This is a genomic window from Chryseobacterium sp. NRRL B-14798, from assembly GCF_050470705.1.
GTDB lineage: Bacteria > Bacteroidota > Bacteroidia > Flavobacteriales > Weeksellaceae > Chryseobacterium > Chryseobacterium cupriresistens.
In genome coordinates, this window is sequence record NZ_JBFLUL010000005.1 from 2973628 (window position 1) to 3031298 (window position 57671).

At 36.5% G+C, this 57671-nt stretch carries 56 protein-coding genes (2 of these 56 only partly in view); 28 read left to right on the forward strand and 28 right to left on the reverse strand.

All coding sequences use genetic code 11. The annotated features are described in order from the left end of the window. The 5 genes from AB1278_RS13840 to AB1278_RS13860 form a co-directional block, all read right to left on the reverse strand. Positions 1-2587, reverse strand: the 5' portion of a protein-coding gene (locus tag AB1278_RS13840; RefSeq protein WP_429815037.1) for a PD-(D/E)XK nuclease family protein. The gene continues 101 nt to the left of window position 1, outside the view; 2587 of the gene's 2688 nt are visible here — the first part of the coding sequence; the start codon lies at positions 2585-2587; its stop codon lies beyond the left edge, outside the window. Next, entirely contained in the window at positions 2584-3120 is a 537-nt protein-coding gene (locus AB1278_RS13845; RefSeq protein WP_137903962.1) for a DUF922 domain-containing protein, read from the reverse strand. The genes AB1278_RS13840 and AB1278_RS13845 overlap by 4 nt, the downstream gene beginning before the upstream one ends. Beyond that, the gene (locus AB1278_RS13850) at positions 3120-3524 is read right to left on the reverse strand and encodes a hypothetical protein (RefSeq protein ID WP_429815041.1); all 405 of its coding nucleotides are present in this window, start codon (positions 3522-3524) and stop codon (positions 3120-3122) included. The genes AB1278_RS13845 and AB1278_RS13850 overlap by 1 nt, the downstream gene beginning before the upstream one ends. Before the next feature lie 62 nt (positions 3525-3586). Next, positions 3587-4222 carry a 16S rRNA (guanine(527)-N(7))-methyltransferase RsmG gene (gene rsmG / locus AB1278_RS13855; RefSeq protein ID WP_110008640.1) on the reverse strand — a complete coding sequence of 212 codons (636 nt, stop codon included), beginning with the start codon at positions 4220-4222 and terminating at the stop codon, positions 3587-3589. 98 nt (positions 4223-4320) lie between these two features. After that, the gene (locus AB1278_RS13860) at positions 4321-5658 is read right to left on the reverse strand and encodes a M20/M25/M40 family metallo-hydrolase (protein WP_202842716.1); all 1338 of its coding nucleotides are present in this window, start codon (positions 5656-5658) and stop codon (positions 4321-4323) included. 247 nt (positions 5659-5905) lie between these two features. Between AB1278_RS13860 and AB1278_RS13865 the strand changes: the two genes are divergently transcribed. From AB1278_RS13865 to AB1278_RS13885, 5 genes are all read left to right on the forward strand, one after another. Further along, positions 5906-7099 carry a pyridoxal phosphate-dependent aminotransferase gene (locus AB1278_RS13865; RefSeq protein WP_395973326.1) on the forward strand — a complete coding sequence of 398 codons (1194 nt, stop codon included), beginning with the start codon at positions 5906-5908 and terminating at the stop codon, positions 7097-7099. A 34-nt stretch (positions 7100-7133) separates the two neighbouring features. Beyond that, positions 7134-10073 (forward strand): insulinase family protein, encoded by a 2940-nt coding sequence (locus AB1278_RS13870; RefSeq protein WP_429815046.1) that lies wholly within the window; start codon positions 7134-7136, stop codon positions 10071-10073. Positions 10074-10221: 148 nt separating this feature from the next. Further along, a complete protein-coding gene (locus AB1278_RS13875) occupies positions 10222-10854 on the forward strand; it encodes a peroxiredoxin (protein WP_002980000.1) in 633 nt (210 codons plus the stop codon). A 127-nt stretch (positions 10855-10981) separates the two neighbouring features. Further along, on the forward strand, positions 10982-11290 hold the full coding sequence (locus AB1278_RS13880; protein ID WP_062670320.1) for a thioredoxin family protein: 309 nt from the start codon (positions 10982-10984) through the stop codon (positions 11288-11290). Then, positions 11290-11538 carry a DUF6952 family protein gene (locus AB1278_RS13885; RefSeq protein WP_002980002.1) on the forward strand — a complete coding sequence of 83 codons (249 nt, stop codon included), beginning with the start codon at positions 11290-11292 and terminating at the stop codon, positions 11536-11538. Before AB1278_RS13880 ends, AB1278_RS13885 begins: the two co-directional genes overlap by 1 nt. Positions 11539-12045: 507 nt before the next feature. Here the strand turns inward: AB1278_RS13885 and AB1278_RS13890 are convergent. The 3 genes from AB1278_RS13890 to AB1278_RS13900 are packed head-to-tail and all read right to left on the reverse strand — an operon-like array spanning position 12046 to position 14289. Then, on the reverse strand, positions 12046-12735 hold the full coding sequence (locus tag AB1278_RS13890) for a Bax inhibitor-1/YccA family protein (protein ID WP_110008636.1): 690 nt from the start codon (positions 12733-12735) through the stop codon (positions 12046-12048). A gap of 37 nt (positions 12736-12772) precedes the next feature. Then, entirely contained in the window at positions 12773-13207 is a 435-nt protein-coding gene (locus tag AB1278_RS13895; protein WP_429815052.1) for a peptidylprolyl isomerase, read from the reverse strand. Between the two features lie 47 nt (positions 13208-13254). After that, entirely contained in the window at positions 13255-14289 is a 1035-nt protein-coding gene (locus tag AB1278_RS13900) for an acyl-CoA reductase (RefSeq protein WP_429815055.1), read from the reverse strand. A 59-nt stretch (positions 14290-14348) separates the two neighbouring features. On the opposite strand from AB1278_RS13900, the gene AB1278_RS13905 reads away from it, so the two are divergent. The 8 genes from AB1278_RS13905 to AB1278_RS13940 all read left to right on the forward strand — a co-directional run bounded on the left by AB1278_RS13905 (position 14349) and on the right by AB1278_RS13940 (position 23730). Beyond that, positions 14349-14699: a 4Fe-4S binding protein gene (locus tag AB1278_RS13905; protein WP_002980006.1), complete on the forward strand. Its 351-nt coding sequence runs from the start codon at positions 14349-14351 to the stop codon at positions 14697-14699. Between the two features lie 106 nt (positions 14700-14805). Next, entirely contained in the window at positions 14806-15870 is a 1065-nt protein-coding gene (serC, locus tag AB1278_RS13910; protein WP_110008633.1) for a 3-phosphoserine/phosphohydroxythreonine transaminase, read from the forward strand. A 123-nt stretch (positions 15871-15993) separates the two neighbouring features. After that, positions 15994-16959: a D-2-hydroxyacid dehydrogenase gene (locus tag AB1278_RS13915; RefSeq protein WP_429815059.1), complete on the forward strand. Its 966-nt coding sequence runs from the start codon at positions 15994-15996 to the stop codon at positions 16957-16959. A 2-nt stretch (positions 16960-16961) separates the two neighbouring features. Continuing rightward, positions 16962-18206: a DUF1015 domain-containing protein gene (locus AB1278_RS13920; protein ID WP_137903953.1), complete on the forward strand. Its 1245-nt coding sequence runs from the start codon at positions 16962-16964 to the stop codon at positions 18204-18206. Positions 18207-18260: 54 nt separating this feature from the next. Then, positions 18261-19664: a M28 family peptidase gene (locus tag AB1278_RS13925; protein WP_429815063.1), complete on the forward strand. Its 1404-nt coding sequence runs from the start codon at positions 18261-18263 to the stop codon at positions 19662-19664. A gap of 2 nt (positions 19665-19666) precedes the next feature. Continuing rightward, a complete protein-coding gene (locus AB1278_RS13930) occupies positions 19667-21025 on the forward strand; it encodes a M20/M25/M40 family metallo-hydrolase (protein ID WP_429815066.1) in 1359 nt (452 codons plus the stop codon). A 3-nt stretch (positions 21026-21028) separates the two neighbouring features. Beyond that, positions 21029-22387, forward strand: coding sequence for a M20/M25/M40 family metallo-hydrolase (locus AB1278_RS13935; RefSeq protein ID WP_429815069.1), 1359 nt, complete (start codon positions 21029-21031; stop codon positions 22385-22387). A gap of 1112 nt (positions 22388-23499) precedes the next feature. Further along, positions 23500-23730, forward strand: coding sequence for a hypothetical protein (locus AB1278_RS13940; RefSeq protein WP_411413900.1), 231 nt, complete (start codon positions 23500-23502; stop codon positions 23728-23730). 175 nt (positions 23731-23905) lie between these two features. On the opposite strand, the gene AB1278_RS13945 is transcribed toward AB1278_RS13940, so the two are convergent. From AB1278_RS13945 to AB1278_RS13965, 5 genes are all read right to left on the reverse strand, one after another. Next, positions 23906-24127, reverse strand: a complete 222-nt coding sequence (locus AB1278_RS13945) for a hypothetical protein (protein WP_343644238.1) — start codon at positions 24125-24127, stop codon at positions 23906-23908. 147 nt (positions 24128-24274) lie between these two features. After that, on the reverse strand, positions 24275-24850 hold the full coding sequence (locus AB1278_RS13950; RefSeq protein WP_202842757.1) for a hypothetical protein: 576 nt from the start codon (positions 24848-24850) through the stop codon (positions 24275-24277). A gap of 167 nt (positions 24851-25017) precedes the next feature. Continuing rightward, the gene (locus AB1278_RS13955; protein ID WP_228406592.1) at positions 25018-26055 is read right to left on the reverse strand and encodes a peptidylprolyl isomerase; all 1038 of its coding nucleotides are present in this window, start codon (positions 26053-26055) and stop codon (positions 25018-25020) included. A gap of 82 nt (positions 26056-26137) precedes the next feature. Then, positions 26138-26650 carry an FKBP-type peptidyl-prolyl cis-trans isomerase gene (locus AB1278_RS13960; protein ID WP_227941437.1) on the reverse strand — a complete coding sequence of 171 codons (513 nt, stop codon included), beginning with the start codon at positions 26648-26650 and terminating at the stop codon, positions 26138-26140. 172 nt (positions 26651-26822) lie between these two features. After that, positions 26823-27893 carry a branched-chain amino acid aminotransferase gene (locus AB1278_RS13965; RefSeq protein WP_429815073.1) on the reverse strand — a complete coding sequence of 357 codons (1071 nt, stop codon included), beginning with the start codon at positions 27891-27893 and terminating at the stop codon, positions 26823-26825. Positions 27894-27978: 85 nt separating this feature from the next. Here AB1278_RS13965 and mnmD point away from each other — a divergent pair, with 85 nt between their 5' ends. Together mnmD and AB1278_RS13975 are read left to right on the forward strand one after the other, a co-directional pair. After that, positions 27979-28653: a tRNA (5-methylaminomethyl-2-thiouridine)(34)-methyltransferase MnmD gene (mnmD, locus tag AB1278_RS13970; RefSeq protein WP_110011643.1), complete on the forward strand. Its 675-nt coding sequence runs from the start codon at positions 27979-27981 to the stop codon at positions 28651-28653. Positions 28654-28837: 184 nt separating this feature from the next. Continuing rightward, complete coding sequence (locus AB1278_RS13975; RefSeq protein WP_110011642.1) at positions 28838-29254, forward strand: NUDIX domain-containing protein; 417 nt, start codon at positions 28838-28840, stop codon at positions 29252-29254. A gap of 21 nt (positions 29255-29275) precedes the next feature. Here the strand turns inward: AB1278_RS13975 and AB1278_RS13980 are convergent, their stop codons facing one another. Beyond that, a complete protein-coding gene (locus AB1278_RS13980; protein WP_062670356.1) occupies positions 29276-29980 on the reverse strand; it encodes a DUF4294 domain-containing protein in 705 nt (234 codons plus the stop codon). 51 nt (positions 29981-30031) lie between these two features. Between AB1278_RS13980 and AB1278_RS13985 the strand changes: the two genes are divergently transcribed. Both AB1278_RS13985 and rpe read left to right on the forward strand, forming a co-directional pair. Continuing rightward, positions 30032-31105, forward strand: a complete 1074-nt coding sequence (locus AB1278_RS13985; protein ID WP_062670358.1) for a chryseobasin maturation metalloprotease ChrP — start codon at positions 30032-30034, stop codon at positions 31103-31105. A 331-nt stretch (positions 31106-31436) separates the two neighbouring features. Beyond that, positions 31437-32087: a ribulose-phosphate 3-epimerase gene (rpe, locus tag AB1278_RS13990; RefSeq protein WP_034698534.1), complete on the forward strand. Its 651-nt coding sequence runs from the start codon at positions 31437-31439 to the stop codon at positions 32085-32087. Between the two features lie 206 nt (positions 32088-32293). On the opposite strand, the gene chrI is transcribed toward rpe, so the two are convergent. From chrI to chrA, 3 genes are read right to left on the reverse strand one after another with little or no spacing between them, the layout of a single operon-like run. Then, positions 32294-32785, reverse strand: coding sequence for a chryseobasin maturation helper ChrI (gene chrI, locus AB1278_RS13995; RefSeq protein WP_202842761.1), 492 nt, complete (start codon positions 32783-32785; stop codon positions 32294-32296). A 32-nt stretch (positions 32786-32817) separates the two neighbouring features. Further along, the gene (gene chrH / locus AB1278_RS14000; RefSeq protein ID WP_429815079.1) at positions 32818-33915 is read right to left on the reverse strand and encodes an MNIO family chryseobactin maturase; all 1098 of its coding nucleotides are present in this window, start codon (positions 33913-33915) and stop codon (positions 32818-32820) included. 3 nt (positions 33916-33918) lie between these two features. Continuing rightward, positions 33919-34140: an MNIO class RiPP chryseobasin precursor ChrA gene (gene chrA / locus AB1278_RS14005; RefSeq protein ID WP_202842766.1), complete on the reverse strand. Its 222-nt coding sequence runs from the start codon at positions 34138-34140 to the stop codon at positions 33919-33921. 153 nt (positions 34141-34293) lie between these two features. Between chrA and AB1278_RS14010 the strand changes: the two genes are divergently transcribed. Further along, positions 34294-36141, forward strand: coding sequence for an alpha-L-fucosidase (locus tag AB1278_RS14010; RefSeq protein WP_429815082.1), 1848 nt, complete (start codon positions 34294-34296; stop codon positions 36139-36141). Between the two features lie 66 nt (positions 36142-36207). Here the strand turns inward: AB1278_RS14010 and AB1278_RS14015 are convergent, their stop codons facing one another. From AB1278_RS14015 to AB1278_RS14055, 9 genes are all read right to left on the reverse strand, one after another. Next, positions 36208-36624 (reverse strand): nucleoside-diphosphate kinase, encoded by a 417-nt coding sequence (locus AB1278_RS14015; protein ID WP_034722935.1) that lies wholly within the window; start codon positions 36622-36624, stop codon positions 36208-36210. Between the two features lie 667 nt (positions 36625-37291). After that, the gene (gene rsgA / locus AB1278_RS14020; protein WP_062670366.1) at positions 37292-38218 is read right to left on the reverse strand and encodes a ribosome small subunit-dependent GTPase A; all 927 of its coding nucleotides are present in this window, start codon (positions 38216-38218) and stop codon (positions 37292-37294) included. Positions 38219-38381: 163 nt separating this feature from the next. Continuing rightward, positions 38382-39461, reverse strand: a complete 1080-nt coding sequence (locus tag AB1278_RS14025; RefSeq protein WP_047431451.1) for a chorismate mutase — start codon at positions 39459-39461, stop codon at positions 38382-38384. Between the two features lie 398 nt (positions 39462-39859). Beyond that, the gene (locus tag AB1278_RS14030) at positions 39860-40435 is read right to left on the reverse strand and encodes a hypothetical protein (RefSeq protein ID WP_429815088.1); all 576 of its coding nucleotides are present in this window, start codon (positions 40433-40435) and stop codon (positions 39860-39862) included. Positions 40436-40473: 38 nt separating this feature from the next. Beyond that, entirely contained in the window at positions 40474-41559 is a 1086-nt protein-coding gene (gene dnaX, locus AB1278_RS14035; protein ID WP_202842770.1) for a DNA polymerase III subunit gamma/tau, read from the reverse strand. A 97-nt stretch (positions 41560-41656) separates the two neighbouring features. Further along, complete coding sequence (locus AB1278_RS14040; protein ID WP_047375406.1) at positions 41657-42289, reverse strand: TetR/AcrR family transcriptional regulator; 633 nt, start codon at positions 42287-42289, stop codon at positions 41657-41659. 5 nt (positions 42290-42294) lie between these two features. After that, complete coding sequence (locus AB1278_RS14045) at positions 42295-43551, reverse strand: aminotransferase class I/II-fold pyridoxal phosphate-dependent enzyme (RefSeq protein WP_110011634.1); 1257 nt, start codon at positions 43549-43551, stop codon at positions 42295-42297. A 430-nt stretch (positions 43552-43981) separates the two neighbouring features. Continuing rightward, the gene (locus tag AB1278_RS14050) at positions 43982-44338 is read right to left on the reverse strand and encodes a helix-turn-helix domain-containing protein (RefSeq protein ID WP_429815093.1); all 357 of its coding nucleotides are present in this window, start codon (positions 44336-44338) and stop codon (positions 43982-43984) included. Positions 44339-44429: 91 nt separating this feature from the next. Continuing rightward, on the reverse strand, positions 44430-45167 hold the full coding sequence (locus AB1278_RS14055; protein ID WP_343642531.1) for a LuxR C-terminal-related transcriptional regulator: 738 nt from the start codon (positions 45165-45167) through the stop codon (positions 44430-44432). Positions 45168-45256: 89 nt separating this feature from the next. Here AB1278_RS14055 and AB1278_RS14060 point away from each other — a divergent pair, with 89 nt between their 5' ends. The 3 genes from AB1278_RS14060 (at position 45257) to AB1278_RS14070 (ending at position 50435) form a co-directional block, all read left to right on the forward strand. After that, complete coding sequence (locus AB1278_RS14060) at positions 45257-45904, forward strand: DUF1349 domain-containing protein (RefSeq protein ID WP_429815096.1); 648 nt, start codon at positions 45257-45259, stop codon at positions 45902-45904. A gap of 989 nt (positions 45905-46893) precedes the next feature. Beyond that, positions 46894-49818, forward strand: a complete 2925-nt coding sequence (locus AB1278_RS14065; RefSeq protein ID WP_429815099.1) for an ATP-binding protein — start codon at positions 46894-46896, stop codon at positions 49816-49818. Positions 49819-49823: 5 nt separating this feature from the next. Then, on the forward strand, positions 49824-50435 hold the full coding sequence (locus AB1278_RS14070; RefSeq protein WP_227941448.1) for a response regulator: 612 nt from the start codon (positions 49824-49826) through the stop codon (positions 50433-50435). Positions 50436-50567: 132 nt separating this feature from the next. Here AB1278_RS14070 and AB1278_RS14075 read toward each other — a convergent pair whose 3' ends face one another. Next, positions 50568-51413 carry a hypothetical protein gene (locus AB1278_RS14075; RefSeq protein ID WP_202842780.1) on the reverse strand — a complete coding sequence of 282 codons (846 nt, stop codon included), beginning with the start codon at positions 51411-51413 and terminating at the stop codon, positions 50568-50570. Positions 51414-51685: 272 nt separating this feature from the next. Between AB1278_RS14075 and AB1278_RS14080 the strand changes: the two genes are divergently transcribed. From AB1278_RS14080 to AB1278_RS14105, 6 genes are all read left to right on the forward strand, one after another. Continuing rightward, positions 51686-52642, forward strand: a complete 957-nt coding sequence (locus AB1278_RS14080; RefSeq protein ID WP_202842782.1) for a helix-turn-helix domain-containing protein — start codon at positions 51686-51688, stop codon at positions 52640-52642. 170 nt (positions 52643-52812) lie between these two features. After that, on the forward strand, positions 52813-53958 hold the full coding sequence (locus AB1278_RS14085) for an MFS transporter (RefSeq protein ID WP_429815103.1): 1146 nt from the start codon (positions 52813-52815) through the stop codon (positions 53956-53958). Positions 53959-54154: 196 nt separating this feature from the next. Continuing rightward, positions 54155-54568, forward strand: coding sequence for a hypothetical protein (locus AB1278_RS14090; RefSeq protein ID WP_202842786.1), 414 nt, complete (start codon positions 54155-54157; stop codon positions 54566-54568). Between the two features lie 129 nt (positions 54569-54697). Further along, the gene (locus tag AB1278_RS14095; RefSeq protein ID WP_429815106.1) at positions 54698-55300 is read left to right on the forward strand and encodes a Crp/Fnr family transcriptional regulator; all 603 of its coding nucleotides are present in this window, start codon (positions 54698-54700) and stop codon (positions 55298-55300) included. A gap of 65 nt (positions 55301-55365) precedes the next feature. Then, entirely contained in the window at positions 55366-55986 is a 621-nt protein-coding gene (locus tag AB1278_RS14100; protein WP_411413892.1) for a hypothetical protein, read from the forward strand. 14 nt (positions 55987-56000) lie between these two features. After that, the gene (locus AB1278_RS14105; protein ID WP_429815110.1) at positions 56001-56402 is read left to right on the forward strand and encodes a DoxX family protein; all 402 of its coding nucleotides are present in this window, start codon (positions 56001-56003) and stop codon (positions 56400-56402) included. Positions 56403-56481: 79 nt separating this feature from the next. Here AB1278_RS14105 and AB1278_RS14110 read toward each other — a convergent pair whose 3' ends face one another. Next, the gene (locus AB1278_RS14110; RefSeq protein ID WP_429815113.1) at positions 56482-57117 is read right to left on the reverse strand and encodes a DUF1062 domain-containing protein; all 636 of its coding nucleotides are present in this window, start codon (positions 57115-57117) and stop codon (positions 56482-56484) included. Between the two features lie 495 nt (positions 57118-57612). Between AB1278_RS14110 and AB1278_RS14115 the strand changes: the two genes are divergently transcribed. Then, positions 57613-57671 carry the start of an aldehyde dehydrogenase family protein gene (locus AB1278_RS14115; RefSeq protein WP_429815116.1) on the forward strand. Its footprint extends 1357 nt past the window's final position, so 59 of the gene's 1416 nt are visible here — the first part of the coding sequence; its start codon is at positions 57613-57615; its stop codon lies off the right edge, out of view.

Below are 57671 nucleotides of genomic sequence, written 5' to 3' on the forward strand. Positions count from 1 at the left end.
CAAACTGCAGGGCAACCATTCCCTTTTTAGCATCTGCAAAACTCCAGATTCCGGTTTCAATCGGGAAACCCCAAAACTCAGGAAGGTGCTGTACCACGTAATGATAAATACAAAGCTGAAGGGCCTGCTTCCTGTCGCTGTTATGGAAATATTCATCTACGTTATCCTGATCTATCTTTACAGTAAGATTTTTAGTCCTGGCGGTTTTATAATCAATAATTCTCAGAGTACCATTCAGTTTATCAATCCGGTCAATGAATCCAAAAAAAGAAATTTTATCATTTCCATCAAGAGGAAAATCGATGTTTTCAAACCTTCTTTCGATATCAATAATCTCCAGTTTATTACCTTGCTTTATGAGTTCAAGATCATGATTCAGCACATTTTCAATGACCTTTTTAGCAATGGCCTTATGGATATAATTCATCCCTTTTTCATAAAATTCCGGCTGGTGTTTCAGTTTTTCAATAGCAATATTTATATATTCATCTACTGCTTTAACTGAATTCTTTAAATCACTTTCTTTTAAAACCTTACCCTTTAACACCTCATACACTTCTTGAAGTGAATAATGAACCAGATTTCCGTAATTTTTTATCGATAGTTCTTCTTCAATTTCATCCGTTTCCGAAGTATTTAAAATCTTGGAAAGGTAGAAATCAATCGGATTGTAAAGATAACTCGTCAGGTGGGAAGCAGATACTTTTTCCTTCCATTTTTGAAGACGTTCCTGTACAATTTGTGTCTTGGAAATTTCTATCGGTTTGGTGGCAATAGGTTCAGAGGAATTTTCAATAATGAGATGTTCGATCTCATGAGAACTTTCCATTTCGATCTGTGTAATGAAACGGCTCTTCTCTCCGGTATTGACTCCGGAACTTAAAGCATTGTATAGTAAATGTACATTCTTCGCATCCTGAATCAGTCTGTAAAAGTGATAGGCATAAATGCTGTCATTTTCAAGAAAAGTATGAAGATCGAAGAACCTTCGGATATCAAAAGGAATATAGGTATTCTGGGAATTTCCAAGAGGAAGTTTCCCTTCGTTCACAGAAAGCAGAATAACGTTTTCAAAGTTCAGGAGACGCGTTTCCAGTAATCCCATGATCTGAAGTCCTCTCAGAGGTTCTCCCTGAAAATCGATACTTTCAGAATTGATATGCTGGTTGATCAGGATTTCCAGCGTTTCCATTTTGATCTCAATATTGTAGGGAGTCAGCTGGTTTTTGATGATTCTGAATGCATTTTCAAAGTGAGAGACATTCTCATACTGAATATCATCTATTTCGAGCCATTTTACCTGCTGGCAGAACTCAATAAGCATATCCAGGTAGCCGTTGGTTCCAGTTGCTTTTTGAAGAAGACCATAATAAGACAGTCCGCTCAGCAGTTCATGTAAAAGTTTTCTGGAAATATAAACGATATTCCGCTCTTCTACTTTAGCTTTAAACTCATTGATAATCTGTTCATCTTCTAGAGATTTCGGCAGTTCTTCCAAAATAGGAAAGACATCTCTGTAATAATAAGACAGTTTGTTTTTTTCCAATTGCTTCTGCAGGTAGAAAAGACGTTTCACTGCATTGGAGAATGATAAATTTTTTAATGGGAATCCCATCGTAATATTCAAATTATCAACACCATGCATTACATCAAGACTGGCTGGAAGAAGGTTTTCATCCAGGAGTACAACTGCCGTATTGGAGTAAGTTTTATTATTGATCTCTTTAAAGATCTCAGGCAGTACTTTGGTCTGGGTTACATTTCCCGATACTTCGTAGACCTTAATTTTTTTAGGTTGATTAAAATCGTCTTCTATCCATTGGAAAGCTCTGTTATCATCAAATTCTTTCCATGTTTTATGATTTCTAAGGAATTTTCCGGCTTCCTGTCTTTCATCATTAAAATAATAACGGTCTGCCTGAAAGAAACACAGCGCTTTATTCCACTGCAAAAGGCTTCTTACCAGCTTTTCTTCTACCGGAGTAAAGGCATTGAAGCCACAAAAAACAAATTCTTCCTTGGTATTTTTCGCAAAATCAGCAATTCTGGCTTTAGCCGCCTCATGAATCATTCCGGAAGTAGCCCAGTTTCTCTCCTGCAGTCTCTCTTTTAAAACTGGGAGAAAAACATTCATATTCTGCCAGAAATTAAGAAACTTCTTTCTTGGAACATCGTCATCCTCTCCAAGGTCCTGAGCCCATTCTTTGATTCTTTCTTCATCAAACATATACTGCAGAACTGCCTGATCACTGTCTGAGAATTTCAGGATATCATCCCAGTCCTTCTGCAGTGTAGGAAACCATTTCAGAAAATCTGAAAAATCATCCCTTGGAATAAGGTTCAGGCTTCTGTAAACATCAAAAGAGAAAAGCCACAGCGGAATTCCCTGAATCGTCTGTTGATCGGCAATTTTATTGATGAGTTCCTCTATTGTAAAAAAGTTAGGAAGAAATCCTGAGTAATTATTTTCTTCCAGAATCTGTCTGATAAACACAATGGGACGTTTTCCGGGCAGAATGATATTAAACGCAGAAAGATCCGGGTTTTGTGCTAACAGTTCGTGGATGATCTTATTGAGGAATTTCAAAGGGCTTGGTAGCTTTTTAAGTTGTCGAGTTGTTCAGAAATCGACTGATTATATTCGGTTTGTTTTTCTTTATCAAGTCCATGACGGGTTTCTCTGTCGTAGGCCATCTGGAAATTCTTATAATCAACGGATATCCCATCGTAAATTGCTCTAAAATATTTATTGTAGTCTCCTGAATTTTTGATTTTTTCAGCAACTGCTTTTCTGAATTTTCTTACAAACAATTCTGCAATATCAAAATGCTTCTGCTCATGAAGGAGAATATAATCATTCATTCTTTTGGCATCTTTCCATGATTTATCTTCATGAAACAGTGTTTTGATAGTAATGGCAACCGGTGCTTTGGGATCGGAAGATTTTTCAGCATAAAATTCCCATCCACAATGGGTGTATGCTGCCACATCAGGATTCTTTTTCTTGTTAACCGGACTTTTAAAATTATCCCAGGTTAGCTTTTTGCCTTCCTCCCAGAAAATTTTCTGCCCGTACACCACCTGCGCTGCCAGTAAACACAATACAAAAGTTAATCTCATTATTCTACTACAATGGTTTTTGTAATCCAGTTGTTTCCTCCATTCCAGAATTTAAAAGTATAGGTTCCTTTGCTTTGCGGGCTGAAGTTAATCTGATTTGCTCCCACATATTTTCCTTGTGTGCAAGGGCCGTTGGTAATATATTTATAGGAAGTAACTGTTCTTTCCAGGTTATTATTGTAAACATAATCATATCCGTAAAAGCCTTCACAATGAGACGGATAGGTGGAATACGTTTTTATGCTCTGTATCGCGTAAACGTCCATGGTATCATTAACAATTTTTACGCTGTCTATCTTGATTTTATCAATAGATTCGATGGTATGGTAATCATCATCATTACACGAAACCAGAAGCACGCCCAACAGGAATACTGAAGATCCAATATTTAAAAGTTTTTTCATAACCTTTACTTTTCTGATTATTAACAAATATTAGCAAAAATTATTCCTTATTTACATAAAAATCAGGAATTAAAATTACCTTTTGATACATAAACTACTTTCTTGGTATCAAAAAATTCTTCATCAAAATAGTGTTTAAGATTGAATATTTCACATTTAATTCCGGCAAGTTCTTCAGCAAGATCACCGCCTTTTAAATATAAAATTCCGTTGTGTTTAGGATTAAACTGTTCTTTTTCAAATTTCCCTTTCAGCCATCTTAAAAATTCCGGCATCTGGGTTACTGCTCTGCTGACTACAAAATGGAATTTTTCTTTCAGCTTCTCTGCTCTTCCATGAATAGCGGTAACATTAGTTAATCCAACTCCGTCTGCCACAGCCTGTACTACACTGATTTTCTTCCCAATAGAATCAATCAGGGTAAATTCTACTTCAGGAAAAAGGATCGCCAGAGGAATCCCCGGAAAACCACCTCCGGTTCCGATATCCAAAACTTTGGTTCCCGGTGCGAATTCCATCACTTTTGCAATTCCCAAAGAGTGCAGAATGTGCTTTTCATACAGTGATTCCATATCTTTTCTGGAAATTACATTGATCTTTTCATTCCATTCATTGTACAGATTTTCCAATTTGGAGAACTGTTCTTTCTGTTTTTCAGTAAGATCCGGGAAATATTTTAATAGTAACGATGCAGACATGTGAATTATTATAAACCGCAAAAATAAGTTTTATTTCTCTTGTATTCAAATCAACTTTTCCTGATCCTGATGTAAATTCTGGTTTTCAGCAAAATCCGTCACTTTGCAATTCCTGGTATAACAGGGACACTCAGGTTTCCTGACGGGCTCACGCTCTGTACAGCGAAAATATAATTGTCTTTAGAAAGCGGAATCTTCATAGAAAGTCCTGTGGTGAATATTTTTTTCTGCCACAACGCACTGTCTGTTTCCCTTGCCAGCACATAATATCCTGCAGGGATTCCGGATTTTGGCGTTTCCCAATGTAAAGTGGTGGAATTCGTCAGCTCTTTTACATCCATTTCAACTTTCTCCGGTTTTGAAGGAGATTTTGCAAGATTGGCAAGAACAGCAATATTGGCAGCAACATTCTTTTTCAGATATTTAAAATCTATAAATTCGGTAAGATCACCGTACTGTTTATTGTTTTCTGTTCTTATATCCTGATGCTGATGGTCGTAATTTTCATAATACTCGGTCAGTCTTACGGCAGGAAATCCATTATTCACAAAACTGGTGTGATCTCCTCCGCGCAGAAACCTGTCATTTCTATAGATCAGTTTAATCTCCAGCCCCTTCACGTATTCTTCCGTAACTTCTTTGATATAGCGGGCCAACTGTCTGGATTCACTATCGTTTTCAAAACCAAGATTTCTGATCGTCATCGCTTTTTTATCCAGATCTTTGTAAGGCAGGCCTTCACTGAATACACGAAGAATGCGGGTATTGATCTCTCCTGTTTCTCCTGCTTTTGGATTGCCGATCATATCATTATTAAGAACCGCTTCCAGCTGCAGATTTTCTCTTTTCATTTTTTCAGCCAACTGTTTAGATCCCAACAGCGACTGTTCTTCACCGGAAAATGCTACAAAAATAATCGAACCAGGAAATGAAGATCTGCTCAATATTCTGGCCGACTCTATGACAGCACTTACCCCGCTGCCGTCATCATTGGCTCCCGGTGCTGCGGAAGTTCTGTTCATCACATCAGTCACTCTTGAGTCAAGATGTCCTCCGATCAGGAAAATTCTTTTGTCATTCGGATCTGTTCCTTTCAGAAAAGCAACAGCATTTCCAAGGTTTACTATTTTATCAATTCGCTTTCCATCCGGCTGAATGTCTTCCTGCTGTAGATACACTTCCATTCTTCCACCCGAATTTTTAGCATAATCATTGAATTTTCTGATCACCCAGTTCCTTGCCGCACCTATTCCCTTCTTTGGATCATCGATCGAACTCAAGGTATGCCGGGTTTCAAAGCTTACCAACTTTCCGATATATGATTTTAATGAATCTTCATTCACCTGCGAGACATATTTTTTCACTTCATCATCTTTTGAATATCTTTGCGAGAAAACACTACAGGAAATCAGTAATAAAAAAACGGAATATTTCATAGGACAGATCTTAGGTTGTTAAAGATACAAAACCTACGCTGCAAAATTATTCCCTACAATAATTTATTTTGAATTACTGTTTTTTGGCTAAAATAAGATTGAAATCAATCTCTTACTTCAAAATAAAACATTTTTATAACCCAAAAGACAATTTGACAAAAACCTGATAAAAATCTTTAAAACACCCTTATTTTTATTACCTCCACACCACGTTTTTATTATATATTTGTTAAAATTCAAAAAATAGATGGATAAACTTTCAGATAGAGTAAAAAGATTAGGATACTCACAGACATTTGTTATGTCAAACAAAGCCAGAGAAATGAAAGCCAACGGAATAGATGTAATCAGTTTAACTCTTGGCGAGCCGGATTTCGATGTTCCGGACAATATCAAACAGGCAGCATTCGATGCCATCAATCAAAATTACAGCCACTATTCTCCGGTTCCGGGATTTCTGGAATTGCGTGAGGCTATTGCTTATAAATTAAAAAGGGATAATAATCTGGAATACAAACCTTCCCAGATCTGTGTTTCCAACGGAGCCAAACAGGCTATTATCAATGTTCTGGCAGCTATTATCAATGATGGCGATGAAGTTCTTCTTCCAGCACCTTACTGGGTAAGTTATGATGAAATGGTAAAAATGATGGGTGGAACTTCCGTAATACTTCCTACCTCGTATGTTACCGATTTCAAAGTGACTGCCGAACAGCTTGAAGAAGCTATTACAGAGAAAACCAAAGCGGTACTTTTCAGCTCGCCATGTAATCCGTCAGGAGGATACTACACTTATGATGAATTGAAATCGATCGCCAAAGTAATTGCCAAATACCCTCAGATAACGATCATTTCTGATGAGATTTATGAATACATCAATTACGAAACGAATACCACTTCGATTGCCCAGTTTCCTGAAGTCTATGAACAGACAGCCGTAATCAACGGAATGTCAAAGGCTTTCGCTATGACAGGATGGAGAATCGGGTATTCCGCATGTCCTGAATGGCTGGCAAAAGCTTGTGAAAAAGTACAGGGACAGATGACCAGCGGGGCCAATACGGTAGCACAGAGAGCGTCTATCGTTGCTTTGAAAGCAGATCCTTCCGAATACAGATACATGATTGATGCCTTCAAAAAAAGAAGAGATCTTGTCTATGAACTGATCAAAGAAATCCCGGGATTCAAAGTTGTGCTTCCAAAGGCAGCCTTCTATTTCTTCCCTGATATTTCGTATTATATCGGAAAAAACCTAGATGGAACAGAAATTAAAAATTCTGACGACTTTGCCATGTTCATCCTGGAAAATGCTCATGTTGGATGTGTAGGCGGATTCTCTTTCGGAAGTCCGGAATGTATCAGATTCTCTTATGCTGCTTCTGAAGAAGATTTAAGAGAGGCTATGAAACGAATTAAAGACTTATTGGAGAAATTCAATTAACAAAAAACTAATAACCCCAAATAAAACGACAGCAATGAATCTGTTAAAAAAACTAACCATCGCTACAAGTATTGCCGCTGCAAGTTTTGCCGGATATGCTTTTGGCCAGGATTTCCAGTGGAAAGAAGCTACTTCAAACGGCTACAAGTACAGGTACGTAACCAATGACCCTACTTCTGCAAGGTATTACACTTTGAAAAACGGATTAACGGTTATTTTAAGTCCGACCAACAAGGATCCGAGAATCCAGACGTATATCGCCACAAAAGCAGGAAGTAAAACAGATCCTGCTGACCACACCGGCCTTGCCCATTATCTGGAGCATATGCTTTTTAAAGGAACGAATCAGTTCGGATCTAAAGACTGGGCAAAGGAAAAGCCTCTTTTAGACCAGATTGATGCTCTCTACGAAAAGTACAATCAGACTAAGGACGAAGCCAAAAGAAAAGAAATCTACAAAGAAATTGACAGGGTTTCAGGAGAAGCAGCAAAATTTGCAATCGCCAATGAATATGATAAAATGATGGCTGGTATGGGAGCTGATGGCACCAATGCCTTCACTTCTTTTGAACAAACGGTGTACACGGAAGATGTACCTGCGAATGTTCTTGACAAATTCCTTGCAGTACAGGCTGAACGATTCAGGGAACCGGTTCTGAGACTTTTCCACACAGAGCTTGAGGCCGTATACGAAGAAAAAAACAGATCTCTTGATGATGATGGAGACAAGGTTTTCGATACGATGTTTGCCAACCTTTTCCCTAACAACAATTACGGAAAGCAAACCACCATCGGAACCATTGAACACCTGAAAAACCCTTCTCTGCATGCTATCAGAGAATATTATAACAATTATTATGTTCCTAATAACATGGGAATCATTATGTCCGGAGATTTTAAACCGGATGAAGTGATTGCAAAAATTGACAAGGCTTTCTCATATATGAAGCCTAAAGCAATCCCTGAATATAAAGTTGGACAGGAAAAACCGATCACTGCTCCGATTGTAAAAGAAGTGGTAGGACCGAATCCTGAAAACGTAATGCTTGGTTTCAGATTTCCGGGAGCTTCTACAAAAGACGCCAGAATGCTGAATCTTGTTGGAAATATGCTTACCAACGGACAGGCAGGGCTGATCGATCTTGATCTGGTAAAAAAACAGAAATTACTGGGTGCATACGCTGGTTCTTATGCATTGAAAGATTATTCCGTTTTACTTTTACAGGGTAAACCCACTGAAGGGCAGTCTCTGGATGAAGTAAAGAATCTTCTTCTTCAGGAAATTGACAAACTGAGAAAGGGCGAGTTTTCTGACGACCTGATTCAGTCAATCGTTAACAACGAAAAGAAAGGGATCATTCAGAAAGATGAAAAATACTCAACCAGAGCAAGTATTCTGATGGATGAATTCACTTCGGACGTTGACCACAAAACATCGCTGGAATATGTGGACGAAATTTCAAAACTGACGAAAAAAGATATCATGGATTTCGTATCCAAGTATCTTCAGAACAATAACTACGTTGCAGTTTACAAAAGAAAAGGGGAAGATAAGAGCATTGTAAAAGTTGATAAGCCAACGATTACCCCGGTTTCCGTTAACAGAGAAGATCAGTCTCCTTTCCTTAAAAAAATCGACGAGATGCCTGAAAACCCTATCGCTCCGGTATGGTTGAATTATGACAAAGACATCGCTAAAAACAAATTAGCTGATGTGGATGTACTTTCTGTAAAAAACACTGACAACGCGCTGTTCAGAATGTATTACCACTTTGATTCAGGAAAATGGAACAACAAAATCCTTCCATTGGCAGCAGAATATCTTCAGTATCTGGGAACGAAAGACAAGTCTTCGGAGATCATCAGTAAGGAATTCTATAAACTTGCCTCAAGCTTCAATGTGAGTGCAGGAAACGAAGAAACTTACGTATCACTGGAAGGTCTGAATGAAAACTTTGATAAAACCATTTCTTTATTTGAAGATTTGATTAAAAACTGTCAGGCAGATCAGGCTGCTCTTGATGCTTACAAAACAAGACTGAAGAAAGCCAGAGCCAATGCAAAACAGAATAAAGGAGTAATTATGGCCGGATTGAGAAGTTATGCCCAATACGGTCCTCAAAACCCTTTCAACAATGTACTGAGCGATGCTGAGCTTGACGCATTGAAAGCAGAAGACTTAATTAATGTTCTTCATGATCTGTTCAATTTCAAACACAAAGTATTGTACTATGGACCCAAATCAGGAAATGAAGTAGTTGCAGCTTTGAAACCTGTTCACAAACTTCCTGCAGCCCTGAAAGATCTGCCTAAGTCTAAAACTTTTGCGCAGATCCCAACTGATAAGAACAAGGTTTTATTTGCTCATTATGACATGGTGCAGGCTGAAGTGTTCTGGGTAAGAAATTCTGATCCGTACAATGCATCCACTACTCCAACGGTAAGTTTATTCAACAACTATTTCGGGGGAGGAATGGGATCCATTGTTTTCCAGACCATCAGAGAATCTAAGGCGCTTGCCTACTCCACGTATTCTTACTTTGCCCTTCCAAGCAAGAAAACAGACAAGGATATGATCATGGCGTACGTAGGAACACAGGCAGACAAATTCAATGAGTCTACAACAGCCATGAATGAGCTTCTGACTACCCTTCCGAAATCTGAGCAGTTATTCGAAACAGCGAAAAGCGGATTGAAAAAATCTATTGCCTCTGAAAGAATCACACAGGACGGAATCATCTTCTCTTATCTGAAATCTCAAAAGCTTGGAAACAACTTTGATATGAGAAAGAATGTGTATGAACAGGCTCCAAAACTGTCTTTCACCGATATCAATTCTTTCCACGATAAAGAGATGAAGAATAAAAACTACACCTACTGTCTTGTCGCTTCCCAGGACAAAGTGAATGAGGCCGATATGCAGAAATTAGGCGAAGTAAAAAAACTTAATTTAACTGAAATATTTGGTTATTAAAATAAACAAAAAGTCCTGTTAAACAGGGCTTTTTTATTTAACAACATGCCAAAAACAATTATAGATTTTATTTATCGATTTAAGTTTGTTCGATAGATGAATCTTTTATATATTTGCATAAGAAATTTAAATATAAAACAGAAAAATTATGTCTTTAGTAGGAAAAAAATTCCCAAACTTAACAATTGACGCAATGTCTGAGATGGGTGACGATTTAAGAATCAACATCCTTGATGAAGCAGTAAACAACCAGCAAAAAGTTCTTTTATTCTGGTACCCTAAAGATTTCACTTTTGTATGCCCTACTGAGCTTCACGCTTTCCAGGAGGCTTTAGGTGAGTTCGAAAAAAGAAACACTAAAGTAATCGGTGCATCTTGTGATACCAACGAAGTACACTTCGCTTGGTTGAACACTCCAAAAGATAACGGAGGAATTGAAGGAGTAACTTACCCACTTTTGGCTGATACTCACAGACAATTGGCTAACACTTTGGGAATTGTTGATCAGGATTTTGAATATGATGAAGATGGAAACGAAGTTTTCACAGGTTCTAACGTAACTTACAGAGCAACTTACCTTATCGACGAAACCGGAAAAATTTTCCACGAAGCGGTAAACGATATGCCTTTGGGAAGAAACGTAAAAGAATTCTTAAGATTAATCGACGCTTACACTCACGTACAGAAACATGGTGAAGTATGTCCTGCAAACTGGGAAGAAGGAAAAGAAGCAATGAAAGCTGACAGAACTTCTACTGCAGAATACTTAGCAAAAAATTAATATCTTAATTTAAATATAACAATGTAACAATCTAACAGTATAACAATTTGAAAAGTCATTTCTTGAATTGTTAGATTGGTCAATTTTTTAGATTGTTACATTGTTTATTTTTAAAAAAAATAAACTTATGTACACAGAATTAACCGAAGATACATTACAGAATATAGTGAACGAAAACGAAAAAGTAGTGGTTCAATATGGCGCAACATGGTGCGGAAACTGCAGAATCATGAAGCCGAAATTCAAAAAATTAGCATCTGAAAATGATTCTATTCCATTTTTATATGTAGATGCAGAAAAGCTTCCTGAAAGCAGAAAATTAGCAAAAGTAGACAACTTACCTACTTTCGCCATCTTTAAAAACGGAGAACTGGTGAACCAGGTTCAATCTAACCAGGCAGAAAGTTTAATTAACCTTTTTAATGAATTAGCATAATGAAATTACCCGTAATCAGACAGTTTTATCAGAATCAGACTCCTGAAAACCTTGAAAAAACATTAGAAGTACTGGAAAGTTTCTGCGAGTTCAGAGGAACAAGTGAAGAAGATCTGAATGTTGCAGGAGAATTGATTACCAACATCTGCGGAGCGCTGGAAGTTCACGCCAACGTACAAAACGGAATGAGCGAGAAAGATGCATTAAACTCTTTTGCTCAGAAGGTTTTAGGATCAATTGACAAGTAACATCTTTCGGTTATTTTTAACCAAAAGAATGTAAAAACACAAACTACACAATACCTGAGGTTTTCCTCATTACTATACTTTTTCTATTCTTTAAGAATCTTTTTATTTCAACTTAAAATGTACTTCAAAGGACTTTAACCGGTCACATGAAGCTGGAAGTTGTATGAAAAATTGTAAAGAATAACCAATTAAAATCCCGGTGATATTTTCATCAGGATTTTTTGGGTTTTTGGTTTACAACACAAATAGCACAAATAAAGATACGCAAGCATCCGTGTTAATCTGTGGAATCTGTGGGCAAAAATATATTTAAATATTATTATAAGTTTCGGCTGAAGCCGTTGGAAAAGATTTATTTAAAGTAAAACGGGCTAAAGCCCGTTCCTATTGATATTAGTAAATTGTGTTTATTCGTGAAAACATTTGTGACATTTGTGTTTACATAAAAAAAGAAATCCCGATGAAAAATCACCGGGACTATATTTTAAAGCTAAGACAACTTATCAGTTAGTTTCTTCTGCTCATCAGAATACTCAGAATATACCAGAATAAAAGCATAATCGAAGCAAAAAGCTGCAATGCTGCTCCTACATATTGGTTGGTTCCAAATGAATCCTTTAATTTGCTTGTCTGATATAGAATAGTAGCTGAAGCTAAAATTACCATTCCTACCGAGAACCACAGTCCAAGGTTAAAACCAAAGATCATTCCTCCTACAATCAGTCCGATGGAAATAAATCCACCGATTACAATGATATTTCTTAAGAAAGAAAAATCTCTTTTAGAAGTGAATGCTACTGCAGAAATACCTGCAAACATAGCAACAGTTAACGTTGCAGCCTGAAAAATAACATTCGCTCCACCTTCAATATTAGTGGCAATAAAAAGCAGCGGCATGAAAATAATCGCTTCCAGCAAGATGTAAAATCCTAATCCTAAATATTGGGTAGATTTGCTCTGTGAAAGTGACCATTTAGAAGCCAAAACAGAAGCCAGCCAGAAAACCCCGATAATCAATAGCCAGATATATCTCTGACCAAACATCATCGCAATCAATTCTACCGGAACCGTTTTTAATAATATCGTTTCCACTCCAATAAATGCAAGAATCGATAAAGCAACATGCAAATATGTCTTCTTGTAAAAATTCGCCTTCTCCACGTCCGAAGAATGGGCGACTAAAACATCTGTCATCATAGTTAATATTTTTTTGTTAATCGAAAATAAATTTCATCTATTTCGCAGGCAAAACCCCCAGAATCTTACCATCATCTTCAAATACCGCTGTAATCGCTTCTTTGGAAGATTCTCCTGCGTATTTATATTTAATACTTGGATGATTGGTACCATCCATTGTTTTATAATATCCAGCTTTTAAAATTTCAAGCTTTTTATTGGGATCAATACCGTCTTTGACCTTCTTAAGAACGTCATCCGTCACAATTTCCTTTACTTTCTCAGAAAGCAAGCCATCAATAGTCTTACGGTCAGAAGCCTGTAAGGCCTCAACAAACTTAAGAAAGTTATCATTATACAAATTAACCTTCTCCTTGCTTATACTGGCCTGCTGCTCTTTTTTAGGACTGTTTTCAACTTTTGCACCCGTTACTTTCTGTGCAAAAATCAACTGTGCGCCCACAAGAGCCAGTCCCATCAATAATTTTTTCATAGTATTCATTTTTGTTCTGGTGAAATAAGTGATGGAAGATACGAAAATCAGACCAGTTCTAAAAATTTCATTGTATCTACATTATCTGCATAGGTATCCAGACCCGGATTTTGTGCTTCTCCAAACGGAATCGCATTCATTTCCAACTCTTCTTTTGCCACAACGCACTGAATATTTTCTTCATTTTCTGCAATAAAGCTTTTCACATCATTCAGCGATTCATATCTGCTGAAATTAATTACAGAAAGCGGACTGAACAGCTTATCATCCTCTTTCAGCATCACAAAATTATTATCCCAGAATTTATCCTGATTTAAAAGATAAACCGCTCTGTTATAATCATAATTGTTGGCATATTTGTTATGATTGATAATATCCTGGAATCCTAAGAAGTTCTCAAACAGCCTGTCAATCACAAAATCCTGCGGAATAAAAATTCTCGTTACATTTCTGCACCCCAATCCGAAATACTGGAAAATATCTTTTGCTAAAAACTGCAGTTCTTCATCCGTTTCATCTCCCTTCAACACCGCCACAGAAGTTCTGTTCTTACGGATAATATTTAAGTGATTTTTAAAATAATATTCCAGATATCTCGCTGTATTATTACTTCCTGTTGCAATAACGGCATCAAAATTTTCTAATTTTTCAACAAACTCAAAAGCTACATTTTCATTGGAAAACTCATTCCATTTCTTCAATAAAAACGGAATCATATACTTATCTTTTGAAGACAGCTTAATGACAGGAATATGGTTGGCCAGAATTACAGAAATTACATCATGAAACCCTACTAAAGGAATATTTCCTGCTAAAATAAGTCCAACTCTTTTTGAAATTTTAGAGATTGAATAATTTCCAAGCCAGTTTTTGATGTTTTCTTCAGTCAGAAGATCTGTCCATTGCTGTAAAGCAAATTTCTGATTATCAATAGTAAACCACGGATTCTCTATTTCTGACCTTTTCAACAATAATTCAATATCAGAATCATCTTCATTGTGATCTTCTGGTTTCTTCGCTAAAAACGCTTTTATATAATCACTTAATTTAATAAGTCCTAAAACTTGATTTTCGGTATTCATAATTACTGTAAAATTGGGTAAAATTTTGTAATTTTGTGCAAATTTAAAAAAAATTAGCGATGGCTATTAAAATAACTGATGAATGCATTAACTGTGGGGCTTGTGAACCTGAATGCCCAAACAATGCAATATATGAAGGAGCTGTAGATTGGAAAGCTTCTGACGGTACGGCTCTTCAAGGTACAATTACTCTGCCGTCCGGACTTACTGTAGATGCTAATGCACCACAGGAACCTGTAAGTGATGATGTCTATTTCATTGTAACAGATAAATGTACAGAATGTAAAGGATTCCACGAAGAACCTCAGTGTGCAGCTGTATGTCCGGTAGACTGCTGTGTGCCAGACGAAGATCATGTAGAATCTGAAGAAGCTCTTCTTAATAAAAAAGCATTCTTACACGGCGAATAAAAAATTCCGTCTCATTTCCGTGAGGCGGTTTTTTTGACCCAAAATCCAATAAATCAAAATAAAGCTGAAGGATATTGAAATCCCAAAGCACCCAAAAAATAAAAATATGAACAAAAAGCACAACTTCAGCGCAGGACCATGTATTTTACCACAGGAGGTATTTGAAAAATCAGCACAGGCTATCCTTGACTTTAACGGCATCGGATTGTCTCTTCTTGAAATTTCTCACAGAAGCAAGGATTTCGTTGCGGTAATGGACGAAGCGCGTGCCATTGTAAAAAGATTGATGAATCTTGGTGATGATTATGAGGTACTTTATTTAGGAGGCGGAGCCAGCCTGCAGTTTGCAATGGTTCCTTACAACCTGATGAAAGTAGGTGGAAAAGCCGCTTACCTGGATACAGGAACATGGGCAGCAGGAGCCATCAAAGAAGCTAAAAAAGTAGGAACGGTAGATGTGGTAGGTTCTTCAAAAGAAGAAAATTATTCTTTTATTCCTAAAGATTATACTGTTGGTTCAGAATACGATTATTTTCACTGTACTTCCAACAATACCATCTACGGAACTCAAATGAAATCTTTCCCTGAAGTGGATACGCTGATGGTATGTGATATGAGTTCTGATATTTTCTCAAGACAGCTGGATTTTTCAAAATTTGACCTGATCTATGCCGGTGCTCAAAAGAATATGGGACCTGCAGGCGTTACTTTAGTGGTTATTAAAAAAGAAATTCTTGGTAAAACAGGAAGAGAAAATATGTTCTCTATTCTGGATTATTCCCAGCACATTGCTAAGGAATCCATGTACAATACGCCACCAGTATTTCCTGTATATGCCTCTTTGCTTACCCTTCAGTATCTTGAAAGAAACGGAGGAATCGCTGCTGCAGAACAAAGAAATGAAGCTAAAGCTAAGCTTTTATATGATGAAATCGACAGCAACCCGTTATTTGAAACTTTCTGCGTAAAAGAAGACCGTTCGCTAATGAATGTTTCTTTCAAAATTACAGATGAAAGCAAGAAAGAAGAATTTGACAATGCATGGAAAGCAGCAGGGATCAGCGGCTTAAACGGACACAGAAGTCTTGGCGGTTACAGAGCAAGTTTATACAACGCTCTGCCTATTGAAAGCGTACAGGTTTTGGTAGATGTAATGAAGTCTTTCAAATAAATTAAATAGTAAAAAATTCAAAGATTGAAAGAATTAAAGGCAGTTCATTAAAATTTATTAATTTGCGCCCCAGTTTTAAAATGTTGAAATGGCAATTCTTTCAATCTTTAAATCAAATAATTCATGAAAGTTTTAGCAAACGACGGAATTTCAAAAGCAGGAGAACACACTTTAAAAGAAGCCGGAATTGAAATTCTGGACAATAGAGTGGCTCAGGATCACGTTATTAATTTTATCAACGATAATAATGTGGATGTTCTTCTGGTAAGAAGTGCAACGAAAGTGAGACAGGATCTGATTGATGCGTGCCCCGGCCTTAAAATCATTGGAAGAGGCGGTATCGGAATGGATAATATTGATGTGGAATATGCCAGAAGTAAAGGTATTAAAGTAATCAATACTCCCACAGCATCCTCAAAATCAGTGGCAGAACTGGTTTTTGGCCACTTTATTTCACTGGCAAGATTCCTTCACGAATCCAACAGACTGATGCCTCTGGAAGGAGAAACTCATTTCAACGCCATGAAAAAGTCTTTCAGTAATGCGTATGAACTTTCAGGAAAAACATTAGGAGTAATCGGCTTTGGAAGTATTGGCCAGGAAGTTGTAAAAATAGGAATCGCTTTAGGAATGAAAGTAACTGTTCTGACCAGAAGCCCGAAAACAGAAGTTCTTACGCTGAACTTCTTCAACGGACAGTCTGTGAACTTTGAAATCACTTCCACCAATGATATAGATGCATTCCTTAAAGATGCAGTCTTTATCAGTATCAATACGCCGAAAACGAATGAGTATATTATAGACACCCCTCAGTTTGAAAAAATGAAAGATGGAGTCTATATTGTAAATACTGCAAGAGGTGGTGTCATCAATGAAGTGGCACTTATCGATTTTATCGAGTCGGGAAAAGTAGCCGGAGCAGCACTGGACGTTTTTGAAAACGAACCCAATCCGGAACTGCCTTTACTGATGAATCCCGCATTATCACTTTCCCCTCATGTAGGAGGCAATACAGTGGATGCGCAAGAGAAAATCGGTGTCGAACTTGCAGAACAAATTATTAAGCTACAAAAAGAAACTATAAGATAAATATGCCTGTTTTTAAACCTTTCCGTGGAATAAGACCTCATAGAGACTTTGAGAGTACTTTCCCTACCCATCCACTGGATAATTTCACCCAGGAAGAGATTGCGGAGAAAGCTCAAGTTGAAAATACTTACATCAATATGATTAAACCCTATGTTGTAAGTAAATCTAAAGATATTGACCGGAACCTGCGAAAGATCCGTTCTACCTTTGAAGAACTTCTGGAAGAAAAGAAATTGGTCCAGGATAATTCATCCTACTATCTTTATGAGCAGATCTATCCCAACAAACAGATGTTCAGAGGACTTCTGGGATTGGCAAGTATCGAAGATTTCTGGAATGGAAAAATAAAAAGACATGAAAGTACCATCCCGCAGAAAAAGGAGAAACTGGCTCACTACCTTGAAAAAGTAAATCTGCAGGCAGAACCTGTACTTCTTACCTACCCTGCCAATTCAAAAATTGAATTGCTGATGAACCATGAAGAAAAAAATGTTCCTATCTTCAACCATGTGGATTCTATGGGTATCAGACATAAAATCTGGAGAATAGACAATCGTCTGAAACTTCAGCAGTTTAAAGAAGTGATTGATCAGATAGATTCGTTCTACATTGCCGATGGGCACCACAGAATTGGTTCCACAGCAATGAATGCCAAATACCATAAGGAGAAAAACAAAAAACATAACGGTACAGAGCTTTACAACTTTGTGTATAGTTTCATTGTTTCCAACCAGTCAATAAAGATTCACGACTACAACAGAATCTTACACGATCTGAATGGTATTTCTCCGGAAGATTTCCTGAAGGAACTTGAAAAATATTTCCTGATTCACGAAAAAGGAGAAACATCGTACTACCCTTCTCAGAAATTCCATATCTCAATGTATATGGATGGGAAGTTTTACTCTCTTCACGTAAAGCACGATCTCCGTTCCAAAGAAATGTCTCTGGATAACCTGGATCACCACCTTTTAGACAAATATATTTTCAAAAATATCCTTAAAATTGAAGATCCGGACAGCTCTGAACTTATTTCTTATGTAAAAGGAACTTCCAACATCAACGGAATCAATCTTTTGAAAGAAAAAGTAGACAATGGTGAAGGTAAAGTTGGCTTTGGAATTTATCCTGTAAGTTTTAATGATATGATTAAAATTTCAGACCTGAAATTAAGCATGCCTCCAAAATGTACATTTATTGAGCCAAAATTAATTACAGCCTTGTTAATGTACGACATGAAACCTTAATAAATTACTATTTTTTTCCTACTTTTATCAATGGAAAAGATAAGTAAATAATAAATGAAAAAAATATTCATTATACTTCCACTCTTTTTGAGTGGATTTTTATTTTCTCAAAAAAAACCACAAAAAGGCCCGGCAAAAAAAGGTACTGTTGCCAGATTTAATTATCACGATGAGTTCAGAAAAATTTCAGATGAAATTATGACCAACGGTACCGCTTATGATAATCTCGGGGAACTTACGAAAAGAATCGGTCCCCGCTTCAGCGGCACTCCCGGTTATACAAAAGCCGTAGAATGGGCTGAAAAAAAATTCAAGGAAATTGGTATTAATATGATCTGGAGACAGGAAGCTAAAGCACCGGTCTGGATCAGAGGAAAAGAATCTTTACAGATCAAATCCGGAAATGGAGATTGGAAAAACATCAGAATGCTTTCTTTCGGAAACTCTGAAGGAACTGGAGGAAAAGATCTGGTGGGCGAAATCGTTTTAATCAATTCCACATCAGAGCTGAATGCCATGTCAATAGGTCAGTTAAAAGATAAAATAGTTTTTGTGAATGTTCCTATGGACCCGAAAATTATTAATACAAGTGATTCCTATTTACAGGCCGCAAAATCAAAACTAATTTCCGCTTCTGTGATTGCTAAAACAGGTGCAAAAGCATTAATTATAAGGTCACTGACGACTGCTAGTGACGATACTCCTCATGCTAAAATGATTTACTACGAACCAGATGATAAAGTTAAAATTCCAGCTTTATCAATTGGTGTAAGATCTGCAGACGAATTGGAGAAAACCTTAAAGAAACAAAAAGTCACAGCTAAAATCAATATGACCGCCGAATCAAAAGGTGACACTACAAATCCCAATATCATTGCTGAAATTGGAGGTAAAAAAGATTCTAAAGTAATTGTTTTAGGTGCTCAGCTGGATTCGTGGGATATTGGTGAAGGTGCAGTAGATGATGGAACTGGCGTTGTGCAGTGCATCGAAGTGTTAAGAACGCTCAAAGCACTTGGATATGAAAATAACCACACCATCCGTGTAGTTTTGTATGCCAACAGTGAAAACGGAGGGCAAGGTCGTGAGATGTATGCAGCATATGTAAAAAAGAAAGACGAAAAACACGTATTTGCCTTAGGAACTGATGCCGGAGGATATTCTCCCCGTGGGTTTTCATTAGATATGTCCCCGCAGAGAAGAAGACTGGTGTATCCATGGAAAGAATATTTTCTGCCTTATGGAGTCTATGATTTTGACCAGACAGAAGCCATTCAGGATATTTCTCCTTTGAAAAAACTGGATATTCCTTTGGCAGAGCTTGTGGTAGACACACAGAGATATTTTGATTATCACCACTCCGAACAGGATACTTTTGACAAAGTAAATAAAAGAGAGCTTCTTCTTGGAGCTGTCGCCATAACACAGATGATTTTTATGGTTGATAAAAACTGGTAACAATGAAAAAGATAACAGGAACTTTATTACTTCTTTTTGGAATGGCCGCATTTGGTCAGTCTAAAGAAGATTCTGTCCAGTTCAGAAAAATCTCCACAGAAATTCTGAACAACGGAAAAGGATACAATGAACTGAGAGAACTTACCAAAACTATAGGAAACCGTCTCAGCGGGTCAGAAGCGTATGAAAAATCAGTTCAGTGGGCGGCACAGAAACTTCGTGATGCCGGAGCTGACAAAGTATGGCTTCAGGAAGTGATGATTCCGGTTTGGGTAAGAGGAAAAGAATCATTACAGATTAAAACTTCTAATGGAAAATGGAAAAGTGTAAAAATGCTTTCCCTTGGAAATTCTGAAGGAACCGGAGGTAAAGATCTTTCCGGAGAAATCATCATGGTAAAATCACTGGAAGAATATGACAGACTACCTGCTGAAAAAGTGAAAGATAAAATTGTGTTTTTCAACTATCCTTTTAGTCAGGAAAATGTACAGACATTCATTTCTTATCGTGATGCAAACCCCTACAGAAGAACTGCCGCTTCATTAACGGCTAAAAAAGGAGGGAAATTTGCCATCGTCAGGTCTCTTTCCTCTGCTTTCGATGATGTTCCGCACACAGGTAACATGCGCTATGACGAAGGTATTTCCAAAATACCAGCTATAACAATCGGAAATACATCAGCTGATGAACTTGAAGCAGTATTAAAAAATCAAAAAGTCACCGCAAAGCTTAATTCCAATTGCGGAATGAAAGGAGAAAAACTTTCCCATTCTGTGATCGGAGAAATTACAGGTAAAAAAGACCAAAATATTATTGTTGTCGGCGGACATCTTGATTCCTGGGATGTCGGCGAAGGAGCCCATGATGACGGAGCTGGCATTGTTCAAAGTATTGAGGTCTTAAGAACCTTTAAAAAATTAGGAATTCAGAATAATCATACGATCCGCGCCGTTTGTTTTGCCAACGAAGAAAACGGAACGAAAGGTGGGAAACAGTATGGTAAAGTTGCCAAAGAAAACAATGAAAAACATCTTTTTGCCATAGAATCGGATGCGGGAGGTTTTTCACCACGTGGAATTTCCCTCGAAATGGATGAACCCCAAAGAAACCAGATCAAAAGCTGGGTACATCTCTTCTTGCCTTATGGCGTTTACAACTTTGAAGGAAAATATTCAGGGTCGGATATTGCCCCGCTTCACGAAATGGGAGTTCCAACAGCTGAACTGGTACCGGATCCGCAACGCTATTTTGATATTCACCATACCGAAGAAGACACTTTTGAAAAAATCAACCGCAGAGAATTATTATTGGGCTCTACGGTGATGACACAACTTATTTATATGATTGACAAAAATTGGTAAACAATGAAAAAGATATTAGGAACTTCATTATTACTTTTTGGAATGGCTGCATTTGGCCAGTCTAAAGAAGATTCTGTACAGTTCAGAAAAATCTCTACAGAAATCCTGAACAACGGAAAAGGATATACAGAGCTTAGAGAGCTTACAAAAAATATAGGCCACCGCTTAAGCGGATCCGAAGCCTATGAAAAGTCTGTAAAATGGGCAGAACAGAAACTTCGTGATGCCGGAGCTGATAAAGTATGGCTTCAGGAAGTGATGATCCCGGTTTGGGTAAGAGGAAAAGAATCTCTGAACATCCAGACTTCCAACGGAAAATGGAAAACCCTTAAAATGCTTTCCCTTGGAAATTCCGAAGGAACAGGAGGAAAAGATGTTTCGGGAGAAATCATCATGGTAAAATCTATGGAAGAATATGACAGACTTCCTGCTGAAAAAGTGAAAGATAAAATCGTGTTCTTCAACTACCCTTTCAGCCAGTCATTTATAGAGACTTTCAAAGCCTATGGTGATGCTGCAAAATACAGAACAACTGCCGCTTCTTTAACCGCTAAAAAAGGAGGCAAATTTGCCATCGTAAGATCACTGTCCTCTGCTTTTGATGATGTGCCTCACACCGGAGCAATGCGTTATGAAGACAAAGTTTCCAAAATCCCTGCGGTAGCCATCGGAAGCACGACTGCAGATGAACTGGAAGCTTTACTGAAAAGCCAGAAAGTTAATGCAAAACTTAACTCCAACTGCGGAATGAAAGGAGAAAAGCTCTCCCACTCTGTTATTGGGGAAATCACAGGTAAAAAAGACCAGAGTGTTATTGTTGTCGGTGGACACCTTGATTCCTGGGATGTAGGTGAAGGAGCCCACGATGACGGAGCCGGAATTGTACAAAGCATTGAGGTTTTAAGAACCTTTAAAAAGCTGGGTATTCAAAATAACCACACCATCAGGGTTGTTTGTTTCGCCAATGAAGAAAACGGAGTAAAAGGTGGAATCCAGTATGGTAAAACGGTAAAAGAGAAAAACGAAAAACATCTTTTTGCTATTGAAACAGATGCCGGAGGCTTTGCCCCAAGAGGCATTGCTCTGGATATGGACGATGCGAAAAGAAATCAGATTAAAAGCTGGTCGAATTTATTCCTTCCTTACGGAGTTTATAATTTTGAAGAGCGGTTTTCAGGAACAGACCTTTATCCGCTTCACGACATGGGAATTCCCGCCGCTGAGCTGATGCCGGATTCGCAGCGATATTTCGATATTCACCACACAGAAGAAGATACTTTTGAAAAGGTGAACCGAAGAGAGCTTTTATTGGGATCCACTGCTTTGACTCAGATTATTTATATGATTGATAAAAACTGGTAAAATATGAAACCGTCTGTAAGGACGGTTTTCTTTTTAAATATCATAGTAGACCATACAACAACAGAAAAACGTAAAATATTATGATACTACGCTTTAATTCAATAGGAACGGGCTTTAGCCCGTATACTTAAAAAGGTATTATCCATTGGCTTTAGCCGAAACTTATAATAATTGTGAAAATGTCTTTAACTGTAGATTTCACAGATCGCCAAGAATGATTGATACTTTTGATGAATATTTTTTTTAACTATCCAATTATATTTGTAAAAAAATATACGCAGGCATCCGTGTCAATCTGTGAAATCTGTGGGACTCTTATAAGTTTCGGCTAAAGCCATCGAAAGATATTCATAAAATATAAAACGGGCTAAAGCCCATTCCTATTGATTCTGTTGAACTGTTTAATTGGTGTTATTCGTGAAAAATATTGGTGTTATTCGTGGTTTATTCAATTAACACAAATGTCACTAATGCTTTCAGAAATAACAAGAATTGAATAGTTTATATTATGAGGATGTCGAATAGCCTAGTAATTTTAAATACATAAAAACACTTCTCCTCCGTAATATTTTCTTTGTTCATTATTATTAGCTTTAAAAAACAGAAAATTTTTCTATGTTTAAGGAAATAACAGAAGAAAAAACGCTTCACCACTGCTCTCATCAATCCCGTGAAACAAAGTGTTAATCGAACAAACAGAATTTTGGCATGATATTGGCATATAAATTCTTGAGAAAAAATTAAAAAAACACTAAGGATGAGAAAAAAGGTTTTCTGTGGATTTTCAGTTTTTCCACTGATTCAAGTTCATATCTAGTATATGAATCCTTTTTTTTCTACGATGCCGTAAAAGATACGGGCTCGTGATTAATTAACCCCCGTTAGTTTTTCACAGCAGTTTTGCACCCGTATCTGACTGGTATCACAATAACCAGGAATCATTGATTGATTCAAAAAAAACAAAAATATCCCGGACTTTCAGCCCGGTATTGCGATATAAATAAATGGCAAAGTCATCGTGAACCTTAGCCCAGTAAAGGAATATATTCTTTTTACCGTGATGAGTGCGCCTTTATGCTATAAATTAATGTATAACCCTTAAAATGTTAGTAATGATGAGAGCCTTTTTTGAAATGATTTTTAAGAGAAATGAAGATGCTGCAAAATTGCATATATGGAGCCTAATGCTGGTGTTAAGTTTTGCTGCATTTTCAGTGTTGGTATACGCCTTAAAACCTAGCTTTAACAGCTTAATTATATACCTGACGGCATTTGCCGCTTATATCGGGTTTGGCCTTGTATTCATCAGTTCCCTGGCCGGAACCAAGATGAAGAAAAGATAACAGAACATATAACTTTTCAATTTATTTTACTGAGAAAACCGCCCTGTTTGGGGGCGGTTTTTGTTTACGATCTTACTCCATTTATATTGTTAATAATAACATAGTATTTCTAACAAAAAAGCCACTCCTTCCGGAGCAGCTTCCGATAACAAAGTTATCTTAACATCGTAAAAACTTATTCTTTAAACAGATCCTTCATCATTCCTTCAAGGATCTTCTTTGTTTTTTCTTCAATCATTTTCCCTGACTTTTCAACGAGTTCTTCTCTGAATGGTTCACAGCAGGCTTTTATTCCAAAACCTTCATCTGTTTTTACAAATTCCGGATGCCTACTGTGTTCTTTGCATACTTCAGATTCTATTTCCTTCTTTATCTGGTCGTAATTCAGGTCAAACATATTTTTTTATTTTGTTTTTTTAAGTGCATGATAAAGATAGAAGTAATAAATTCATACCGAAATCCGTATTTCTACGGTATTTTCAGGAAACAAAAAACCGTCTTTTTCGGGACGGTACGATTCAATGTAAAAATTAATGTTTATTCTTTAGAACTTATCCAGAATTTTCTTGGGTAAAATCTTCACCAGTTCTTTTTTATATTCTTTTTCAAGAATAACAAATTTCCATGTCTTTTTATCTTTTGAAACCGCACAGGCTTTCATAGCGGCGTTGATGAGATATGAGCCTTCACTGGCGACATATTTCACATTATTTGCTCCGTATTTGGCTGTCAAAGCACCGTTCATTTTCTTTTTCATATCATCATTTAATGAACTGACATTGCATTTCAGTTTCAAAAAATAAGGGGTAATAGAAAAATATTCCCCGGTTATGAGTTCAGGCTTTTCAATATTTCCAAACTTCAGATCTTCTACTTCAATTTTCATAAATGGATTATTGTAAGTCATATTCAAAATCTGTGTCATCTGCTCTTTTGACACTATGGTGAAGAATTTTGGATATATGCCGCTTACCGCCTGATCTATCTGTTTGGATTGAATGCTGTTGACAAAATAAGTAAGTGATTTTCTGATTGCTGCATCGTCAGGATTTGCTTTAGTCTGGGAAAAAGCCATCAACGACAGCATAATGAACAGAAACAGAAGTGATTTGGTTTTCATTTTCTTGATTATTGTTACAAGTTTAAAATAATTCGTATCAGAAAAACAGTGAGCCTTTCCGGATAGTAAATGGGTCGTACCATTTACGCAGATCGTTACAGAATATCTCTCAGCAGAATAAAAAAAGCCATCCTTACGGACGGCTTTGATACTATTGTGAAATTCAATTATTTTACTTTTACAAGCTCAACATCGAAAACCAACCATGAGTTTGGCGGGATCACTCCTCCTGCTCCTCTTTCTCCGTAAGCCATTGCAGGCGGGATCAGTAATGTAGCAGTTTCACCTTCTTTCAATAACAGGATACCTTCATCCCATCCTTTGATTACTCTTCCCATTCCGATTGGAATTTCGATAGGCTCGTTTCTCTTGAATGAAGAATCGAATTCAGTTCCGTCTACCAATTTACCTGCATAGTGTACAGATACATTGTCACCAGCTTTTGGAGCTTTACCGTCAGCTGTTTTTGTAATTTTATAGTAAAGGCCTGATTCAGTTTTTTGCATACCAGCTTTTAGGTTTTCAACCAATTTCTCCTGGTTAGCTTTGAATTCTTCTTCTCTTTTCTTTTTTTCAGCTTCTTCTTTAGCGATGAAAGCTTTATTGTTTTCTGCGATTTTAGCCTTTCCTTCATTGAAAGTTTTAGCTGCATCGTAATGCTTGTACTCATCACCTTTGCTGAAAACAGAAACTTTTTCTAAAACAATATCTGTTTTAGGTTTATCCTGAGCTCCTTTTTCAACGTTAGCAATCGCATCAATTACCTCATTTCCTTTTACCACTTTTCCGAAGATCGTATGTCTTCCATCTAACCAAGGGGTAGCCACTTCAGTAATAAAGAATTGAGAACCGTTGGTATTTGGTCCTGAATTCGCCATAGAAAGAATACCTTTCCCTGTGTGTTTAAGGTCGTTTCTTTCGTCTTCGAATTTATATCCGGGATCTCCCATTCCTGTTCCCTGAGGATCACCTCCCTGGATCATGAAGTCTTTGATTACTCTGTGGAAAATAGTTCCGTCATAGTAAGGAACTCCTTTAGCCTTAGCTTTGTTGTCGATTTTCCCTTCTGCAAGACCGATAAAGTTGGCTACAGTTACTGGTGCTTTCTTGTCTTCAAATTTTACAATCAGGTTACCTTTTGTAGTTTGAAGATTGGCATAAAGTCCGTCATTAAGACCTTCGTAAGTTTCTTTGTCTACGTTCATTTTTTTATAAATTGGGGTACAACTCATCAGCGAAATACTTGCCGCTGCCAGAATTATATTCTTGTTAAACAATTTCATGTATTTATAAAGCTTTTAATTTTATGATTAATGGAATGTCGTTGTCTATTTTCTTTTCGTCTCCGTAAGTTCCGTAGGCCAAAGAAGACGGTACCAAAAGTGTTACTTCCTCTCCATCATGTATAAAACGCAAAGCGTTCTCCACTGCTCTCAGTTCATCAAAGTGTCCGAATCTGGCATCTCTTCTCTCAAAAGGCTGATCATAGATTTTAGTCTGGTCAAAATCATACAGATCATAAGAATAGGAAATGGTTGTTTCGTCTTTCCTTCTTTCTCTCTGATCATAGCCTTCCACGGTTACCCAATAATTAAGCTGCGTAGGATAGTATTTTACAGACTGGCCGCTGATCCAGTCCTGAATCTGGCCACGTTCTATACCATTTAAATTTTTCATCCTGTTTTTAGAAACATCCAGATCTTTCTGGCTCAAAACCCCGCCTACAGGGGGATGCACCGTCTGTGTATTTCTGTTGCAGCTCAACAGGCTTATGGCTGATATGAAGAGTATTTTTTTCATAAACTTTTGCGAAAATACACATTTCGCGAATCAATTACAAAACTTGACACAGAAATATGTGAATGTTGTAACGCATTGATCTTAGCCAAAAACTCTTCGTCCATTTTACGTGAATAGACAGATATGAAAAAGCCGGGAAAAACCCGGCTTTCATATCGTTATATCAATAGTATTATACTGTTTCCAATACGTGACCTACCATTACTCTCCATCCGAACGGATCTTCAGACAAGTTGGTTTGTAAATCTACCAAATCTTTTTTAAGGATAGCCGCATAGCTTTCTTCATCAGATAATCTCGGAAGCGCAAGTTTTTCTCCCTGATATCCCAAAGCCTGGAATTGAGTGGTTACTACTGCTGTACCTACTCCCCATACTTCTTTAAGTTCACCGCTCTTTAAAGCTTCAATTACAGTTTTTACCGCAATCGGTTCAATTTTCACTTCGATACCTCTTTTCTTCGCTAACTGGATGAAGCTGTCTCTCGTTACTCCGTCAAGGATTTTCTCAGATGTTGGCGGTGTATAGATCGTATCGTTGATTCTAACAAACACGTTCATTGTACCACTCTCTTCGAAATATTCGTGTGTAGCATCATCCGTCCAGATGATTTGCTCATACCCTTCTTCAATGGCCAATTGTGTAGGATAGAAAGAAGCCGCATAGTTACCTGCAGCCTTTGCAGAACCTACCCCTCCGTTTGCCGCTCTTGAATAGTGATCAGAGATCTTTACAGATACCGGTTCTGAATAATAACTCTGTGCCGGTGTTGCAACGATGGCAAACATATATTTATTAGCAACTCTTGCTTTCAAAGCTTCCTCTGTAGCAAAAATCAAAGGTCTGATATAAAGCGACATTCCTTCCCCCTGTGGAATCCACTCTCTGTCAATATCTACCAAAGCTTTCAATCCGTCTAAAAACATTTCTTCAGTCACTTCCGGCATAGCAAGACGTTTCGCTGACTTGTTGATACGTTCAAAATTCTTTTCAGGCCTGAAAAGGAAAACCTGCCCGTCTTTGTCTTTATAGGCTTTCATACCTTCAAAACAAGCTTGTCCGTAGTTTACTCCCATCATGGCAGGCGTAAATGGAATCGGACCGTAAGGAACTAATTTTACATCACCCCATTTTCCGTTTTCATACTCACAAATGATCATATGATCGATGAAAGTACTACCAAATGAAAAATTGTTAGGGTCAAATGTAGAAATTCTGGAGTTTTCAGTTTTTTGAATTATCATTTTTTAAAATTTTTACGATGTTCTACAAATTTAACATAATTTTCTAAATATAAAAATTTTAGAGTAAATTTGACAAAAAATTAGCTTGAAAAGAGAGATTAAGACCACAAACGACGGAAGTAAAACATTGTTTATCAATGATTTAAATGAAAACTACCATTCTCATCACGGAGCCTTACAGGAAGCCGAACACGTGTTTATCAAAAATGGACTGAATTTAATAAATGATTGCGAAATTAATATTTTAGAACTCGGTTTTGGAACAGGTTTGAATGTTTTGGTAACAATTAATGAATATTTAAAAACTGACAAAAATCATGTCATCAATTATTTTTCGCTCGAAAAATACCCCATAAATGAATCCGAAGTTAAGGATTTGGCTTACTTTGAACTTTTCGATAACCCAGAGTTTAAAAATATTTATCAGAAAATTCATCTGGCAGATTGGGAAAAGTCAGTAGAAATTATTAGTGGATTCAATTTAAAAAAGATAGAATGTGATTTTTTCGACCTGAAAGACATTGATCTGCCAAAAATCAACCTCGTCTATTTCGACTGTTTTGGAGCCAGAGTACAGCCAGACCTTTGGGAAAAGCCATTGTTTGAACTGGTAGCTGACAAAATGGCCATTAACGGATTATTAACCACCTACTCTTCTAAAGGCAGCGTAAGAAGAATTCTTCAGGAACTGAATTTCCAGGTGGAGAAAAAACAAGGACCTCCGGGAAAAAGAGAGATGATTAATGCAATTAAGTTGTAGAAGGAAGCTGGATGTTTACTGCCGGGTGCTTAATTAATTTTGATTTTTATTTTAAAATAATAATCAATATAATATGATTCAATATTATTAGATGGTATTAAACTTCCAGCTTCATGTTTCCAACTTCCAGCTTTTCCAACAAAATTCCTTACATTAGCTATACAAAATATTATACATTATATATATGATAGACAAGATCAACATTAGAGTGTATGCCTGTGCGGTAAAAGATAAACAAGTTCTGACCTTATTTGAAGAATATGCCGGCGAACCTTTAATGAAATTTCCGGGCGGCGGATTGGAATATGGTGAAGGAGTTCTTGAATGTCTGCACCGCGAGTTTGATGAAGAATTGAATGTAAAAATCAATGTGCTGGAACATTTCTATACTCAGGAAAATTTTCTGGTATCGCGCTTCAGAGAAAACGAACAGCTCCTTACCATATATTATATAGTAGATATCGTTAACGAGGAAGACTTTATTATTCTGGATCCCTGTATTGAAAAAACAGAATGGATTGATATCGACAGACCGGACAATCCTTTTCCTCTTCCTATAGATAAAATTGTATTTGATAAATTAAAAGAAAAATTCCTGTAAGCATTCTTACAGGAATTTATATTATTTCTTTACTTTAAAATCATTAGCTCCGGGATAAGGCTGCAGATAACCTGAGTTCCAGTTGGACTGCAGTAATGATTCTATAAATTCATCACTTCTGTTGGTGTGGGGATCATAGCGTTCTTTCAGGTCAATATCAGCCATTTTTCCTTTTACATTCCACCAGAAAGCACTCCATCCACCTCTTAATTCTTTGATAATCTCAAATACATTTTTTCCGGTTGCCCTGTTCATCAGTTTTGCAAAAACCTGTCCTTCGGTAGTCGTAAGATCTCTCAATTGTTTTTCATATTGGTCAGCCAGTATATTCTGTCTTTCTCTTACAAACTTTCTTTTGGCTTTGCTGTCCAGATCATTCATATCTTTCTGGATATCTCTGTACTGCTGCAATGCAGTCACAAATAACGGATATACCCTGTACAGCTTTTTGTTGAGAAAATAATAGTAATTCTTATCCAGCTGGTTATTAAATCTCGGTTTATTCACTAAAACCAACTCATCCAATACGACTACAGGCTCTCCATTGATTTCATACACCTTAATCTTCTGCTGTTCATCATAATAATATTTATTACCAAATTCATCCACTTTCAGAGATTCAGGCGGGTACTGATTGAGTGGTTTCGCCACTATCCCATCCTTCTGACCGAAAACACTTACTCCAAAAAAGAGAATAAAAAGGCAGATAATCTTACTAAAATTCATTATTTTTACACTTATAAGAAGAAAAATTAAACGCAAAAATCATTCCTTTTTATGAAATTTGAAAAGAAATCTTTGAAATTTTTAGAGAAATATTTAAACACATCATCTCCAACAGGTTACGAACATAAAGGTCAGGAAGTCTGGATGGATTACATCAGACCTTACGTAGATAAAATTGAAGTAGACCATTATGGAACCTGCTATGGGATCATCAATCCGGAAGCTGAATTCAAAGTAGTGATTGAAGCACACGCTGATGAGATATCATGGTATGTCAATTATATTACAGATGACGGATTGATCTACGTCATCCGAAACGGAGGTTCTGATCAGACGATTGCTCCTTCAAAAGTTGTCCATATCCATGGTGAAAACGGAATTGTAAAAGGGGTATTCGGATGGCCGGCTATTCATACAAGAACCAATCAGAATGAGCCTACGCCTAAAATTGAAAATATCTTCATCGACTGTGGTGCGACTTCTAAAAAAGAAGTGGAAGAAATGGGAATTTTTGTAGGTTGTATGATCACCTACCCGGATGAATTCTTTGAAATGAACGACAGATATTTTGTCTGCAGAGCTCTGGACAACAGAATCGGCGGTTTCATGATTGCTGAAGTTGCCAGGCTGCTAAAAGAAAATAAAAAATCTATACCGTTCGGACTTTATATTACCAATTCTGTACAGGAAGAAGTAGGTTTATATGGTGCAGACATGATTGCTGACACCATCAAACCGAATATTGCCATTGTAACGGATGTTACCCACGACACAACCACTCCAATGATTGAAAAGAAAAAAGAAGGAGATCAGAAATGTGGTGCCGGGCCGGTAGTATTCTTCGCACCAAGTGTTCACCACACCATCAGAGAATTAATTATTGACACCGCAAAGACCAAGAAAATACCATTCCAGAGAGCTGCAGCCAGCAGAGCAACCGGAACTGATACAGACGCTTTTGCCCACTCTAACGGCGGCGTACCAAGTGCTTTAATTTCCTTACCTTTGCGTTATATGCATACTACAGTAGAAATGGTCTCTAAAGAAGATGTAGGTAATGTCATCAAACTTATCTATGAAACAGTTCTTAAGATCAAGCCGGAAATGAAACTGAAGTATCATTAATTAAAATGAAGGCTATTTCTAATTTAATAAAAAGACCAACCTTTATCTCTATTGTATTTATTACACTTGTAGGGCTATGGATTCCTTTAATTGTCTATCAATTATTTACATCCAATCCCAGTGGAAGCTTAGGAATTACAATAGAAATAATTTTCTTTTTAGTACTGTTTGGACTGCTTGTAATCGACAGATTTCTACTCATAAATATTAACAATAAAAAGTTATCTGTCATAGAAGTGGTGTTAATAACAGGATATCTAGCCATTTATTACTTCACCCATGACCATTCATTTTCAATAGGATAATAAAAGTAAAAGTATAAAAAGTAAAAATGAAAACGAAGCTTATTGCTCCATCCCTTTTATCAGCAGACTTTGGGAATCTGCAAAGAGACATTGAAATGCTGAATAATTCTCAGGCCGACTGGTTCCACATTGATGTCATGGACGGAAGATTTGTTCCTAACATTTCTTTTGGTTTTCCGGTGATGAAAACTGTTCAGCAGCATGCTAAAAAATTTGTGGATGTTCACCTGATGATCGTGGAACCTGAAAAATATGTTGATGAATTCATCAATCATGGTGCTGACCTTGTTTCTGTTCATTATGAAGCATGTACCCACCTTCACAGAACTATTCACCATATTCAGAGCAAGGGAGCAAAAGCAGGTGTTGTTTTAAATCCTTCTACTCCTGTATTGATGCTTGAAGATATTATTGCAGATGTGGATCTTGTATTGTTAATGAGCGTAAATCCGGGATTCGGAGGGCAGAAGTTCATTGAAAATACTTACAAAAAGATTGCAGAAACCAAGGATCTGATCTTAAGTAACAACTCAACTGCACTTATCGAGGTAGACGGAGGAGTAAATCTTGATAACGCTTCCAAATTATTTGAAGCAGGTGCCGATGTTCTTGTTGCGGGAAATGCTGTTTTCTCAGCTGAAAGCCCGGAAAGAACAATCGAGCTTTTAAAAATCTAAAGAAACTATCTTTATGATAAACAAAAGGCAGCCATTGGCTGCCTTTTCTCTTGTTTGGAAATTTAAGTCGTCCTGGTTATAATCTTTTTTTCAACATATTGAAATGTTTAAAATGGTCTTGCTAACAACACAAAGATCTGAATAAAACCAGACGTACACATCGGTAGAAATACGTAATTTAATAGTAGGTATTTTCACTTAATCCTTTATAATTCTTTATTCCAGACACAGGCACAGACTACAAAAAGGATGGTAATGACGGAAAAAACAGTTCTTATATTATTGAGAAAATTCCATCTGTTTTCAAAATTTTCCCGCATCTGTCTGATCGCTTCTGCTGTAGAATTAGAGATATTAAATTTATCCAAAGTATCATTCATCGGAACATTTCCGGCAACCGTTACCCCAAAAACTCCAATCAGATAAGCCAGTGCAGCAAGAAGAAGAAAAATAAAAACAGGCTGCTGTCCGCGGAGCAAAAATGTAGATAAGGGAAGAAGAACCACCGTTCCCATAAAACTCATAAAGAATACAGGATTCAGGATTTCCCTGTTGATATTCTGCATTGCGTTCAGGTATTCTGTATCAGAAAGTTTTCCCAGGCCGAGAACAACTGAGCATGAATACGCATAGAAAAGTCCTCCTATCAAAGCAGTGAGGACAGCGGTAATGATCAATACTAATGTTATCATTTTCATATAATTTGATTTTGGTTATCAGGATAGAATAATTAATAAGGATTCCACTTTTTAATGATATTCTGCGCTGTAAGGATCATTTCAGCGTCCCAGTTTTGTGTTTTAAAATAATGAAAGTCCAGATCTTTAATAGCCTTCACATCTGTATGATCATAAAGAAGTTTTGTGAGTTTCGACTGTTCTTCATACAAAAGCAGGTCTTCCAAAGGTTTTTCGGAAAGTTTCACTTCCTTTTTACACCAACGTTTTTTTTCTTTGAATTTCAGGTCTGAAGTTTCAATTATTGTTCTGACTTTATTAAAATCATCCAGAAAATCATTTCTTTCTTCTTCGGTTTTTAAGGTATGCCCCAATCTTTCAATAATAATGTATTCCAGATTTGGACATTGTGTAAGAACCGAGGGTAAAACAGAGAGAATTTCTTCAGGAATAACATCATCATGCGTATCTCTCCTCACCTGCTTCTTTCCATACGCACTCTCCTGCCAGCTTCCGCCTGAAAGATGGATTTCTTTTATTTTATGGAGTGGGTACAAGTTTATTATTTCCTGAAGACCGACTTCAAAATTACAGGACTGGCAGTAAATATTATGCAGATCGAGGATCAGGAAACCATCGGTATCTTCTATCAGTTTGTCAAGGAAAACCCCTTGCTCTTTCACATCATCAATGGAAAACGAGAATGCCAGATTTTCCACGCCTACAGGAATATTGACAGCTTCCTGAAGTCTGTATAACCTGTCTTTCCCAATCTGTAGGGTTTCCGGCCCCAGAGAGACCGGCAAAGGAACTCCCTGATGAAAATTTTCAGTATTCATGAAGCCAAAATGTTCCGTGATATGATTGTATTTCCGCAGACTGACTTCTTCTTTCAATTTCTTCAGCCATTCTTCCTGTCTTGCTGTCCATCTTGCATCAAATAAAGAATAATATACTCCATGCCCTATTAAACGGTTATTTTCTGCATAAAAATTCAATAGATCCAGAAGCCAGTCCGGTTCATTGGTATGATAAAGGGTATCAAAAGACCATTCCATCACTTCGATGGAATTATTCTGCAACAATGGCAAAACAGCAGAAACAAAATCCGCCTCTGCCATCATTGATACTCCTAACATCGGCTTTCTCATCTTCTATCCCATTCCACAGGCCGGACAACCATATTCGCGGAGTACAAGGGTATCTTTTTTAACTACCGGCTTAGGGGCTCCCGGTTTTTTCTTTTCAACGGTATCCGCGGAAGTGGCTTTCTTTATTTTTTTGACAGGCTTTTTTGTTTTAGTTTCTGGTTTAGTGGTCTGTGCAGAAACACTTACCGCTAATAAACTTGCCATTAATATTGCTGGAATTTTCATAATTGCTTTTTCGGGTAAATTTTACAATAAACGTTCCATTTATAAAAATACAATAATAAGAAACGTTTTGACAACAATTATCATTAAATATCACAAACTATTCTACACTATAATGTTTTCTTTATCTATATTTAATGTTAAAATAAAACATATATGAAAAACAGTCTGATTAAAGCTGTTTTCCTTGGATTGATATTATCTGTAAGTAGTATCGACGCACAGGTTCAGACAGTTGACAACAGCAAAAAAATGGAATGGTTTAAAAATGCCAAACTGGGAATTTTTATTCATTGGGGAATCTATTCGGTTAATGGAATCTCAGAATCATGGTCATTCTTCAATAATTATATCAATCACGAAAACTATATGAAACAGCTGAATGGTTTTTCAGCTTCAAAATACCAGCCGCAACAATGGGTGGATCTGATAAAAGAATCCGGAGCAAAATATGCGGTCATTACCACAAAACATCATGACGGAGTTTCATTGTGGAATTCAAAGGCAGAAAAAGCCACTACCATCCCTAAAAATTCTCTGGCCGGAAAAGATGTTTTAAGTCCATTTGTTTCAGCACTGAAAAAGTCAGGATTAAAAACAGGACTTTATTTCTCTCTGCCGGATTGGAGCCATCCGTATTATGATGTCAATACCCGTACAAAAAAGCGCTACGAAATCAAAAGTCATCCGGCACGCTGGCAGAATTTCATCAGCTATTATCAGGGTCAGCTTAATGAACTTTCTACCCAATATTCACCAGACCTTCTCTGGTTTGATGGAGACTGGGAACATACTTCTGATGAATGGAAAGCTTCTCAAACCCTGGATTTACTCGGGAAATACAATTCCAATATCATTATTAACTCAAGACTCAATAATCATGGTGATTACGATACTCCCGAACAGGGCATTCCGGTAGTTCCGCCCCAAAATCAATATTGGGAACTTTGTTATACCATGAATGATTCCTGGGGGTATCAGCCTTTTGACAAAAATTATAAAACACCCAATATGATTGTAAGGACTTTGGCAGATGTGATCAGCATGGGAGGAAATCTTTTGCTTGATATCGGTCCGAAATCAGACGGCACTATTCCGGAAGAGCAAATTGAAATTCTGAAAAACCTGGGCAGATGGACATCCAAAAATGAACATGCCATCTATGAAACAACACGTGGAATTTCTTTTGACAACTACAAAGGAAAATCAGCGTTTTCAACCTCGAAAAAATCTTTGTTTCTTTATCTTGAAGAAGCTAAAAAACTTACAAAAATCTATGGACTGGCTACAAAACCCCTTTCTGTAAAAATCATTGGAGATGCATCTGCTGTTGTTACGATGGATTATAATGCCGAGAAAACACTGAATTTGAATTTCTCCAAAGTAAAATTTGACAAGGATGTCACGGTGGCAGAACTTACTTTTGAGACTCCTCCTGCGTTTTTGAACGATTTTAAGAAGGAAAAATATTCTCTTCCCGAAATACTGGAAAGCAAAAATACCCAGGAAGCCGTCTATGATATGAGCAACGCATTGCATAACGGAAATAATCTACTTAACAATGAAGGCTTAACCTCCGATGGTCTTGACATGAAAATACAGAAAACACCTTCAACAAACCCGGAAACACTGCAATGGATAAGTAAGCATGCAGAAGCGTTTTTTGAGACCGGAAAAGGACTGCCGGAAGGTCATTTCTCAGGAATGAGCGCTCTGTCAAAAGACAAACAGACTCTATATCTTTTTGTGGAAGGAATTCCTACGGGACCTATTGCTCTGAAAGGAATAAAAAATGACATTGCCAGAATAAGAATCGTAGGAGAAGGCAGTATGCTCAATCATACGATCTATAATAAACTTTACTGGAGTGACCGTCCGGGAATTATTTATATTGATGTCCCTAAAGAAAGACTGGATAAACAACTGACGGTGATCGCAGTTTTGCTTAATAAACCTGTTGAGCTGTACAGAGAAAAAGTGGGAGCTATTGAAAATAATCTTTAAATAATCCTATAAAAAACAAAATCCGGAGAAAATTCTCCGGATTTTTTATTTTGTAAGATGATTTTCTTAGAAAATCTCTCTTCCTGAAAAATGGAATTGAGCTTCGATTAATGCATTCTCGTCAGAATCTGAACCGTGAACAGCATTTTCTCCGATGCTTCTTGCAAACATTTTTCTGATTGTACCTTCTGCAGCTTCTGCAGGGTTAGTAGAACCGATTAATGTTCTGAAGTCTTCAACTGCATTGTCTTTTTCTAAAACTGCTGCAACGATAGGACCAGAGCTCATGAATTCTACTAATTCTCCATAAAATGGTCTCTCAGCATGTACTTCATAGAATTTTTTTGCATCAGCAACTGTAAGCTGAGTTAATTTTAAAGCTTTGATCTTAAAACCTCCTTCAGCAATCTTACCCAATATAGCACCGATATGTCCGTCAGCAACTGCATCAGGCTTAATCATAGTGAATGTAATGTTAGACATAAATGTATATTTTTTTAATGGCGCAAAATTACAAAAAATATCTTTGATTTTTATTTTAATTTTTTTTAACATAAAAATAACTTTTATTAAGAAATTGTAACACAAACTTTGGCACAGTAATTGTTTATTCTATTGCGATTCTCATGTTTAATTTGAGTTTTCATGGTTATTAGTTTTTACCCAGCTTCGGCTGGGTTTTTTATTTGCAAAAAATAAAGGCATTTTTTATTAATTATGTAATTTTTTTAATTAATATTTAATCATATTTAACGATTTTGTTCTTTTAATTGCAATTGGTGAAATAATTTTATTTTTTGAAAATCCAATCTCATGGTGGTCAGAAATATGACAAAAGTGGAGTTATCTGCCAAAATTGTAAAGTTGAAAAGTAGAGTTATTTAAAAACGAATATTTTTTCATGTAAAAATCAAAAAAATAAATTACAAAAAATAAAATATCCAGAATACATTAAATTGATCTTTAAAAAAAATAATAACAGTAAATATTATTCTTTAGCAGCAAAAGAAAGTGTTACCCTTGTCAAGGTTTCAAACCTTGACAAGGGTGTCATTTCGGTAAAAGGGTTTTAAAAATAAAAAGAGACCATCCAATGATAGTCTCTAGATTATTTCTGACAAATTTGTCCTGTTACATAAAGATTGTATGATTATTTCTGAGAAGCTTCTTCTGCCTCGTCCATCAGTTTAATGTAAGTAGCATAGCGCGAATGCTGAATTTCTCCTGTTTCAAGAGCATCGATAACAGCACATTTAGGTTCATTGATGTGAAGGCAGTTGTGAAATTTACATTCTTCTCTCTTTTTAAAAATTTCAGGAAAGTAATGCTGTACTTCTTCTTTTTCAATATCAATCATTGCAAATTCACGAACCCCGGGAGTATCGATAACATTTCCTCCAAAATCCCAGAAATGCATCTGGGCAAAAGTTGTTGTATGCTTACCTTTCAGGTGGGTATCTGAAATTTCAGAAGTTTTTAAATTCAATCCCGGCTGCAAAGCATTCACTAAGGTAGATTTTCCACAACCTGAGTGGCCAAAGAATACGGAAGTTTTATCTTTAAGAATTTCCTGAAGCTGATCCAGATTCAATTTAGAATAGGACGAAATTTCCAGAGTATCATATCCTATCTCCTGATATAGGAATTCAATATCTTTTACAATTTCAATTTCTTCTTCGTGCAATACATCAATCTTATTAAAAAGAATCAGTGGTGTAATATTATAAGCTTCACAGCATGCCAGGAACCTGTCAAGAAATCCTAATGATGTTTCAGGATGTTTCAGCGTAAAGATAAAGCACGCCAAATCGATATTGGAAGCAATAATATGAGCTTCTTTGGAAAGATTTACGGATTTTCTGATCAGATAATTAGAGCGGGGTTCAATTTTCGTGATCCAGGCAATATCATCCTGTTCCAGTTGAAACTCAACAAAATCTCCTACAGCAAGTGGATTGGTAAGTCTGGTTTTTATTAATTTGAATTTCCCCCTGATTCTGGCCTCGAAAATTTTATTTGTTTCCAATTCCAAAACCTGGTACCAACTGCCTGTAGATTTAATGATTTTTCCTTTCATAGATAATGCTGGTGCAAATATACGCAATTAGGGCTTAGCATTCAGAAAATAGGGTCAAAAACACAATGTTTCAATTCTCCTAAATACTGATGGCTAAGCCCTGATTTATTTTTTTTACTGAATATCTAGTAAAAATTATACTACTCTTACTATTATCCGCAATTTATCTCTCGATCATAATATTATTCTGAACTTCAATAGATTCTTCGTGAATCGCTTTGAATACTTTTTCAATAAACTCCTGAGACATTCCTGTTTCTTTTGCTTTTTGGGTAGCGTATTCTGTGATTACTTTCCAACGTTCAGGCTGGAAGATCGCAATGTCATTTTCTTTTTTAAGCTTACCGATCTTTTCAGAAATTTTCATTCTTTGAGAAAGAAGTTCAATTAACTGGAAGTCAAGATCGGAGATTAAAGTTCTGTGTCTTCCCATTTCTCCTTCAAAACCGGCAAGATTAGAGCTTCTCACTTTCAGATTTCCGATAAGATCTGCAAGAACTTCAGGAGTGATCTGCTGGGAAGCATCGCTCCATGCTTCATCAGGATTACAGTGAGATTCAATGATCGCTCCCTGGTATCCTACGTTAAGTGCCTCCTGTGTAATATCTGCAAGACCTGTTCTGTTTCCACAGATGTGAGAAGGGTCGATTAACATTGGAATATTTGGAAACTGGCTCTTGAAATCAAGGGCAATCTGCCAGTTTGGATTGTTTCTGTATTTTGTTTTCTGGTAGGTTGAAAATCCTCTGTGAATAACTCCAAGGTTTTTAATGTCCTGTCCTAAAAGTCTTTCCAAAGCTCCGATCCATAAAGCAAGATCCGGATTTACAGGGTTTTTCACAAATACCGGTTTATCAGTTCCTCTTAAAGCCATTGCAATTTCCTGTACCGTAAATGGATTCACTGTAGAACGCGCTCCGATCCAAAGAACATCTACGTCTGCTTCTAAAGCTGCAAATACGTGGTGTGCATTGGCTACCTCAGTTGCTGTTTTAAAACCGTATTCTTCTTTTACTTTTTTCAGCCAGTTCAAACCGATCACTCCTACACCTTCGAAACCGTTGGGTTTGGTACGCGGTTTCCAGATTCCGGCACGGAAAACGGATACATTGGCATTGGATTCCTTAATTCTCCTGGCCGTTTCAAGCATCTGAGCTTCACTTTCCGCACTACATGGTCCTGCAATCATTAGTGGCTGTGTAAGCCCATCGATCCACTCATTTTTTAAATCATTTAAATTCATTATTCTAAATTTTATTGTTTTTTTATATTATTTATTCATTGACAGCAATAGCCCTTTGGATTATAAAATTTAATTTATAATTCTTTTCAAAAAATGCCGTTCAAAATTGTTTAAAGGAATCAGGAAAATAATAGGGCTCTACTTCTCCTGTATTTTTTGGAAAGAAATTCAGTTAACAGTACCAATAAAATCGGTAATACGTTCTGAAATTTCTATAATAAGAAGCAGAAAAACTAAAATAACCGCTAAAAAAATAATTAGCGGGTGCAAAAAAAGACTGATATGTGTTAATCAATTTTTCCATTATATCTGGAAATGTCTTGTTTTAGCGTTTCTGGTTTAATTTGTTTTTGTCAGAAACTTATTTCTGACAGAAATATTTGACAAATATATAAAAATTATGTCAAATCAAACTTCATTAAATCATCAAGATCTTTCAAAAGTGGATTTTTTTCTATAAACTTTTCAAATAATTTTCTCTTCGTCACCACCTCAATCTTCAGATTTTCAACGTCTCTGACGTATTCTACCTCAATAATATGATTCTGAATTTTTCTTTTAAAATGATTAAAAAATTCTCCACTTATTTTATCAAATTCCACTTTTGCAGAGTCTGACGGGAACAAAACTTTGATTTTATGCTCTTCAGCTTTTACCAGTTTAAAGGTTTTTACCGCATTAAATACAAAGTTATTTTTTACCTGAAGCTGTTTAAGCATAATTTTCCATTCCGTCTGCAGATCTGTATCTGTAAAATGGTTTTGAGGAAGATTTTCAGTTCTCACCACAACATCTTCTGCTGTTTCCACTTTATCTTCTTTATTCAAAAAGGAATTGATGCTGAAACCGGAGGATATTCCCGGTCTTGACAAAGGCTTGGTAGTTTTGGTCACAGAAACTTCCTGAACCATCTGAGTAGTAACAGACAGCTGTTCTGTTTTAACTTCTTTTTTCTTCGGAGTTTTTTCCGGCATTTTCACCTCCTGTTTCTCACTGAGAAACGGAGCCAGTATCAGGAATTTTTTTTTTTAGTATCGCCTAAATTAGCTGTCAGTGAAGCCAGCTGCATTAATGCAATTTCAACCGTAAGTCTAGGGTTTTTGGAATTCTTATAATTAATATCTGCATGGTTGCAGATTTCAATACCATCAATAAGCTGCTGGGCGGCCCATTTCTGTCCCTGCTCTACAAACCTGGCCTTGGTCTTCTCTCCTACTTCAATGAGTTCCATGGTGGAAGCATTCTGTGCCATCATCAGGTCTCTGAAATGATTTCCTAATCCGGCAATGAAAATATGAGGATCAAAACCTTTCTTTACAATCTCATTAAATGCGAAAAGCACTTCAGGAATTTTGTTTTCCCTGGCAAGATCCACAATATTCAGATATTGATCGTAATCCAGAATATTGAGCACTTCGGCGGCTTTTGCCAGTGTAATATTTTTCTGGGAGAAAGTCGAAAGTCTGTCGAAGATAGAAAGTGCATCTCTTAATGCACCGTCTGCCTTCTGAGCAATCAGGTACAGGGCATCATCTTCATACTGGATATTTTCTTTCTGGGCAATGTTTCTCAGATGGCTCTGTATGTCTTCGATGACGATTCTTTTGAAGTCATAAATCTGACAACGGGATAAAATTGTTGGAATAATTTTATGTTTCTCCGTGGTAGCCAAAATAAAAATAGCATGCGCAGGCGGCTCTTCCAGCGTTTTAAGGAATGCATTGAAAGCGGCAGAAGACAGCATATGAACCTCATCAATGATATATACTTTGTATTTACCCACCTGAGGTGCAAAGCGTACCTGATCTATAAGTTCTCTGATATCATCAACAGAGTTATTGGATGCAGCATCCAATTCATAGATATTGTAAGCAAAACCATCTTCTGAAACCGAGCCATCTTTCTCATTGATCTTTCTTGCCAGAATTCTGGCACAAGTAGTTTTACCCACACCACGAGGACCGCAAAAAAGTAATGCCTGAGCTAATTGACTTTCTTCAATTGCATGTTCTAAAGTATCCGTAATATGGGATTGTCCTACAACCGTATCAAACTCCTGAGGACGATATTTTCTTGCAGATACTATAAAATTTTCCATTGGTCAAAAATAAGAAATATAGTTTTAATTTGAAAATTAAAAGTTTTCAAATATCAACAAAAACATATTTCTGTTCAAATCGGAAAACTTTTAACCTCTATTTCTTTTTGCTGTATGCAAAGTCAATCAACTCAACAATAGCGCCTTCAATCTCTTTTCGCCCTTCTTCAGTTTTCAGGTCAATACCGCAGAACTTGTTTGCGTTATATCCTGTATAAAGGTTAAGATAGTAAGCTCCGGAAACAATCAGAGCCATAATTGCCCTGTGTCTTGTTGCTACTCCTTCACCAAAGTAAGGATCTGAGATGTTTCCAAATAAAACTTCTCCAACTTCTTCACGTTGTTCAACTAATTTCTTAAGAATAGGCTTGCTTTCTGAAAGCTCCCAAAGGATAATCTTCTGAAGTTCTTTATTTTTCTTCAGGTTTTCGAACTGATTCAAGACAACCATTTTAGTAAGCTCGTGTCCACCGTCCGAGAAATCCATATCAACATCCTGGTTGACCTGGCTCCAGTAATCCTGAGACTTGATATATTCATCGATCAGCTTATCAGTACTTCCAAAGTACTCATAGATCAATTTTTTATCAAATCCGGCTACGGCAGCTATTTTGCTTACTTTTAATCCGGAATATCCTTTTACTCTTAAAATTTTACCAACTGCAGCAAGCAGTTTCTGCTTTGTTTTTTCTTTGTCCCTAATGGGGCCCTGCACTACTTTTCTAGGCATAATTATTATTTTTTCGCAATATGCAATTTTTTATTAATATCATCAAACGCATTAAGCGTTTTATCGAGATGTTCTTTTTCGTGTCTTGCCGTCACACTCATCCTGATACGCGCATCTTTTCGGGGTACAGCCGGGTACAGAATCGGATTGGTATAGATTCCTTTTTCTATTAGTAGTTTTCCGGCTTCTCCTGTTACATAGGGGTCTCCGATTTTTACAGGGATAATTGCAGAGCAGGTAACACCTGTATCCAACCCTAAGTCGTCAAGCCCTTTTTTGAAATAATTGATGTTATCCCAGAGTTTTTGTCTCCAGATGGGTTCTTCGTCAATTAAATCAATGGCTTTAACTATTCCTGCTGATGATGGTGGAGCTGTCGCTGAGAAAATCTGCTGACGGGAATGGAATCTGATGAATGCCGCTATTTTTTTATCTGCAATGACATATCCTCCCAGATTTCCAAATGTTTTGCTGAATGTACCTGTAATAAGGTCTACTTTATCCAATAACCCGGCCTGTTCCAAAGTACCTCTACCAGATTCTCCAAGGATACCGACACCATGTACGTCGTCTACCATCAGAAAGGCATTATACTTCTTCACAAGGTCATAGATCTCATTAATACGGGAGGTATCACCATCCTGGGAATACACTCCATCCACAATAACGAGTTTCGTACGGTACAGATTTTCAGATACCTTCAAAATGTGTTCCAAAGATTCCAAATTATTGTGCGGAAATGTTTTTTTATTGGTAAAAGCACATCCTTCGTGCACACTGGCATGTACAGCCATATCTAAAATAGCCAGGTCTTCTTTCTGCATCAGGCATTGTAAAGAAGCACTATTAGCTGTATAACCCGTAGTAAATACTACAGCTTCATCTTCTGTTCTTTTAAAAAAACCTGAGATTTTTTTTTCTAATGCATTGTGGTAATCAAAATATCCTCCGATAAGAGGAGTAGCTCCTGTTCCTGTACCATATTTTTCGATTCCTTCAATGGCAGCCTGTTTTACTTTTGGGTGCTGCGTAAATCCTAAATAATCACTTGATACAAAACTAACAAATTCTCTGTTGTGATCTGCAATATTTACATTCAGTACTGCATTGGTTCCTGAAGTATTCTTCAGTCTGTAATTCATGTGTCCATTAGACTTTACAAAGTCTAAATATTCATAAAAAATTTCAGCCCTTTGAGCCATATCATTGTCTGGTATATTCTCAAAGTCTTTAATGGTTGCTGTTGTGAAATTGATGCTCATCCTTAATCTTGTTTGTTGTGGTTTAAAAAAAAACAAATATATAACTATTTAAAGGGCTTAAGCTCCCATATTAAGATTAAATATTATTAAAGACACAATAATTTATTCTTATACCCTGGAAACCAAACTTAATACCATATACCGGTTTCTTTTTAACATTTATGTGTATTGAATTAATTAGTTTTTTCTTACCTAAATTTAATAAAAAAACTAAACAATAAAGAAATATTAATAGATAAATAATAAAAAATGACCGTTATTTTTTACAACCATCTCATTTATAAAAGATTATTTTCTATAAATTTTAACATTATAATTCACTAAATTGTCTTTTACAGCAGGAATTCAGTATGATTAAATCCCTACCCGGAGACGAAAAATGCACCGAAACTCCTGTAACAGGAATTTTAAAGAACAAAAATAGTCAGTTTTAAACGGAATGGGAATTTCTGAATTTTCCGGGAGTAAAACCGGTCATTTTTTTAAAAAACTTTGAAAAATTGGAAGGGTCGTAAGTAAAAACACGGGCAATTTCTGCTACAGATTTATCCGTAACAATGAGCATCTTTTTGGCCTGTTCAATAATTTTTTCATCATAATAAAAACAGGGATGCTGTCCGGTTTCCTTTTTAATGGTATCAGTAAGATGTTTATGTGAAACAGCAAGTTCTCTGGCAATTTCATTCAGTTCCATAAATTCAGGTACAGTTCCGGAAATCACCTTCTGGATGTGCTGATCTAAAAAGGTAAAATACTGACGGGTAATTTCTTCACTTCTTTTCATCATATGGATCTTGCTAATCTGTATTCAAGTTATAAAATTAATCATAAGACACAAAATAACATGGTGAACTTTTCGGATATTCCAGGATGAATATTTAATAAAAACTATCCTTAAAAGCTTGAGTAGAATTTTTTACTTTTAACTTTTCCAGTATATTCTGACGGTGTCTGTTTACGGTATTGATGCTTATAGAAAGAAGATCTGCAATTTCTTTGCTTGCGTACCCTTCCCCTATAAATTTTAAAACTTCCAGTTCCCTTGGGCTTAAAATATTTCTATAATCAAGCTTATCTTTTACAACCACCTCTCCTTTTTCGGTGTTCACAATCATAAAACCGGAAGCATTAGAGGGGGTCAGAGCCATATTATAAAGGCAAAGGGCCAGTCTCAACCGTCCGTTATCGGGAGAATAAACATAAAACATACGGTGTTTTACCCATCTGTAGTTCTCATTTTTATCCTTCATTCTTATTTTTGATACAACACTGTATGCCGCGCGCTGCTCCATCTCCATAGCATTCAGTAATTTAAAGAAACGGAGTTCATGGATGTACTTTTTCAGACGGTCATCGGGATGTATTCTTTTCAGCATCTCTTCTTCCCAGATGGAGTTTATTTCTGCAGGATTTTCCTCCATCTTAAGTCCAAGTTCATATGCGGCTGCAGATTTATAAATAAAGCTTTTATTCTCCTGCATATCACTCAGCACACATATTGCACTTTCCATCTGAGAATATGCCAACGCCTGCTGTTTATAGACTCCGATGTCAAGCCTGCATTTTTTCGGGGTGTTGTCCAGTAATTGATCACTAAGCTGTTTACGGATTTCCATAATGGTTATTTATCAGTATTGACGCAAATAAGGTTTAATAATACTTTTGCTAAAATAATAATTTACGCTTATAACTTATCCCAAAGAGAATGAAGAAAATGATTTTCGGCTTTTGCGCCTTATTCCTGATTCAAAAGTTTTCCGCCCAGAGTCTGGAAAAAATGACCTGGTTTAACGAACCTGAAAAATGGGAAATCAAAAACAACAGTCTTTCCATGTTCGTCACCCCACAAAGTGATTACTGGAGGGTTTCACATTATGGATTCACGGTGGATGATGCTCCTTTCTATTATGCTACCTATGGTGGTGAATTTGAAGCAAAAGTAAAAATAACAGGCATTTATAAAGCAAGATTTGATCAGATGGGCCTTATGCTGAGAACAGATCAGGAACATTATATCAAAGCCGGAGTAGAATTTGTAGACGGCAAATACAATCTCAGCACTGTGGTAACCCACAACAAAAGTGACTGGAGTGTCATTACATTGGAAAAAACACCTCCTGCCCTATGGATAAAAGCAGTGAGAAGGCTGGATGCTGTGGAGATATTTTATTCTTTTGATGATAAAAATTATATCATGATGCGGAATGCTCCTCTTCAGGACAACACTCCTGTAATGGTTGGCTTAATGGCAGCCTGTCCTGACGGAGAAGGATTCAATGCTGTTTTCGAAAACTTTAAAGTAAAACATCTGCCAGACCAGCGCAGACTGAAGTGGCTTGAAACTCACCAATAACGATTGAATTACACTTCAATATACAGTCAATTTTATTCACCTCCCATCATTTCCGGGAGGTTTTTTGTTTAGAAAAGATTATCTGCGAGAAAAAACAAAATAATTACCATGAAAGCCTATACTTTCTATGTTTTATCTTCAATATTGGAAATTCAATAGGGCCGGGCTTTAGCCCGGTCTAAAATAAGACGTTTTCATCTGGCTTCAGCCGAAACTTAAATAACAGAAGACTACATCTATCATTTATTCAACTCTATATATTCTGAGTGCTGGTAATAAAAAGAGACTGTTTACTTTAAGTACAGTCTCTTTTGTTTTCTTGAGATAAAAACCGTTTGTGTTCTTAGAATCATTATTTTGGAAATAAATCTTCTTTAATAGTTATGAGAATATTTTGCAAAAATATGAATATCCATAGGCAACGGCAAAGTTATCATGTAGAATAAACCTGTATTTTTTGTCAAACTATTACTACAAAAAAACACATAACAAAATATTCAGCCATTAATTAAAAAAATATTAAAAATTTCCAAACACAACATTATTTACCATTTATAAAATTCTAAAAATAATCACAAATCCAGCATAATACTGAGATCTATAGGCGAGAATTTAAAATAAATCTTACATTAATTTATCACTTATTATTGAAATACGATAATATTTGTAAAAACCCGGAATGATGTATTGTCTGCAAAACATGATAAAACTTAGAGAAAACAAAATATGCAATACTAATTTATCGCCATAATTTCACTATTTTTACACGATCAAAAAATATAAAACACAAAAGACCAGAAAACTTCAATGATAAAAATTTATTCTCAATCGTTCCTGCCTTTTAAAAAAACTTTGACTTGTACAAATACCATTATTAACCGTCTATTGCATTAGCAGCAGATATAGATAAGTTTTGCACATATATGAGAGTTTGGGCATTTATTTTTGCTTGCATCTATCTAAACATTTCCGGACAGCACTATACCTCTATGTGGTACAACATAGACAATGGGCTTCCACAAAGCAGTGCAAAGGCCATTGTCAAAGACAAATATGGCTTTATCTGGATTTCTACCGAAAACGGGCTGGTGAGGTATGACGGCAGTTCTTTTATTACCTTCAGTAATTTCAGGGTAAATAATCTGCATTTTGGTGAATTTATAGGAGATCCCTGTCTTGATAGTATAACGGTTCTTAATAATTTTCAGGAAAGTAAAATCATTATTAAAAACAGGTTTCCCAAAATCGCAAGGCTCACTGCCCATGATAAAATGACCTATTGCAATGGTACCGATATCCTGCACCGTATTGCCAATAATATCATTACATCGGATTTCTATAATGACGTCCAGTATTTTATTCAGCTTAAGAATTCTGTTTATCATTTTACCGAAAAAAATGCCATCATTTATAAGGAAGGGAACAAGGAAATAAAGATTACACTGCCTTTTACCAATAAAGACCTGAATTACATTTTTGTACTGAATAACCACCTTTTCATCAATGATCTGAAAAAAAGAAAAACCTACTCTATCTACAAGGGAAATCTTTCTGTTTCTGATCAACCAACACTTTTTAACCATCCTGATACGAAAATATACTGGCAGCAGATTACCAATCAGACTTTTATTATTAACCACGACAATATTTACCTTTTAGAAGGCAACGAAAAGGATCTCCGTTTAAAATTTCTTGTCAATTTTGAAGAAATCGGAAATCATTCCTACTGTTCGATGTTCTATGATAAAGCGTTCAACAAATTGTACCTGGGAACGCTTAATAACGGTCTGAATGTTCTTCAGCTTTCCAATTTCTATGTATCAAGAAAAAAAGCTGATTTTTCCAGCAATGTATATTTCGCATCTCTTCCTTTCAGCCAAAGCACAATCATTGCTGAGGACGGAACAGAATTCGGAAGAAACGGAATTGTAAACAGCCACCTTTTCGGAAACAATGACAATTATCTCATGATGTATGACAATTCCGGAAATATTCTGATCAAAAAGAGAAACCATATTGTCAGGTTTTATAAAAATTCGGGCTATAAAAAGAAGGATTCCACTTTTGTTAAAAAGGGGCTTGAAACATTTATGAAAAGCGGAACTCTTTACGGCACTACTTTCACAGATCTTTCGGGCACTCAGCTTCATTTATACAAAAAGGATATATTCAGCCAGCCGGATTACACCTATACTTTTAAAAGTTTTGTCAATATTTTTCATCAATATAATGAGAATGAAATTCTGACCGGAAACAGCGACGGCCTTTATTCCATAGCACTGCGAAGCAATACCATAACTCCTTTGATCAAAAATATCCATGTCAAAAGCATTATCAGGACAAAAGATAATCTGATATGGATTACGACGGAGAAAAGCGGCTTTTATCTTTTTAGAAATCATAAGCTTGTCAAGATGCCAAACGACATCAACGATTATCTTCAGTCAGCTCATTATATTCTTGAAGACAAAAAGGGATATTACTGGATTTCTTCAAACAATGGGATGTTTAAAGTTTCCAAAAAGCAATTGCTGCGCTATGCAGACCATAAAAACACTCCGGTTTTCTATTATCGTTTCACTAAAAAGGATGGTTTTCTGACCAATGAATTTAATGGAAGTTCAGAACCTAACGCCTATGCTCTTGAGAATGGGGATTTTGTATTCCCTTCAATGGATGGTTTTGTGTTTTTCAATCCGGAAAATATTCAGACGTATTATCCGGGAAGAAATAACATTTATATAGAAAGGGTAAAAATCGGTAATTCTGAGCCTCAGTATTTCCATCAGATCCTTGATTTGAAAAATGATTACAAAACAGCGGATGTCTTTATTGATATTCCTTATTTTTCCAATCCGGAAAACCTTTATATTGAAGCTAAAATATTCGGAAAAGAAAATACCGGATGGGAAAAGATCGCAACAGGGAAAGAATTAAAATACACCATCAGCAATCTTTCTCCAGGGGATTACACCTTGAGGGTAAGGGTATTGATATCTGCTGACGGGAAATATGAAGAAAAAACAGTACGTTTCAAAATTCAGCCTCTTTTTTATCAGACATTGCTGTTCAGAGTGTCTGCCTCCATCATTATCCTTATTATCATCATCGTTATCGTTCAGTTAACCACAAATTTTCTAAGGATAAAAAATAAAGCTTTAAAACAGATTGTCCATAATAAAAACTCTGAACTGAAGGAAACCTCTCTTCACCTGGAGGTCGTAAAAAATAACCTTCAGAAAGAAACGGAATACCAGAAAAAACTGGTGGAAACCATCAGCCACGACATTACCACTCCGATCAGATTTATAGCTATGCTTTCCCAGAAACTTCATGAGTCTGATGATGTGGAACTTCAGAAAAAGTACTTTGACAGTATCTATAAATCATCAGAGCAGCTTTACCAGTTTACGCTGAATCTGAAAGAGTATACCGAACTTTATAAGGCAGAAAATATTTTTGAAGAAAAGGAATATCCCATCAACAGAATCCTGGAAACCAAGAACAAGCTGTTCTGTGAAATTGCTAAAGAAAAAGGAACTACGATTACCAATCTTACTGAGGGTGTCATCTATTCCAGGGTAAATGAAAGTATTTTAACAGCCATTATTCATAACCTCCTTGATAATGCTGTGAAGAATACCTCTCAGGGAAACATTACCCTTAGGATTACCGAAAATCTACAAAAATCCACAATAATAATTAGTGACACAGGAACAGGAATGTCTGAGGAACAGATTGCTATCTATATGAATCTGTTCAGAAATCCAAAACTGGAAACCCCCAGTTTTAAAGGAAAAGGATTGGGTCTGCATATGGTTATCCATCTGGTAAAAAAGATCAACGCTGAAATGAATTTCAGGCAAAACCATCCTCAGGGAACTGTTGTGGAAGTAACACTCAAAAAAAACTAATCTTTATGAATGAAAAAATTTTAATTGCTGATGATCATTATGTAGTAAGGGCAGGAACCTGTCTGGTTCTTGAAACTGCTTATCCGGGTCTGAATATAGATTTTGCTGAAAATTATGACCAGGTGAAAGAAAAGCTGGGAGATCAACGGTATGATCTTCTTATTTTAGATATTGATATGCCGGGAACCCAGTATAAAAAGATGATTCCGGAGCTTAAAGATATTCAGAATGACCTTAAGATTCTCATTTTCTCAGGATATGACAAGGATGTTGCGATCCAGTATATCAGAGAAGGGGCTGAAGGCTATCTGAATAAACAAAGCAGTGAAGAGGAAATTAAAAATGCGGTGAAAACGGTCATTGAAAAGGGATATTTCTACCCCGCAGAGCTGATTGGTCTTATTATTCAAAACAAAAGAAATAATCCCGTAGAGAAGTTATCATCCAGGGAATACGAAATTTTTAAACTTCTGGCGGACGGCAACGGTAATCTGGAAATTGCCAACAGGCTCAATATTCAGATGTCTACAGTAAGTACGTATAAAAAAAGAATCTTTCAAAAGCTTAATGTCGGAAATATTGCAGAGCTGATTAAAGTCTATGAAATGATGCATTAAGAAAACGGGGCCGGAATTTAAAGTATTCCTGCCCCGAAAAAACACAAATCTCATGAGATTTTAATAGCTAACCCATTGATTTTTTATGCGTTATTTTTTATCATTGTATTTTTAGAATCATCTGTCGGTGTACTAGTACAGTCTCTGTACAGAGAGAAATAACTCCCTTGTATTATCAGAAGTATTGGAATCTGTGGTTGTAGCATCGCTGCTTCCTGTTGTAGATTTATTATCTACACGGAATGCATAATACACTCTGTACCATCTTGGCTCCGGTTCCTGTACGGTAATATCAAATGTTACCGTCTCATTATGGGTCTGGGTAAGATAAACACCATCATCAAATTGTCTGTAAGCTCCCGGTGATAATTTAATATTTCCATTATCAGAATCACCGGTATGGGTAGACATTTCCGAAACCCAGATTTTCACATCTGAAGTTCCTACATTGTAAAGTCTCGGATTAAAAGTGGTAGCCGCTCCCGTACCTGCTGAACTGCTGTTAAACTGGGCATCAAGTCTCAGGAAACCTCCCAAAACCGGAAGATCGGTAAGATAAGTACTGGCCAATGTACTGGCTCCTGAAGTACCTGCAGGAATGCTCCCGTGATAATAGATTAAATCTCCAATGGGAATATCATTATCCTGTCCTCCAAAAGCAAATTTCCAGGTAGTTCCGTTGAACATATAATAGCCGGCTTTATCTACTTTTGCAGTTTTTACAGAAGGAATAGTTACCGCCTGGGTTACATAGACCAAAGCTCCGGTCTGAGCTGCCAGATAAACATTATCTTTAGCTCTTAACTGGTCTCCTGTCATTCGGGGAGCCATCACTCCATCAGCAGCAGTAGCCACGTCCGGTTTTCCTTCTACATGTAATGTTACTTTAGGAGAATCTGTATTGATCCCAACCTGGGAAAATGCCGCAATTGAAAAACACATCATAATGCTGGCAAGAGGTAATTTTATTTTTTTCATTTTAGTATATTTGTTTAAAAATTATTTGATTTATTTAAAAATTGAATAAATCGTTTAGGGGTTAATTGAAAGATCATCAATCAGCCTTTGTTGAGCTAGCTGATGCAAAGTTATCCGCGCTGATAAATCAAATCCATCAATAATCAATGAAAAACAGGAAACAGCTCATAAAACACAAATTTCTAATAACCAGAAAGTTAAACCAGTCATTTTCTGAAATCTGACTGTTAAGAGAAAATATTGGAATGATTTAAAATTACCTTCTGCCACAAATGACCACCGAAAAAGACATAAAAATTGAACAGTACAAAAGACAGCTGGTGTATTATTATAATATTCTGATGTCTGTTATTCTTGCCCTATTTGGTTTAATATTTACTTTTATTATTCCCGATAAAATAATGGCCTGGTATCTTTTCGGAGGACTTTTTTTAATGGTCTATACGTATCTGATTGTACGCAAAACCTACTCGGTGAATGTCATGGTACATTCCTACATCATTATTGCGACGCTTTATAATTTTTACATTATGCTGGCTTTCTGGAACAATTCTATAGCGAGTTTTGTCTGGCTTATTCCGATTCCGCTGGCAGCCTATGTTTTCTTTCAAAGAAAATATGTTTTTATTTACAGCATATATGTTTTGCTGAATATTATAGCGGGATACCTTATTTCTAAATCTTTCAGCTTTAAATTCCCGATACACCAACCAGAAGATGTGAGAATTACCGATACCATCCTTATGATTTCCAATGTAGCAGTCATTGCACTCCTGCTCTATTTTAAGGATAAAATAAAACGGGTTGAAATTTACCACGAAATTGAGGAGAAAGCCCAGAGTACAGCAATACAGCCGGTTCCTACAGCAGACAAAGCTCCTTTTGCGGATGAACTGTTTGACAAAATTGAATCTGTGATGAGAGAAAAACAGCTGTATAAAGATGTTAATTTCAATATTTCAAAGCTTTCCACAGAAATGGAAATCAACAGTAGTTATATCTCAAAATCAATTCGTGCAAAAGGATATCCCAACTTCAATAATTACCTGAATATGCACAGGATTGAATGTGTAAAAAAACTGCTTAATGAAAATGACCTTGAAAAGGTAACCCTCATGTATATCTATACTGAGGCCGGATTCTCTAACCAGTCTACCTTCAACAGGGTTTTCAAGCAGATGGAAAATATTACCCCTTCCGAGTATATCAGCAGCCTTCAGCTTCATTGATTTGTATCACCAATCCACATCATTGAGATAATAATTTTTAAGTTCGGAAAATAATCAGGAAATTTACAAGACAAATTTTCTGTAAAACCATTGCATTGTAATTGCAAAAAAATCATGAATTCATCTGAAAAAGCCATTCAGGGAAGCTTACGTTTCCGATATATAAAACTTTGTATTTTTTTTCAGGACTTTCGGTTTTTGCACAACTTTATCTTTTCCAACCGATGCTGCCTATGGCTGCGGAACAGTTTGGGGTATCCGTAGGTGATACTTCCCTGCTGGTATCTTCATCCACGATAGGTATGGCATTGGGCTTATTATTTTTTGCCTTTAAAGCTGACAGTTATTCCAGAAAAAGCCTCATGGTTTTTTCTTTGATTTCATCTGCAAGCCTTACTGTTATTTCTACCTGGATCCCGAATTTAACACTCCTGATTGCCGTTGGAGTATTGAAAGGTTTTGTTGTTTCCGGGGTTTCTGCAGTTGCTCTGGCCTATCTTACAGAAGAAGTGGATGCTCTGGCAGTACCAGCAGCCATCAGTATGTATCTCAGCGGTAATACCATTGGAGGAATGAGCGGAAGAATAATGGCTACTTTGTTTGCAGGGGAATTCGGATGGCGTAATGCCGTTCTGCTGATTGGCATAGAAAGTTTCATCCTCGGCGCTGTATTCTGGAAACTGTTTCCGGAATCAAAGTTCTTCAATCCACAGAAAACAGACTATCATCTTAAGGTAAAACAGATGAAATTTTTCCTTACCAATCCTTACATGCTCCGTTTATATTGTACTGCAGCATTATTAATGGGTGTTTTCGTGAGTGTTTATAATTACCTGACATTCAGACTAGAGACTAAACCATTTTCATTAAGCCACTTTATCATTGCTTTTATCTTTCTGATGTATATTTTTGGCGTCTTTGGAACGATGATCGTAGGCCGTCTTTCAAGGAGGTTTCCCATGAATAATATCCTTAAAGCATCCATTCTGACTATGATTATCGGAGCTGCTTTATTGCTGTCTGAAAACATTTATATCCTTATTTTCGGACTCGGGCTTTTCACCCTTTCATTCTTCGCTGCTCATACTATGGCCAGTCAGATGACTGCATTGTATGCAAGGCGGGGAAAATCTTCAGCCACTTCTATTTACTGGCTTTTTTATTATTTTGGTTCAAGTATTCTGGGAAGCGGTACCGGTTATCTGCTTCATGCCTTTTCATGGGATGTTTTCATAGCAGTTCTTATGATAAGTATTATAACCGCTCTTCTTCTTACCACTTTTAATACCAATCCAAAAGCGGGAATAAAAAACTAATACCACATAGATACCACATCCGGTACTTCATGATTATGTGATAATTCACGTATAGTGTACTATTTTAACGTATTGTTAATTTTTTATATCAAAAATTTAACCTAATATCCTTCAAAACAAGATTTAACAATACAATGTCGGGCATACTATTTGCTATTTTACTAAAGACCATATCACCATTTAAAATCAAAATATTATGAACGTAGCAGATCTAAAAATCAAGAACTTGGTTGAGTATAAAAATCAGATTTATACCATTGCTGAGATCTTTCAAAATGTCGAACAGGCTTATTTTGTTAAAATTGAAAATGATATTCAAAGTATTTCGGTCCCGGCAACATCCATTAAACCGATTAAAATAACGGAAGAATGGCTTGAAAAGCTCGGCTTTTCACGAACAGACAGTTCAGATCAGAGTATACGGTATGAAAGACCGGAAGCTTTTATAAAATATGATATAGACCTGAGTTCCAGAAAAATACTGGAAGGGCTGAAAATATACGGGAACGCCATAAAGTGTAAATATATCCATGAGTTTCAGAATATTTTCTCAAGCTTATTCGGAAAGGAAACTGTTTTACATTATGGTTATTTGAAAACAGAATCGTAGTTAAATAGTTCTTAGTTGAGGAAGACCACAATTTACATGATAAATTGTGGTCTTCTTATGTATAATTGTTTCATCTTACTTCCGTAATTTAATATTTGCGTAAATTTGTGTCTATACGTACAAAATCTAATGATGGATACAGATACAATAGTTTCACAACTCATAGAACACTTTAGAGAAATCGTTTTTTTAGAAGATAAAGATATTGACTGCATTAATTCCAAATTAGAGATTATACAACTTAAAAAGAAAGATTATCTGCTTCGCGAAGGACAGGTTTCCAGACATATGCGTTTCATTGCACAGGGCAGCCTCTATGCGTACCATATTGATGAAAAAGGAAAAGAAAATACCACTCAGCTGGGTATTGAAAACTGGTGGGTGAATGATCTTTACAGCTATCTTAGCGAACTGCCTTCAAGAATGTTTATTCAGGCTAATGAAGATACCACCATCATACAGATCAGTAAAAATAATCTGGAATCATTGTACAAAGAAGTTCCGGCTGTCTCAGAGTTCTGGCGTCTGAAGATGCAGAGTGCCTATGTTACGTTACAGGAAAGAACCTTTGAACATTCCCGTGTTGATGCTTATACCAAATACCGCACATTTGTCACTACTTACCGTAATATCGAACAGCGTTTTCCTCAATACATGATCGCTTCCTACCTGGGAATCACCGTAGAATACCTCAGCTATCTGAGAAAAAAACACCTGTCTGACGTTTCTTAAGATTTCTTAAGTTTATTCCGTTCCGGCCTGAATAATTTTGCTCACAGAAATTTAATGAGTGAAATATGAAGGCAAAAATTATCGCTATAACAGCTCTTGTATCAGCTTCCCTGAGCCTGAATGCACAGCAGCTTTCCTATACCCCGGATCTTGTTTTAGGACATCGCTCCTATACTTATATGCACAATATCAATTATCAGCTGAATGAACGGTTGAAACTGAACAATCTTACCCTATTTGATACAGAATATACCAAAGATAAAGAAAACATATTCTTCATCAGAAATACCCTCTCGTATAATCTTACCAAAAGACTTAGTGCCAATGCGGCATTGGGAATGAAAAATCCCGGCGCATTTTTCAGTATTTATCTGCAATATAAAATCATCCAGTCCTCCTATTCACTTTCCTACTCTATAGGAACTACGTATCAGAAAGGATTTTCTCTGGAACAGTCTGTATCATTTGAATACACCCCTTATCTGACAGAAAATTTCAAAGGATACTTCAGTGTACTCGCTATTGGAAACCTCGATAATAGTGGATATCCCAGAGGGCTGCAGTTTATCAGACTGGGCCTGAAAAAGGATAAAATGATGTACGGGCTGGCTTCCAATTTCGACCAGTTTAATAACGGAAAAAAGACCCTGGAAAATATCGGGGCATTTGTAAAATATAACTTTTAAATAATTTATAAGAAATGAAAAAGAACATTGATTCAGGATTACTGATCACCAGAATAGCAATTGCATTTCCAATGTCGGTTTATGGAATCAGTAAAGTGATCCATGGAGTTGGTTTTATTGAAGATATGATGAGCATTCATGGCTTACCGCCATTTTTTGCGTATGGCGTGTTTGCAGGAGAAATTATTGCACCTGTCATGCTGATCATAGGATTTCGGGCCCGTCTGGCAGGATTAATCTTTGCTGCCAATTGCTTCACGGCTACCCTACTGGCGCAAACAGCCAATATTTTCAAGCTTAATGACTTTGGAGGCTGGGCGTTGGAACTGCTTGTGATTTATATGCTCGTAAGTCTAAGTTTTTTCTTTACTGGTGCCGGAAAATATGCAGTTTCAACCCAAAATACGTGGGATTAATCCAAATGAAATACATAAAGTGAACTCAATAAAAAGCCTCCCGATCAACAACCGGAAGGCTTTTATAATGATTGATCATTTACTGTGTTGAGAAAAAATCCTCTTTTCCGATAAGATAAATATTGATCAGCTCCTGCCTGTTGATATCAACAATATCTCCATTCTTGAACTTATATTTCTTTTGAAGAGGCTTCTCATTAAAGTAAACCTTACCTGAAGCAAGCAAGAGGTTCAGTTTAGATGATGAAAGCCCTAAACATGTCCGGATTACTGTTGAGACTCTCATATTAAAATCAAAAGAAGACTGTATTTGAAAAGAAATGAACTCATCTTCCCTATTCATAAGATCTTCTACGGGAAGATTTGGGTATAGATTTTCATATTCCACACTTTCCCAGTCGGCTTCCACATTATTTTTTCTTCTTATTTCCTGTGAGAAAGCGTATTGCCAGGCAGTTTCCACATTGTTTTCTGAGAATTTACGGAATGTTTCTTTACTGATAGATTCTGTTCTGATTCTTGAAAATACGGTCATATTATAGGTATTGCGGCATTTTACACACCGGTAAATCAGCCATATATCAATATTCTTTTTCTGGGCATTCAGTCTGAATTTATCACTGCATTGAAATCTGTCGCTGTTACATTGATTGCATTTCTTTTTGAGTAAGGGAGTATTTTTCGCTTTTACCTCCCAGATATGTTGGGTATTCATTACTTATAATCGTGCTTAATATTCTTTGTTGGATTTTTCCATATTATTCACGCATTACAGAAAGGTATACCTCTGTAGTATTATTCAAAGATCAGGTAAGCTATAGTTTTTCTCTGCAGTAAAGTTTTGATCAATAGCATTGGTCAAAGCCGGAATAGCAGAGATAAAGTCACCTTTAACAGTGAATACGATAAATAATAGGATGAAATAAAAACCTGTTCGGGCAGAATTACCCAAACGAAAGAACGATCAGCCTGTGGTTACTGAGACTGATACTAAGCGAAAATAAGTTTAAGAGTTGTTCTCAAAACGTTTTATTTACTTGGTTATGATAAAAGTAGTCAATTTTATTGGAGAACGGAACTTTTTACGGATAAATTCAAAAATAAAATGAACAAGCTTTAGAATGGACCATACAACAAAGAAAAATTGAGCTTTACAACAAACCTCTCTTTTTCCTTTCTGCCGAAATTTGTGGTATTAAAATCATCAAAAATGAATCAGATTAATAAAATTTACATCAACGGCGAATTTGTTACGCCAAGAGGAACAGA

Excerpts from the sequence above, each read along its gene's own strand:
- AB1278_RS13845 (WP_137903962.1), bottom strand. The coding sequence starts at position 3,120 with ATGAGATTAACTTTTGTATTGTGTTTACTGGCAGCGCAGGTGGTGTAC.
- AB1278_RS13850 (WP_429815041.1), bottom strand. The coding sequence starts at position 3,524 with ATGAAAAAACTTTTAAATATTGGATCTTCAGTATTCCTGTTGGGCGTG.
- rsmG (WP_110008640.1), bottom strand. The coding sequence starts at position 4,222 with ATGTCTGCATCGTTACTATTAAAATATTTCCCGGATCTTACTGAAAAA.
- AB1278_RS13860 (WP_202842716.1), bottom strand. The coding sequence starts at position 5,658 with ATGAAATATTCCGTTTTTTTATTACTGATTTCCTGTAGTGTTTTCTCG.
- AB1278_RS13865 (WP_395973326.1), top strand. The coding sequence starts at position 5,906 with ATGGATAAACTTTCAGATAGAGTAAAAAGATTAGGATACTCACAGACA.
- AB1278_RS13870 (WP_429815046.1), top strand. The coding sequence starts at position 7,134 with ATGAATCTGTTAAAAAAACTAACCATCGCTACAAGTATTGCCGCTGCA.
- AB1278_RS13875 (WP_002980000.1), top strand. The coding sequence starts at position 10,222 with ATGTCTTTAGTAGGAAAAAAATTCCCAAACTTAACAATTGACGCAATG.
- AB1278_RS13880 (WP_062670320.1), top strand. The coding sequence starts at position 10,982 with ATGTACACAGAATTAACCGAAGATACATTACAGAATATAGTGAACGAA.
- AB1278_RS13885 (WP_002980002.1), top strand. The coding sequence starts at position 11,290 with ATGAAATTACCCGTAATCAGACAGTTTTATCAGAATCAGACTCCTGAA.
- AB1278_RS13890 (WP_110008636.1), bottom strand. The coding sequence starts at position 12,735 with ATGATGACAGATGTTTTAGTCGCCCATTCTTCGGACGTGGAGAAGGCG.
- AB1278_RS13895 (WP_429815052.1), bottom strand. The coding sequence starts at position 13,207 with ATGAAAAAATTATTGATGGGACTGGCTCTTGTGGGCGCACAGTTGATT.
- AB1278_RS13900 (WP_429815055.1), bottom strand. The coding sequence starts at position 14,289 with ATGAATACCGAAAATCAAGTTTTAGGACTTATTAAATTAAGTGATTAT.
- AB1278_RS13905 (WP_002980006.1), top strand. The coding sequence starts at position 14,349 with ATGGCTATTAAAATAACTGATGAATGCATTAACTGTGGGGCTTGTGAA.
- serC (WP_110008633.1), top strand. The coding sequence starts at position 14,806 with ATGAACAAAAAGCACAACTTCAGCGCAGGACCATGTATTTTACCACAG.
- AB1278_RS13915 (WP_429815059.1), top strand. The coding sequence starts at position 15,994 with ATGAAAGTTTTAGCAAACGACGGAATTTCAAAAGCAGGAGAACACACT.
- AB1278_RS13920 (WP_137903953.1), top strand. The coding sequence starts at position 16,962 with ATGCCTGTTTTTAAACCTTTCCGTGGAATAAGACCTCATAGAGACTTT.
- AB1278_RS13925 (WP_429815063.1), top strand. The coding sequence starts at position 18,261 with ATGAAAAAAATATTCATTATACTTCCACTCTTTTTGAGTGGATTTTTA.
- AB1278_RS13930 (WP_429815066.1), top strand. The coding sequence starts at position 19,667 with ATGAAAAAGATAACAGGAACTTTATTACTTCTTTTTGGAATGGCCGCA.
- AB1278_RS13935 (WP_429815069.1), top strand. The coding sequence starts at position 21,029 with ATGAAAAAGATATTAGGAACTTCATTATTACTTTTTGGAATGGCTGCA.
- AB1278_RS13940 (WP_411413900.1), top strand. The coding sequence starts at position 23,500 with ATGATGAGAGCCTTTTTTGAAATGATTTTTAAGAGAAATGAAGATGCT.
- AB1278_RS13945 (WP_343644238.1), bottom strand. The coding sequence starts at position 24,127 with ATGTTTGACCTGAATTACGACCAGATAAAGAAGGAAATAGAATCTGAA.
- AB1278_RS13950 (WP_202842757.1), bottom strand. The coding sequence starts at position 24,850 with ATGAAAACCAAATCACTTCTGTTTCTGTTCATTATGCTGTCGTTGATG.
- AB1278_RS13955 (WP_228406592.1), bottom strand. The coding sequence starts at position 26,055 with ATGAACGTAGACAAAGAAACTTACGAAGGTCTTAATGACGGACTTTAT.
- AB1278_RS13960 (WP_227941437.1), bottom strand. The coding sequence starts at position 26,650 with ATGAAAAAAATACTCTTCATATCAGCCATAAGCCTGTTGAGCTGCAAC.
- AB1278_RS13965 (WP_429815073.1), bottom strand. The coding sequence starts at position 27,893 with ATGATAATTCAAAAAACTGAAAACTCCAGAATTTCTACATTTGACCCT.
- AB1278_RS13975 (WP_110011642.1), top strand. The coding sequence starts at position 28,838 with ATGATAGACAAGATCAACATTAGAGTGTATGCCTGTGCGGTAAAAGAT.
- AB1278_RS13980 (WP_062670356.1), bottom strand. The coding sequence starts at position 29,980 with ATGAATTTTAGTAAGATTATCTGCCTTTTTATTCTCTTTTTTGGAGTA.
- AB1278_RS13985 (WP_062670358.1), top strand. The coding sequence starts at position 30,032 with ATGAAATTTGAAAAGAAATCTTTGAAATTTTTAGAGAAATATTTAAAC.
- rpe (WP_034698534.1), top strand. The coding sequence starts at position 31,437 with ATGAAAACGAAGCTTATTGCTCCATCCCTTTTATCAGCAGACTTTGGG.
- chrI (WP_202842761.1), bottom strand. The coding sequence starts at position 32,785 with ATGAAAATGATAACATTAGTATTGATCATTACCGCTGTCCTCACTGCT.
- chrH (WP_429815079.1), bottom strand. The coding sequence starts at position 33,915 with ATGAGAAAGCCGATGTTAGGAGTATCAATGATGGCAGAGGCGGATTTT.
- chrA (WP_202842766.1), bottom strand. The coding sequence starts at position 34,140 with ATGAAAATTCCAGCAATATTAATGGCAAGTTTATTAGCGGTAAGTGTT.
- AB1278_RS14010 (WP_429815082.1), top strand. The coding sequence starts at position 34,294 with ATGAAAAACAGTCTGATTAAAGCTGTTTTCCTTGGATTGATATTATCT.
- AB1278_RS14015 (WP_034722935.1), bottom strand. The coding sequence starts at position 36,624 with ATGTCTAACATTACATTCACTATGATTAAGCCTGATGCAGTTGCTGAC.
- rsgA (WP_062670366.1), bottom strand. The coding sequence starts at position 38,218 with ATGAAAGGAAAAATCATTAAATCTACAGGCAGTTGGTACCAGGTTTTG.
- AB1278_RS14025 (WP_047431451.1), bottom strand. The coding sequence starts at position 39,461 with ATGAATTTAAATGATTTAAAAAATGAGTGGATCGATGGGCTTACACAG.
- AB1278_RS14030 (WP_429815088.1), bottom strand. The coding sequence starts at position 40,435 with ATGCCGGAAAAAACTCCGAAGAAAAAAGAAGTTAAAACAGAACAGCTG.
- dnaX (WP_202842770.1), bottom strand. The coding sequence starts at position 41,559 with ATGGAAAATTTTATAGTATCTGCAAGAAAATATCGTCCTCAGGAGTTT.
- AB1278_RS14040 (WP_047375406.1), bottom strand. The coding sequence starts at position 42,289 with ATGCCTAGAAAAGTAGTGCAGGGCCCCATTAGGGACAAAGAAAAAACA.
- AB1278_RS14045 (WP_110011634.1), bottom strand. The coding sequence starts at position 43,551 with ATGAGCATCAATTTCACAACAGCAACCATTAAAGACTTTGAGAATATA.
- AB1278_RS14050 (WP_429815093.1), bottom strand. The coding sequence starts at position 44,338 with ATGATGAAAAGAAGTGAAGAAATTACCCGTCAGTATTTTACCTTTTTA.
- AB1278_RS14055 (WP_343642531.1), bottom strand. The coding sequence starts at position 45,167 with ATGGAAATCCGTAAACAGCTTAGTGATCAATTACTGGACAACACCCCG.
- AB1278_RS14060 (WP_429815096.1), top strand. The coding sequence starts at position 45,257 with ATGAAGAAAATGATTTTCGGCTTTTGCGCCTTATTCCTGATTCAAAAG.
- AB1278_RS14065 (WP_429815099.1), top strand. The coding sequence starts at position 46,894 with ATGTGGTACAACATAGACAATGGGCTTCCACAAAGCAGTGCAAAGGCC.
- AB1278_RS14070 (WP_227941448.1), top strand. The coding sequence starts at position 49,824 with ATGAATGAAAAAATTTTAATTGCTGATGATCATTATGTAGTAAGGGCA.
- AB1278_RS14075 (WP_202842780.1), bottom strand. The coding sequence starts at position 51,413 with ATGAAAAAAATAAAATTACCTCTTGCCAGCATTATGATGTGTTTTTCA.
- AB1278_RS14080 (WP_202842782.1), top strand. The coding sequence starts at position 51,686 with ATGACCACCGAAAAAGACATAAAAATTGAACAGTACAAAAGACAGCTG.
- AB1278_RS14090 (WP_202842786.1), top strand. The coding sequence starts at position 54,155 with ATGAACGTAGCAGATCTAAAAATCAAGAACTTGGTTGAGTATAAAAAT.
- AB1278_RS14095 (WP_429815106.1), top strand. The coding sequence starts at position 54,698 with ATGATGGATACAGATACAATAGTTTCACAACTCATAGAACACTTTAGA.
- AB1278_RS14100 (WP_411413892.1), top strand. The coding sequence starts at position 55,366 with ATGAAGGCAAAAATTATCGCTATAACAGCTCTTGTATCAGCTTCCCTG.
- AB1278_RS14105 (WP_429815110.1), top strand. The coding sequence starts at position 56,001 with ATGAAAAAGAACATTGATTCAGGATTACTGATCACCAGAATAGCAATT.
- AB1278_RS14110 (WP_429815113.1), bottom strand. The coding sequence starts at position 57,117 with ATGAATACCCAACATATCTGGGAGGTAAAAGCGAAAAATACTCCCTTA.